At 62.0% G+C, this 55,260-nt stretch carries 56 protein-coding genes and 3 tRNA genes (1 of these 59 only partly in view); 40 read left to right on the top strand and 19 right to left on the bottom strand.

What is annotated here, in order from left to right; translation table 11 throughout:
* Positions 1-78 carry the start of a GTP 3',8-cyclase MoaA gene (gene moaA / locus AB4Y85_RS14885; protein WP_441985688.1) on the bottom strand. 960 nt of this gene lie to the left of the window's left edge, so 78 of the gene's 1,038 nt are visible here — the first part of the coding sequence; the start codon lies at positions 76-78; the stop codon falls past the left edge of the window.
* Between the two features lie 99 nt (positions 79-177).
* On the opposite strand from moaA, the gene AB4Y85_RS14880 reads away from it, so the two are divergent.
* Positions 178-561, top strand: a complete 384-nt coding sequence (locus AB4Y85_RS14880) for a gamma-butyrobetaine hydroxylase-like domain-containing protein (protein ID WP_441985687.1) — start codon at positions 178-180, stop codon at positions 559-561.
* 228 nt (positions 562-789) lie between these two features.
* On the opposite strand, the gene AB4Y85_RS14875 is transcribed toward AB4Y85_RS14880, so the two are convergent.
* Positions 790-1,374 (bottom strand): L,D-transpeptidase, encoded by a 585-nt coding sequence (locus AB4Y85_RS14875; protein ID WP_441985686.1) that lies wholly within the window; start codon positions 1,372-1,374, stop codon positions 790-792.
* A 249-nt stretch (positions 1,375-1,623) separates the two neighbouring features.
* Here AB4Y85_RS14875 and AB4Y85_RS14870 point away from each other — a divergent pair.
* Positions 1,624-1,698, top strand: a tRNA-Val gene (locus AB4Y85_RS14870).
* 71 nt (positions 1,699-1,769) lie between these two features.
* Here AB4Y85_RS14870 and AB4Y85_RS14865 read toward each other — a convergent pair.
* Positions 1,770-2,471 (bottom strand): HAD family hydrolase, encoded by a 702-nt coding sequence (locus tag AB4Y85_RS14865; RefSeq protein WP_441985685.1) that lies wholly within the window; start codon positions 2,469-2,471, stop codon positions 1,770-1,772.
* Between the two features lie 90 nt (positions 2,472-2,561).
* Here AB4Y85_RS14865 and AB4Y85_RS14860 point away from each other — a divergent pair, with 90 nt between their 5' ends.
* The 4 genes from AB4Y85_RS14860 to AB4Y85_RS14845 all read left to right on the top strand — a co-directional run bounded on the left by AB4Y85_RS14860 (position 2,562) and on the right by AB4Y85_RS14845 (position 4,945).
* A complete protein-coding gene (locus AB4Y85_RS14860; RefSeq protein WP_441985684.1) occupies positions 2,562-3,014 on the top strand; it encodes a hypothetical protein in 453 nt (150 codons plus the stop codon).
* A 121-nt stretch (positions 3,015-3,135) separates the two neighbouring features.
* The gene (gene rpiA / locus AB4Y85_RS14855) at positions 3,136-3,831 is read left to right on the top strand and encodes a ribose-5-phosphate isomerase RpiA (protein WP_441985683.1); all 696 of its coding nucleotides are present in this window, start codon (positions 3,136-3,138) and stop codon (positions 3,829-3,831) included.
* Positions 3,832-3,979: 148 nt separating this feature from the next.
* Positions 3,980-4,486 (top strand): DUF2059 domain-containing protein, encoded by a 507-nt coding sequence (locus AB4Y85_RS14850; RefSeq protein WP_441985682.1) that lies wholly within the window; start codon positions 3,980-3,982, stop codon positions 4,484-4,486.
* Positions 4,487-4,624: 138 nt separating this feature from the next.
* A complete protein-coding gene (locus tag AB4Y85_RS14845; protein ID WP_441985681.1) occupies positions 4,625-4,945 on the top strand; it encodes a DUF2853 family protein in 321 nt (106 codons plus the stop codon).
* 232 nt (positions 4,946-5,177) lie between these two features.
* Here the strand turns inward: AB4Y85_RS14845 and AB4Y85_RS14840 are convergent, their stop codons facing one another.
* From AB4Y85_RS14840 to AB4Y85_RS14830, 3 genes are all read right to left on the bottom strand, one after another.
* Positions 5,178-6,677, bottom strand: coding sequence for a tripartite tricarboxylate transporter permease (locus AB4Y85_RS14840; protein ID WP_441985680.1), 1,500 nt, complete (start codon positions 6,675-6,677; stop codon positions 5,178-5,180).
* Between the two features lie 11 nt (positions 6,678-6,688).
* Entirely contained in the window at positions 6,689-7,162 is a 474-nt protein-coding gene (locus tag AB4Y85_RS14835; protein WP_441985679.1) for a tripartite tricarboxylate transporter TctB family protein, read from the bottom strand.
* A gap of 68 nt (positions 7,163-7,230) precedes the next feature.
* Positions 7,231-8,202: a Bug family tripartite tricarboxylate transporter substrate binding protein gene (locus AB4Y85_RS14830; RefSeq protein ID WP_441985678.1), complete on the bottom strand. Its 972-nt coding sequence runs from the start codon at positions 8,200-8,202 to the stop codon at positions 7,231-7,233.
* 225 nt (positions 8,203-8,427) lie between these two features.
* On the opposite strand from AB4Y85_RS14830, the gene AB4Y85_RS14825 reads away from it, so the two are divergent.
* The 7 genes from AB4Y85_RS14825 (at position 8,428) to AB4Y85_RS14795 (ending at position 17,766) form a co-directional block, all read left to right on the top strand.
* Positions 8,428-9,600: an O-antigen ligase family protein gene (locus AB4Y85_RS14825; RefSeq protein ID WP_441985677.1), complete on the top strand. Its 1,173-nt coding sequence runs from the start codon at positions 8,428-8,430 to the stop codon at positions 9,598-9,600.
* Complete coding sequence (gene gor, locus AB4Y85_RS14820; protein ID WP_441985785.1) at positions 9,600-10,985, top strand: glutathione-disulfide reductase; 1,386 nt, start codon at positions 9,600-9,602, stop codon at positions 10,983-10,985. Before AB4Y85_RS14825 ends, gor begins: the two co-directional genes overlap by 1 nt.
* A 141-nt stretch (positions 10,986-11,126) precedes the next feature.
* Complete coding sequence (locus AB4Y85_RS14815; protein ID WP_441985676.1) at positions 11,127-12,176, top strand: GSU2403 family nucleotidyltransferase fold protein; 1,050 nt, start codon at positions 11,127-11,129, stop codon at positions 12,174-12,176.
* 151 nt (positions 12,177-12,327) lie between these two features.
* Positions 12,328-13,713 (top strand): class II 3-deoxy-7-phosphoheptulonate synthase, encoded by a 1,386-nt coding sequence (locus AB4Y85_RS14810; RefSeq protein WP_441985675.1) that lies wholly within the window; start codon positions 12,328-12,330, stop codon positions 13,711-13,713.
* 328 nt (positions 13,714-14,041) lie between these two features.
* Positions 14,042-15,775, top strand: a complete 1,734-nt coding sequence (locus AB4Y85_RS14805; protein ID WP_441985784.1) for an NAD+ synthase — start codon at positions 14,042-14,044, stop codon at positions 15,773-15,775.
* A gap of 56 nt (positions 15,776-15,831) precedes the next feature.
* Complete coding sequence (gltX, locus tag AB4Y85_RS14800) at positions 15,832-17,172, top strand: glutamate--tRNA ligase (RefSeq protein ID WP_441985674.1); 1,341 nt, start codon at positions 15,832-15,834, stop codon at positions 17,170-17,172.
* Positions 17,173-17,298: 126 nt separating this feature from the next.
* Complete coding sequence (locus AB4Y85_RS14795) at positions 17,299-17,766, top strand: GNAT family N-acetyltransferase (protein WP_441985673.1); 468 nt, start codon at positions 17,299-17,301, stop codon at positions 17,764-17,766.
* A gap of 9 nt (positions 17,767-17,775) precedes the next feature.
* On the opposite strand, the gene AB4Y85_RS14790 is transcribed toward AB4Y85_RS14795, so the two are convergent.
* The 3 genes from AB4Y85_RS14790 to AB4Y85_RS14780 all read right to left on the bottom strand — a co-directional run bounded on the left by AB4Y85_RS14790 (position 17,776) and on the right by AB4Y85_RS14780 (position 21,047).
* Positions 17,776-18,537, bottom strand: coding sequence for an ABC transporter permease (locus AB4Y85_RS14790; RefSeq protein ID WP_441985672.1), 762 nt, complete (start codon positions 18,535-18,537; stop codon positions 17,776-17,778).
* Entirely contained in the window at positions 18,534-19,505 is a 972-nt protein-coding gene (locus AB4Y85_RS14785) for an ABC transporter ATP-binding protein (RefSeq protein ID WP_441985671.1), read from the bottom strand. The genes AB4Y85_RS14790 and AB4Y85_RS14785 overlap by 4 nt, the downstream gene beginning before the upstream one ends.
* 417 nt (positions 19,506-19,922) lie before the next feature.
* Positions 19,923-21,047 (bottom strand): DUF2865 domain-containing protein, encoded by a 1,125-nt coding sequence (locus tag AB4Y85_RS14780; RefSeq protein ID WP_441985670.1) that lies wholly within the window; start codon positions 21,045-21,047, stop codon positions 19,923-19,925.
* Between the two features lie 153 nt (positions 21,048-21,200).
* On the opposite strand from AB4Y85_RS14780, the gene AB4Y85_RS14775 reads away from it, so the two are divergent.
* Both AB4Y85_RS14775 and AB4Y85_RS14770 read left to right on the top strand, forming a co-directional pair.
* Positions 21,201-21,584: a VOC family protein gene (locus AB4Y85_RS14775; RefSeq protein WP_441985669.1), complete on the top strand. Its 384-nt coding sequence runs from the start codon at positions 21,201-21,203 to the stop codon at positions 21,582-21,584.
* Between the two features lie 61 nt (positions 21,585-21,645).
* A complete protein-coding gene (locus AB4Y85_RS14770) occupies positions 21,646-22,152 on the top strand; it encodes a CreA family protein (protein WP_441985668.1) in 507 nt (168 codons plus the stop codon).
* A 125-nt stretch (positions 22,153-22,277) separates the two neighbouring features.
* On the opposite strand, the gene AB4Y85_RS14765 is transcribed toward AB4Y85_RS14770, so the two are convergent.
* Positions 22,278-22,604: a hypothetical protein gene (locus tag AB4Y85_RS14765; protein WP_441985667.1), complete on the bottom strand. Its 327-nt coding sequence runs from the start codon at positions 22,602-22,604 to the stop codon at positions 22,278-22,280.
* Positions 22,605-22,897: 293 nt separating this feature from the next.
* On the opposite strand from AB4Y85_RS14765, the gene cysS reads away from it, so the two are divergent.
* The 4 genes from cysS (at position 22,898) to AB4Y85_RS14745 (ending at position 27,171) form a co-directional block, all read left to right on the top strand.
* On the top strand, positions 22,898-24,367 hold the full coding sequence (cysS, locus tag AB4Y85_RS14760) for a cysteine--tRNA ligase (RefSeq protein ID WP_441985666.1): 1,470 nt from the start codon (positions 22,898-22,900) through the stop codon (positions 24,365-24,367).
* On the top strand, positions 24,367-24,876 hold the full coding sequence (locus AB4Y85_RS14755) for a GNAT family N-acetyltransferase (protein ID WP_441985665.1): 510 nt from the start codon (positions 24,367-24,369) through the stop codon (positions 24,874-24,876). Before cysS ends, AB4Y85_RS14755 begins: the two co-directional genes overlap by 1 nt.
* Entirely contained in the window at positions 24,873-26,468 is a 1,596-nt protein-coding gene (cimA, locus tag AB4Y85_RS14750; protein ID WP_441985664.1) for a citramalate synthase, read from the top strand. Before AB4Y85_RS14755 ends, cimA begins: the two co-directional genes overlap by 4 nt.
* Before the next feature lie 253 nt (positions 26,469-26,721).
* Positions 26,722-27,171: a DMT family transporter gene (locus tag AB4Y85_RS14745; RefSeq protein WP_441985663.1), complete on the top strand. Its 450-nt coding sequence runs from the start codon at positions 26,722-26,724 to the stop codon at positions 27,169-27,171.
* Positions 27,172-27,175: 4 nt separating this feature from the next.
* Here AB4Y85_RS14745 and AB4Y85_RS14740 read toward each other — a convergent pair whose 3' ends face one another.
* On the bottom strand, positions 27,176-27,784 hold the full coding sequence (locus tag AB4Y85_RS14740; protein WP_441985662.1) for a TIGR00730 family Rossman fold protein: 609 nt from the start codon (positions 27,782-27,784) through the stop codon (positions 27,176-27,178).
* Between the two features lie 128 nt (positions 27,785-27,912).
* On the opposite strand from AB4Y85_RS14740, the gene AB4Y85_RS14735 reads away from it, so the two are divergent.
* The 9 genes from AB4Y85_RS14735 to AB4Y85_RS14695 all read left to right on the top strand — a co-directional run bounded on the left by AB4Y85_RS14735 (position 27,913) and on the right by AB4Y85_RS14695 (position 35,215).
* On the top strand, positions 27,913-29,187 hold the full coding sequence (locus AB4Y85_RS14735; RefSeq protein WP_441985661.1) for a LysM peptidoglycan-binding domain-containing protein: 1,275 nt from the start codon (positions 27,913-27,915) through the stop codon (positions 29,185-29,187).
* A 77-nt stretch (positions 29,188-29,264) separates the two neighbouring features.
* Positions 29,265-31,178, top strand: coding sequence for an ABCB family ABC transporter ATP-binding protein/permease (locus tag AB4Y85_RS14730; protein ID WP_441985660.1), 1,914 nt, complete (start codon positions 29,265-29,267; stop codon positions 31,176-31,178).
* Positions 31,179-31,235: 57 nt separating this feature from the next.
* Entirely contained in the window at positions 31,236-31,937 is a 702-nt protein-coding gene (locus AB4Y85_RS14725; protein WP_441985659.1) for a phosphatidylserine decarboxylase, read from the top strand.
* Between the two features lie 113 nt (positions 31,938-32,050).
* Positions 32,051-32,902, top strand: a complete 852-nt coding sequence (locus tag AB4Y85_RS14720; protein WP_441985658.1) for a CDP-alcohol phosphatidyltransferase family protein — start codon at positions 32,051-32,053, stop codon at positions 32,900-32,902.
* A gap of 107 nt (positions 32,903-33,009) precedes the next feature.
* Complete coding sequence (locus tag AB4Y85_RS14715) at positions 33,010-33,660, top strand: Maf-like protein (protein WP_441985657.1); 651 nt, start codon at positions 33,010-33,012, stop codon at positions 33,658-33,660.
* Between the two features lie 21 nt (positions 33,661-33,681).
* On the top strand, positions 33,682-33,885 hold the full coding sequence (gene yacG / locus AB4Y85_RS14710) for a DNA gyrase inhibitor YacG (protein ID WP_441985783.1): 204 nt from the start codon (positions 33,682-33,684) through the stop codon (positions 33,883-33,885).
* A 185-nt stretch (positions 33,886-34,070) separates the two neighbouring features.
* Positions 34,071-34,146, top strand: a tRNA-Phe gene (locus tag AB4Y85_RS14705).
* 221 nt (positions 34,147-34,367) lie between these two features.
* Positions 34,368-34,547 carry a hypothetical protein gene (locus tag AB4Y85_RS14700; protein ID WP_441985656.1) on the top strand — a complete coding sequence of 60 codons (180 nt, stop codon included), beginning with the start codon at positions 34,368-34,370 and terminating at the stop codon, positions 34,545-34,547.
* Positions 34,547-35,215 (top strand): Fic family protein, encoded by a 669-nt coding sequence (locus tag AB4Y85_RS14695; RefSeq protein WP_441985655.1) that lies wholly within the window; start codon positions 34,547-34,549, stop codon positions 35,213-35,215. Before AB4Y85_RS14700 ends, AB4Y85_RS14695 begins: the two co-directional genes overlap by 1 nt.
* A gap of 167 nt (positions 35,216-35,382) precedes the next feature.
* Here AB4Y85_RS14695 and AB4Y85_RS14690 read toward each other — a convergent pair whose 3' ends face one another.
* Positions 35,383-35,694 (bottom strand): hypothetical protein, encoded by a 312-nt coding sequence (locus tag AB4Y85_RS14690; protein WP_441985654.1) that lies wholly within the window; start codon positions 35,692-35,694, stop codon positions 35,383-35,385.
* A 174-nt stretch (positions 35,695-35,868) separates the two neighbouring features.
* Between AB4Y85_RS14690 and galE the strand changes: the two genes are divergently transcribed.
* From galE to AB4Y85_RS14670, 4 genes are all read left to right on the top strand, one after another.
* Complete coding sequence (gene galE, locus AB4Y85_RS14685) at positions 35,869-36,861, top strand: UDP-glucose 4-epimerase GalE (protein WP_441985653.1); 993 nt, start codon at positions 35,869-35,871, stop codon at positions 36,859-36,861.
* A gap of 84 nt (positions 36,862-36,945) precedes the next feature.
* Positions 36,946-37,473: a DoxX family protein gene (locus AB4Y85_RS14680; RefSeq protein WP_441985652.1), complete on the top strand. Its 528-nt coding sequence runs from the start codon at positions 36,946-36,948 to the stop codon at positions 37,471-37,473.
* Between the two features lie 169 nt (positions 37,474-37,642).
* The gene (locus AB4Y85_RS14675) at positions 37,643-38,683 is read left to right on the top strand and encodes a LolA family protein (protein WP_441985651.1); all 1,041 of its coding nucleotides are present in this window, start codon (positions 37,643-37,645) and stop codon (positions 38,681-38,683) included.
* A gap of 99 nt (positions 38,684-38,782) precedes the next feature.
* A complete protein-coding gene (locus AB4Y85_RS14670) occupies positions 38,783-39,757 on the top strand; it encodes a phosphoribosylaminoimidazolesuccinocarboxamide synthase (protein ID WP_441985782.1) in 975 nt (324 codons plus the stop codon).
* Here the strand turns inward: AB4Y85_RS14670 and AB4Y85_RS14665 are convergent.
* From AB4Y85_RS14665 to AB4Y85_RS14650, 4 genes are all read right to left on the bottom strand, one after another.
* On the bottom strand, positions 39,754-40,230 hold the full coding sequence (locus tag AB4Y85_RS14665) for an Imm50 family immunity protein (RefSeq protein WP_441985650.1): 477 nt from the start codon (positions 40,228-40,230) through the stop codon (positions 39,754-39,756). The genes AB4Y85_RS14670 and AB4Y85_RS14665 overlap by 4 nt on opposite strands.
* Positions 40,231-40,271: 41 nt before the next feature.
* Positions 40,272-41,078 (bottom strand): alpha/beta fold hydrolase, encoded by an 807-nt coding sequence (locus tag AB4Y85_RS14660; protein WP_441985649.1) that lies wholly within the window; start codon positions 41,076-41,078, stop codon positions 40,272-40,274.
* 243 nt (positions 41,079-41,321) lie between these two features.
* On the bottom strand, positions 41,322-41,714 hold the full coding sequence (locus AB4Y85_RS14655; protein ID WP_441985648.1) for a DUF1622 domain-containing protein: 393 nt from the start codon (positions 41,712-41,714) through the stop codon (positions 41,322-41,324).
* Between the two features lie 196 nt (positions 41,715-41,910).
* The gene (locus tag AB4Y85_RS14650) at positions 41,911-42,642 is read right to left on the bottom strand and encodes a L,D-transpeptidase (RefSeq protein WP_441985647.1); all 732 of its coding nucleotides are present in this window, start codon (positions 42,640-42,642) and stop codon (positions 41,911-41,913) included.
* Between the two features lie 251 nt (positions 42,643-42,893).
* On the opposite strand from AB4Y85_RS14650, the gene AB4Y85_RS14645 reads away from it, so the two are divergent.
* The gene (locus AB4Y85_RS14645; RefSeq protein ID WP_441985646.1) at positions 42,894-43,472 is read left to right on the top strand and encodes a tyrosine phosphatase family protein; all 579 of its coding nucleotides are present in this window, start codon (positions 42,894-42,896) and stop codon (positions 43,470-43,472) included.
* A 181-nt stretch (positions 43,473-43,653) separates the two neighbouring features.
* Complete coding sequence (locus AB4Y85_RS14640) at positions 43,654-44,076, top strand: VOC family protein (protein ID WP_441985645.1); 423 nt, start codon at positions 43,654-43,656, stop codon at positions 44,074-44,076.
* A gap of 48 nt (positions 44,077-44,124) precedes the next feature.
* Here the strand turns inward: AB4Y85_RS14640 and cueR are convergent, their stop codons facing one another.
* Both cueR and AB4Y85_RS14630 read right to left on the bottom strand, forming a co-directional pair.
* A complete protein-coding gene (gene cueR, locus AB4Y85_RS14635; RefSeq protein WP_441985644.1) occupies positions 44,125-44,571 on the bottom strand; it encodes a Cu(I)-responsive transcriptional regulator in 447 nt (148 codons plus the stop codon).
* The gene (locus AB4Y85_RS14630) at positions 44,568-47,099 is read right to left on the bottom strand and encodes a heavy metal translocating P-type ATPase (RefSeq protein ID WP_441985643.1); all 2,532 of its coding nucleotides are present in this window, start codon (positions 47,097-47,099) and stop codon (positions 44,568-44,570) included. Before AB4Y85_RS14630 ends, cueR begins: the two co-directional genes overlap by 4 nt.
* 209 nt (positions 47,100-47,308) lie before the next feature.
* Between AB4Y85_RS14630 and AB4Y85_RS14625 the strand changes: the two genes are divergently transcribed.
* The 3 genes from AB4Y85_RS14625 (at position 47,309) to AB4Y85_RS14615 (ending at position 49,760) form a co-directional block, all read left to right on the top strand.
* Positions 47,309-48,124, top strand: coding sequence for an endonuclease/exonuclease/phosphatase family protein (locus AB4Y85_RS14625; RefSeq protein WP_441985642.1), 816 nt, complete (start codon positions 47,309-47,311; stop codon positions 48,122-48,124).
* A gap of 145 nt (positions 48,125-48,269) precedes the next feature.
* A complete protein-coding gene (gene gstA / locus AB4Y85_RS14620; RefSeq protein WP_441985641.1) occupies positions 48,270-48,884 on the top strand; it encodes a glutathione transferase GstA in 615 nt (204 codons plus the stop codon).
* An 81-nt stretch (positions 48,885-48,965) separates the two neighbouring features.
* Positions 48,966-49,760 (top strand): glycosyltransferase family 2 protein, encoded by a 795-nt coding sequence (locus tag AB4Y85_RS14615; RefSeq protein WP_441985640.1) that lies wholly within the window; start codon positions 48,966-48,968, stop codon positions 49,758-49,760.
* Between the two features lie 15 nt (positions 49,761-49,775).
* On the opposite strand, the gene AB4Y85_RS14610 is transcribed toward AB4Y85_RS14615, so the two are convergent.
* A complete protein-coding gene (locus AB4Y85_RS14610) occupies positions 49,776-50,129 on the bottom strand; it encodes a RidA family protein (protein ID WP_441985639.1) in 354 nt (117 codons plus the stop codon).
* A gap of 179 nt (positions 50,130-50,308) precedes the next feature.
* On the opposite strand from AB4Y85_RS14610, the gene AB4Y85_RS14605 reads away from it, so the two are divergent.
* From AB4Y85_RS14605 to AB4Y85_RS14595, 3 genes are all read left to right on the top strand, one after another.
* Positions 50,309-50,399 (top strand) — tRNA-Ser (locus AB4Y85_RS14605).
* Between the two features lie 226 nt (positions 50,400-50,625).
* Entirely contained in the window at positions 50,626-54,828 is a 4,203-nt protein-coding gene (locus tag AB4Y85_RS14600; protein ID WP_441985638.1) for an FG-GAP-like repeat-containing protein, read from the top strand.
* The coding region (locus AB4Y85_RS14595) for a hypothetical protein (protein WP_441985637.1) at positions 54,710-55,260 on the top strand (551 nt) is incomplete at its 3' end. The genes AB4Y85_RS14600 and AB4Y85_RS14595, both read left to right, overlap by 119 nt.

Raw genomic sequence — 55,260 nt, 5'->3', positions numbered from 1 at the left:
GGTGATCGCGCGGGCGAAAGGGTCCAGAAGAGCCTTGCCGGAAAAGGGCTGGTCGATCTGGGTTGTCGATCCCCGCATGAAATATCTGTCCCCGTGGGTGCTGTGGGCCAAGGTTTGCTTTAACCTAGGAGCCGATGGTTCGAGTTAAACCACAAGCCGTGTGAGATATCCAAATTCATGACCTCCAGTTCCCAGACAGACGAGCGCTGGCCCACCGAAATCCGACTGGCGAAAGACAGGCGCAGCCTGCGGATCGCCTTCGATGATGGGGCCGCTTTCGACTTAGCGGCAGAATATCTGCGCGTGACGAGCCCTTCGGCGGAAGTCCAGGGACACAGTCCGGCTGAGCGCAAGACGATTGCCGGAAAGCGGGATGTCGAGATCGTCGGCGTGGAGCCGGTCGGCAATTATGCCGTGAAGCTCGTCTTCGACGACCTGCACGACACCGGGATCTATGGATGGAAATATCTCTATGAACTCGGAGCCGGATACGAGGAGAAGTGGCAGGCCTATCTCGATGAGCTGGCCGCGAAGGGATTGTCGCGGGAGCGGTTGAGGTAGGGGCGTCCTGTATTCAGACTTAACGATTGCCGGACAAAGCGCTTCCCTTTCCGCCATGGCCGGGCTTGTCCCGGCCATCCCGATGCGAAAAGCGCGGCGCTCAACAATGTCGGGATCACCGGCACAAGGCCGGTGATGACGGCTGTGGTGTGGATGCGTGCATCTCAAACGACAATGGCCGGGACAAGCCCGGCCATGACGTATTGCAGGTATGAATGCGCTTCTGATTCAGCGCTGGACGATCACGCGCGCGCCGACCTTGGCGCGGCTGTAGAGGTCGGTCACGTCCTCGTTGGTCATGCGGATGCAGCCGGATGAGACGGCCTCGCCGATGGTCTCCGGTTCGTTGGAACCGTGGATGCGGTAGATGGTACTGCCGATGTAAAGAGCGCGGGCGCCGAGCGGGTTGTCGGGGCCGCCCTTCATGTAACGCGGCAGGTCGGGGCGGCGCTTGAGCATCTCTGCCGGCGGACGCCAATCCGGCCACTCGCGTTTCATGGTGACGGAGTGCGAACCACCCCACGTAAAGCCGGGACGGCCCACGCCGACGCCGTACTGGACGGCCTGGCCGTTGCCGAGCACGAGCCACAGGCGACGCTCGCTCGTGGACACGACGATGGTGCCGGGAGCATGTCGGCCCGTATAGGTGACGACTTGGCGCTGGACAGGGGAAGCCTGCGCCTTCAACTGCTCTTCAGCGCTGTAAAGGGGCTGGCGGGTGAGGGGATCGATTGCGGTAAATGCCGCAGCCGGAGTCGCAAGAGCGACGAAGGCACAGGCAAGTCCTGTGAGGGTAGCGCGCGTGCGTCCCATAATGGCCTCGAAATGAACACGTTTGATGAGAGGGTGTGCGAGTGCTAAACGCTTATTGCTGCGTTTCGGATCCAGTGCTTATCAGGGTTTTGCACCATTATCCTAGTGCAGACATGCCACGTTTTCGCCGCTTCGTAACTGAGAGGTTAAAGCCAAGGCGCCACATCTCGGTTTTATGAAAATCTTGAGGCCGAACCGGTTTCTTCCGCTTGACGGAGAGGGCGAGAGGCCTTTAGAAGGCCCTTGTCAGGGCGCGTAGCTCAGCGGGAGAGCATTCGCTTCACACGCGAAGGGTCACAGGTTCAATCCCTGTCGCGCCCACCATTCCTTCCTGACAGACAAGCTTCACAATATCGTGTTCGCGATCGGCGAATGCGTGAGCCGTTCTGTGCGGCTTATGCCGCGAGCGGCTTCATGAGCGCTTCGACCGCGCCGAACAGCTTGTCGAAATGGTCGATCACCACATCAGGCCCGAGTTCCTGCACCGGCACGTCCGTGTAGCCGAACGGCACCGCGATGGCCGGAATGCCTGCATTCTGCGCGGTCACGATATCGGTCCGGGAATCGCCCACCATGATGGCCCGGCGCGGATCGCCGCCGGCGCGCTCGATGGTCAGCATCAGATGGCGCGGGTCGGGCTTGAAATAGGGGAAGGTATCGCGTCCGCAATTGGCCGCGAAACGATGGCCGATGCCGAGTTCATCGAGCACCTTGATGGAGTGCTCCTCCATCTTATTTGTGCATACGGCGAGGACGAAGCCCGCGGCCTCCAGGCGGTCGAGGGCCGCCACGACGCCGGGAAACAGAGACGTCTCGACACAGATATTCTCCCCGTAATGCACCATGAATTGCTTGAACAGCTCGTCGAGATGGGCCGGAGTCAGTTCTTTGCCGGCAGCTTCGAAGCCGCGCTGGAGCAGCGCCTTGGCTCCTGCGCCGATCATGTCGCGGGCCTGGGCAAGGGGCAGGGGCGCGAGGCCTTCCTGACGAAGAATGGCGTTCAGGGTCCCCACGAGGTCGCCCGCCGTGTCGGCCAGGGTGCCATCGAGATCGAAGACGGCGATGGGCGAGGCGATTTGCTTTGTGTGAATGGCCATGAAGGTCGGTTACCTGCTGAAGCAAGGGAATCAATCGCGGGGATGATATGGTGCGGTTAGTTGATTCGTTCTTACCGTATGGAGTGATGAATGCGGTTCTTTGGTTCCGCGGCGTTCGTGTCGATGGTCCTGAGTTTGGGCCTGCCGGGGGGCGCCCTGGCGGCTTCCTATGATTTCGTGCCCGCACCCCAGACCGATCTTAATAGGATTTATAGGATCGATCGGATCACAGGCGAGGTCAGTTCCTGTCAGTATGGACTACAGGAAGGCACAATTGGGGTGACGCTCTGCTTCAGCGCCGGCGAAGGCGCAGGCGCGCAAATCCCCGGAGAATATGGCTTGGTGGCCTCCCGGCACGAACGGGAAGGCGGCGTCTTCCGGGTCAATTTCCGCACAGGCGAAATGAGCATCTGCTACGTTTTCGACGAGCGTGTGGTCTGTACCCCTCAGACGAGACCTTCCCCAGCGGCCAACAGCATGGCTCCCTCGGCCTCCACGCCCAGCGTCAGCCCCGGCACGGGTGCCTCGCCGCAGCGTCCCTAAGTCTTATTGCCGTTACGTCATTGCCCTGGCAGTGATGAAATCATCTTTCTTTTCAACAGTCTCGCGTGCTAGAGGCGGGCCGTCTGGTCCCGGCAGCGGGGCGACATTGCAGAGGTCCTCAGTGAGCGACAATCTCAAGCGCGCGGCGGCTGAGCGGGCCGCCGAACTCGTTACCGACGGCATGCGGCTGGGGCTCGGCACTGGCTCGACGGCGGCCCATTTCGTGACCGTCATCGGCGAGCGCGTGCGGAGCGGGCTGAAGGTTGTCGGCGTGCCGACATCGGAGGCGACGCGGGTGCAGGCTCAGCGCGAGGGCATTCCCCTGGCGACCCTGGACGAGATGCCGGAACTCGACCTGACCGTGGACGGCGCCGATGAGCTCGACGACGATCTGCGCCTGATCAAGGGCGGCGGCGGGGCGCTGCTGCGCGAGAAGATCGTCGCGTCTGCCAGCGCCCGCATGGTGGTCATTGTGGATGGGTCCAAGCGGGTCTCGAAGCTCGGCAAATTCCCGCTGCCCATCGAGGTCGTGCCCTTCGGCCTCACCGCTACGGAGCGTGCCATCGTCAAGCTTCTGGACAGCCTCAGCATGACCGGCGAGCTGCGCCTGCGCATGGCTGGGGATGGCGCTCCCTACGTCACCGATGGCGGTCACTTCATCCTCGATGCCCATCTGGACCGCATCGAGAAGCCGAACGTGCTCGCCTCGACGCTCAACAACATCCCCGGTGTCGTTGAGCATGGTCTCTTTATCGGCCTCGCCTCCGGCGCGATCCTCGCGACCGGGGAGGGGCTTGTCGAACTCGGTCATCTTTAAGACCGAAAGCATCAGACCCAAAAGTGGACCTGCACTTTTGGGATAAATCTGCTGCTTCCTTGTAAAAACGGGAGCATCGTATGGCCGGAAAACCGGATTCTACTTTTCTGTACGATGCTCTAAAGCCTTCACGATTGGAGCTACTTCTATGATCCGTTCCGTTTCCCGCATGGCCGTGACCTCCGTTGCGCTGTTCATGCTTGCAAGCCCCGTCTTCGCCCAGCAGCCGGCTCAGCCGAGCGCCAGCCATCTGGCCGTCGCCCGCGAGGTCGCCGTCAGCTCCGGCATGACCGGTGCGTTCGATGCTATGACCGGCCCGCTGCTCAACCGCCTGCAGCAGATGAATGTGACCCGCCCCGAGATCACCTCCGATCTCGCCAAGGTCGCGGACATCATCCGCCCCGAGGTGGAGGCTAAAAAGCAGGAAATGATCGACAGCACGGCGCGCATCTTCGCGACCCGCATGACCGAAGCCGAGCTGAAGGAGGTTGCTGCCTTCTACAAGTCCGCTGTCGGTCAGAAATACGTGCAGATCCAGCCGGGCGTTCTGGACGACGTGGTCCGCGACCTCTCCATCTGGTCGCAGCGCACCTCGGAGTTCATCATGACCCGCGCCCGCGAGGAAATGAGCAAGCTCGGTCATCAGCTTAACTGATCGGCTTCAAGCATCGCCTGAAGGATCAAGCCCGGTTCGCCGGGCTTTTTCTTTGGGAGTATCGCTCTTGTCGCGATAAGGCGCGGCCTTAGCCTTTCCCTTGATACCCTTGCCGAGAGGATCTTCAAGGAGGAGGCTATGAGCGAGGACTGGGCTGTTGACGTCAAGAAATATGCCCCGAATGCCGACGACAAAGCCATCGCGGGCATCGTGCGATATTTAGGGATCGCGCTTCATAACCGGGATTCGGCGCTGGTCTCCTTCTCCGACCGGGGCGAGCTGGTCACGGTGCGCGACAATTTCCTGAAAAAGAAGCTCGGCCTAACGGTCTCCGACGCCGAGTTGGACAAGGCGATCGCCGCCGTCGGAGAGAGGCTGAAGAGCGACCGGACCAAGAACCGGGTCACCGTTTACTACCTGCTCGCCGAGCAGTTCGGGAAACTGTCGGCTTTTGGGTAGTGCGAGCTCGGTTGAGCAAGCACTTACGAACCTCCCACGTCATCACCGGCCTTGCGCCGGTGATCTCGCTTCATTGAGGCGGCGCACACTCCGGATCGGGATGGCCGGGATAAGCCCGGCCATGACGGAGAGGGTGTCACCCCGATCTTCGCCTTTCAGAACTGTGCTGACATATGGAAAAGGGCCGGCTCAAAATGGAGCCGGCCCTTCTCATTCATTACCGTGGAGCGCCTTAATCCTCGGTCGCCTTGAACTTGCCCATCCCCTTCATCACGAAGGGAAGGACGAGGGCGATGAGGGCGATGGTGAGGAGCGTGGCCGAGATCGGGCTCTGCAGCAGCACCATCGGATCGCCGAGGCTGATCGCCAGTGCCCGGCGCAGCTGGCTTTCCGCCACCGGACCCAGGATGAGCCCCACGACCACAGGCGCGATCGGGAAGTCGAAACGCCGCATCAGGAACCCGAGCACGCCGAAGCCGGCGAGCATCATGAGTTCCACCGGCGAGGGGTTCGCCGCGATGGTGCCCATGGTCGCGAAGACCATGATGCCCGCATAGAGCCAGGGCTGCGGAATCGACAGCAGCCGCACCCACAGGCCGACCAGAGGCAGGTTCAGCACCAGCAGCATGGTGTTGGCGATAAACAGGCTGGCGATGAGACCCCACACCAGATCCGGCTTCTCCGCGAAGAGCAGAGGGCCGGGGTTCAGGCCGTATTGCTGGAAACCGGCCAGCATCATCGCCGCTGTGGCTGAAGTCGGAAGCCCCAGCGTCAACAGGGGCACGAGAGTGCCTGCTGCCGATGCATTGTTCGCCGCTTCAGGACCCGCGACTCCTTCGATCGCGCCATGGCCGAACTCTTCCGGATACTTGGTCAGGCGCTTCTCGGTCGAGTAGGACAAGAAGGTCGGGATTTCCGCGCCGCCCGCGGGCAGGGCGCCGATGGGGAAGCCGAAGAGCGTGCCGCGCAGCCATGGCTTCCAGGAGCGCTTCCAGTCTTCCTTGGTCATCCAGAGCGAGCCCCGGACGGCCTCGAGCTTTTCCTCATGTACATGGCGGCGTGAGGCGACATAGAGCGCTTCGCCCACCGCGAAGAGACCGACCGCGAGGGTCGTGACCTCGACGCCGTCGTAGAATTCCGGAACGCCGAAGCTCAGGCGCGACTGTCCGGACAGGATGTCGATGCCCACAAGGCCGAGCAGCAGGCCTATGAGGAGGCTGGTGAGCCCGCGCACGGGCGAGTCGCCGAAGGTGGCCGAGACGGTCACGAAGGCAACGCACATGAGGGCGAAGTAGTCCTCGGGGCCAAAGCTGACGGCGATGTCCACGAGATAGGGCGCGAGGAAAGTCAGGCCCAGGGTCGCGAAGGTGCCCGCCACGAAGGAGCCGATGGCCGATGTGGCCAGCGCCGGGCCGCCGCGTCCGGCCTTGGCCATCTTGTTGCCTTCGAGCGCGGTCGCCATGGAAGCGCTTTCGCCGGGCGTGTTGATGAGGATCGCGGTGGTCGATCCGCCATACATGCCGCCGTAATAGATGCCTGCGAACATGATGATCGATCCGGCGGGATCGAGCTTGAAGGTGATCGGAAGGAGCAGCGCCACGGTCAGCGCGGGGCCGATGCCTGGAAGCACGCCGACGGCTGTGCCGAGAAGAACGCCGATGAGGGCGAAGAGCAGGTTCATCGGCTGGATGGCGACGGTCAAACCGTGGGCCAGCGATACGAAAGCTTCCATGTCAGTCGGCCTCAGAGCAGTTTTTCGAGCGGCCCTGCCGGCAGGGACAGGGTCAGGAGCTTCGCGAAAAGCAGGTAGATCAGGACGGCGAGCACGGCTCCGATGAGGAGGTCCGTCAGGAAGGCCTTGCGGCCGAAGGCGGCCGAGGTCGTGGCGAACAGGATGGCAGTGCCGATCATGAAGCCGCCGCCTAGCACGATGAGGGCGATCAGCGCGGCGAGACCGCCGAGGATCAGGACGATAGGAGCCCAGTCCAGCCGGTCACGAGCCGGCAGATCGCCGCGAAGCGCACCGATGCCGTTGCCGATGGCGAGGAGGCCTAGGCAGATCGAGACGATGATTGGCATGACCTTCGGGCCGAGATCGTAGGGGGAGAGGATCTGAAGTGAGGTCATGTCCCACCAAACCAGACCTGCCAGGACGAGAAGAATAAGGGCGATGACGAGGCCAGCTACGTCGACGCGCCGCTGTTGAGATGTGCTCATGAATGATCCCAAAAAAGAAGCGCCGCGCTCCGAGAACGCGGCGCTTCCGATCGCATTTATCTGGAAAATTAAGACTTCACCAGACCCACGGCGGTGAGAACGTCCTTCGTACGGACCTGCTCGTCGGCGAGAATCTTCGCGAAGGCATCGCCGGAGACGTAAGAATCCTCCCAGCCCTTGGCCTTCAGAATTTCCTGCCATTCCTTCGACTTCGCCATCTTGTCCATGACGTCGGTGAGCGCCTTCTTCTGGTCGGCGGAGATGCCCGGAGGGGCTACGACCGCGCGCCAGTTGGCAATTTCGAGATCGACGCCCTGTGCCTTGATGGAGGGCTGGTCGGCGGTAGCCTTGTCGGCAGGGGTCGTCAGGCCGATGAGGCGAAGCTTGCCGGCCTTGATCTGGCTTTCGAATTCGCCGTAGCCGGAAATGCCGGCCGTCACCTTGCCGCCGAGGATGGCCGCGAGGGCTTCGCCGCCGCCCGAGAACGGGATGTAGTTGATCTTCGTCGGGTCGGCGCCTGCCGCCTTGGCGAAGAGAGCGGCCGCGATGTGGTCCACGCCACCGGCCGAGCCGCCTGCCCAGGTCACCTTGGCCGGGTCGGCCTTGATAGCCGCGGCAAGGTCCTTGGCGGTCTTGATCGGGGAATCGGCAGGCACGACGATGGCCTCATATTCCGCAGTCAGGCGGGCGATGGGGGTCGTCTGGTCCAGGGTGATGGGCGATTTGTTGGTCAGCAGAGCGCCCACCATCACGTAGCCCATGACCATGAGCTGATTGCCGTCGCCCTTGGAATTGTTGACGAGCTGGGTGATGCCGATGGAACCGCCCGCGCCGGGAACGTTGACGACCTGGATGCCTTTCGCGAGGCCGGACTGGGTCAGCGCCTGCTGCATCGAGCGCGCCGTCTGGTCCCAGCCGCCGCCGGGGGCGGCGGGGGCCATGATCTTCAGTTCCATCTGAGCGGCGGCAGACGTCACAAAGCCTGCCACGGCTGCCGCTGCGAGGGCGCCGCGCCAAAGGCTTTTCCGATATTGCCTCATAGTCTATTTCCTCCATGGACACTTCCGTTACGTCGGAGCGTCGGGCGAAAAACCGTAATGGGGGATTTCTCCAGGGGCAAGCATATGGATTGTTTATCCCTGTTCAACCTTCGCGTAAGAGCCAATGTTAGATTCTAACGGCGAGTGTATTCTTACATGTCCTCCTCTGCCTCAATCGTGACCGGCCGGCACGCCCGTTATGCCGAAGGGTTGTGGCATGCATCCATGGTTACGCTGGCTCTGATTCCGGCGGGGATGGTGATCGCTAACCGCTCCAGCGCGACCCTTATCGTGCTGAGCGCGATCTTCGCGTTAGCGGCCACGGGCATCGAGGGGAGAGCGCGTCCCCTCTGGCGGGATATCGTTTCGGCCATGACATCCCCCATCGGGCTCGCCGCGCTCATCTTCTTCCTCTGGTGCGCCGTTTCGATCTCCTGGAGTGAATTCAAGCTCGTCTCACTGCGCTCGTTCGGCGAGTTCTGGGTGCCCATTGGGGCCACTCTTGTCCTGGGCCTCACCCTCGCGCCACGTCTGACGCGGCGCATGTTCCTGGTTCTCACGGCCGTTTACGTGGTGTCCTGCCTCGACATTGCCCTGGAACTCGCGACCCATCGCTCCCTTCGAGCCTGGGCCGGCGCGCGCTCAGATCCCTTCATCTTCAACCGTCCCATCCTGACCTTGCTGATGATGACGCCGCCCCTGGTCGCCTGGCTTCTCGGCTCCAGCCGCCGGGGCTTGCTCTACGCGCTGGGTCTGACAGCGCTCTTGGGTTTCACGGCGATGCGCTCGGAAAGCGATGCGGCGGCGCTGGGGCTTATCATCGTCTGCCTTGCCTTCCCGCTTGCTTGGTTTTTTCCGCGTATGACCTGCATTCTGGCCGCTCTTGCCTTCATGATCGCCATGGCGGTCTCCCCGCTGATCGGGCAGATCTCAAGCCAGGTGATCACGCCCGAAATGCACAAGAAGATCGCGACCGGGCATTCCAAGGAGCGGGTGGCCCTGTGGAGCAGCTTCGGCTCTGCCGTCCGGGAAGACCCGATCCTGGGCGGCGGATTTGGCGTCAGCCCGAAGATGGCGGAAACGACAGTGGCCTCGAAAGTCCCGCGCAAGGAGCGGAAAATGCTCGCCATCGGGCATCCGCATAATGCCGCTTTGCAGATCTGGGTTGAGCTTGGCGCCGTGGGTGCGGTCCTTGCGCTGGCCGTCGTTTTCCTCACATTACGGGCAGTTGCCCGTCATCCTCACCTGGTCCGCAGTGCATCGCTGGGGATCATCGCCGGGGCGGCGCCGGTCGCTCTCGTCGGACACGGGGCCTGGCAGGGATGGTGGGCGGCATCCCTCGGCGCGGCCATGATCTGGACGCTCGCCGCAGCCAGATTCCAAACGGAGAGCCGATGATGTCCCAGTTCGATGTAGACCTTTTCGTCATTGGCGGCGGCTCGGGCGGCGTGCGCGCGGCCCGCATCGCGGCCGGATACGGCGCGAAGGTCATGATCGCTGAGGAATACCGTGTCGGCGGCACCTGCGTCATCCGAGGTTGCGTGCCCAAGAAGCTGATGGTCTATGCCAGCCGCTTCACTGATGATTTCCACGATGCGGCAGGCTTCGGCTGGACCCTGGGTGAGGTCAAGTTCGACTGGGCGACCCTGATCCGCAACAAGGACAAGGAAATCGACCGGCTGGAGGGCATCTACCGGACCAACCTCGAAAAGGCCGGTGTCGAGATCGTCGACAGCCGCGCGGTGATCGAGGATCCGCATACGGTTCATCTGCTGAAGACCGGCGCCCGCATCCGGGCGCGCACCATCCTCGTGGCCGTGGGTGCTCACCCCACCATGGACCCGCCGATTTCCGGCGGCGAACTCGGCATCACCTCGAACGAGGTGTTCCATCTGGAGAAACTGCCCGAGCGCATCATGGTGGTCGGCGGCGGCTACATCGCAGTGGAATTCGCAGGTGTCTTCGCAGGCCTCGGCAGCAAGGTCACCCTGGTCCACAGGGGCGACAAGCTCCTGCGCGGTTTCGACGACGACATCCGCGTGGCGCTCGGCGAAGCCTATGCTCAGCGCGGCATCGATCTCGCCCTGTCGCGGACCCTGACCCGCCTCGACAAAACGGCTGACGGCATCGCGGCCACCCTGTCGGACGGCTCCGTGGTGCATGTGGATCAGGTGCTTGTCGCGACCGGACGGCGGCCGAATACGAAAGGCCTTGGGCTCGATAAGGCCGGCATTGCCGTGGACGAGGTAGGCGCCATTCCCGTGGATGCCTATTCCCAAACCCTCACGCCCTCGATCTATGCCGTCGGCGATGTGACGAACCGGGCGAACCTCACCCCCATCGCCATCCGCGAAGGCCATGCCTTCGCCGACACGGTCTTCGGGGGCAAGCCCACTATCGTTGATCACGAGCTGATCCCGACGGCGGTATTCTCGACCCCTGAGATCGGCGTCATCGGCTACGGTGAGGATGCGGCTCGGACGATCTATGGCGAGATCGACGTCTATCGCACCGCCTTCCGTCCCATGAAGGCCACGATCTCCGGCGGGTCCGAGCGGGTTCTCATGAAGCTCATCGTGGAAAAGGCCACCGACAAGGTCCGCGGCGTCCACATCATGGGCCATGACGCGGGCGAGATGATCCAGCTCGCCGGCATCGCCGTCACCATGGGCGCCACCAAGGCCGATTTCGACCGAACCGTGGCCGTCCATCCGACGGCGGCGGAGGAGCTGGTGACCATGCGCTCGCCGGTCGTGGTCAAGAAGCCGGTGGCGGTGGGATAGCGGTACACTCGCCTAAGTAGAGAATCTAGATTGTTTCAACACTTTGACGGCAATTGACTTTGAAGTGTTGAAATAGTCTCGTTTAATGCCTATGGTTTGTTTCAACAGTTTCTATTAGCTAAGAACGAAAGTGTTGAAACGATGCTGTTTCAGGAGTTTAACGGCGATCAGCGGCGCGAAAAGGTTAATTCCATTCAGCGCTACTTGTCCTGGTGCGATGCTAAAGAGCGGACCGAGAGTTACCGCGGTTCACTCGTCTGGCAGGAAGTCAAGGGCGAACGATACTTGGTTCGAAGCTATTATGACGCTTCCGGAAATCGCCGCCAAAGGTCCGAAGGTCGGCGCAATACTGAGACGGAAAAGCTGAAGGCCTCTTGGGATAAAGCACGCCAGGAAGCGACGGAGCGCTTCAAGTCCCTGCGGGAGGTTATGGCGCGGCAGGCCGCCATCAATCGCGCGGTTAAGCTTGGGCGTGTCCCGATGACCGGGGCGCGGATCATTCGGGCTATCGATGACGCCGGTCTTCTGGGAAACGGCATCCGCATCGTCGGCACAAATGCCATCTATGCCTATGAGGCTGCGGCAGGGGTGATGGTGAACCCAGATATTACGGCCACCCTCGACATCGACTTGCTGCTCGATGCCAGGATGTCGCTGCGCATGGTGTTGAGGGATGAGGCCTCTGAGCCCACTTTGATCAACCTGCTCCGCAAGGTTGACAAATCCTTCGCAAGGACAAGTCAGACTTTTCGTGCGGTCAATGACGAGGGCTATCTCGTGGACCTGATCAGGCCACAGCGCGATCCCCCCTGGCTCAATGAACGGGAGCAGATCGGCGAGGCTGAGGATGAGCTTTCTGCCGTGCCGATCCATGGATTGTCATGGCATGAAAGCGCCCCGCCGTTTGAGACTGTCGCGATTGATGAGAAAGGCGGGCCATTACGGATTGTCGCGAGCGATCCACGGGTCTTTGCCGCTCACAAGCTGTGGCTGTCGCGAAACCCTGACCGGGAGCCTACGAAACGGTGTCGCGATGCCGCGCAGGCGGAGGTCGTTGCTCAGATGGTTGCGCGGTATCTGATCCATCTGCCGTACGACAGCGCTGAACTGCGGATGCTGCCGAAGGAGCTGTTCGAGCAGGCTGCAGGATTATTTGATGTCGGTGAAACCGAGGACACGTATACCTTTTAAGGTATATCTATGAGTGCCCGACGAGAAGGCTGCCTATGAGTCGCGGCCTCTCCGCACTCGCCTTTTTGATTATGTCGTGTATAGGTGCCCGTTCGTGCCGCTTATTGCGGGGATCGACGAAGATTCAAGGAAGGACACGGGGGTAAGTGTCATGAGTGAGCGGTGGACGCCCAATAGCTGGAGAGATAAGCCGATCCAGCAGGTTCCAGCCTATCCGGACGTTGAGGCACTTGAAGGCGTGGAGCAGCAGCTCGCAGGCTTTCCTCCGCTCGTTTTTGCAGGCGAGGCGAGGAAGCTTAAGCGCGATCTGGCGAAAGTGGCCAAGGGCGAGGCTTTCCTGCTCCAGGGCGGCGATTGCGCCGAGAGCTTCGCCGAGCATTCCGCCGACAACATCCGCGATTTTTTCCGCCTGTTCCTGCAGATGGCCGTGGTCCTCACCTATGCGGGCGGCTCGCCCGTGGTGAAAATCGGCCGCGTGGCCGGCCAATTCGCCAAGCCGCGCTCGTCGAGCACCGAGATTATCGACGGCGTGGAGCTTCCGAGCTACCGCGGCGACATCATCAGCGACATCGCCTTCACGCCTGAAGCACGCATGCCGGATCCGCGCCGTCAGCTCATGGCCTATCGCCAGTCTGCCGCGACGCTCAACCTGATCCGCGCCTTCGCCACCGGCGGCTACGCGAACCTTGAGAACGCGCATCGCTGGATGCTGGGCTTCGTGAAGGATTCGCCGCAATCCTCGCGCTACACCGAGCTTGCCGAGCGCATCACCGAGAGCCTGAACTTCATGCGGGCTATCGGCATCGATCCCGAGACGCATCCCGAGATGCGCTCGACGGATTTCTACACGAGCCACGAGGCCCTGCTGCTTGGCTACGAAGAGGCCCTGACCCGCGTCGATTCCACGACCGGCGACTGGTACGCCACTTCCGGACACATGGTCTGGATCGGCGACCGTACCCGCCAGACGGACCATGCCCATGTGGAATACATGCGCGGCATCAAGAACCCGATCGGCCTCAAATGCGGCCCGTCGCTCTCGGCCGGTGGGCTCCTGAAGCTCATCGACACCCTCAACCCCGAGGACGAGGCCGGCCGCCTCACCCTGATCTGCCGCTTCGGCGCGGACAAGGTGGCCGATCACCTGCCGGGCCTGATCCGCGCGGTGCAGAAGGAAGGCCGCACTGTGGTGTGGTCCTGCGATCCCATGCACGGCAACACGATCAAGGCGGCATCGGGCTACAAGACCCGTCCGTTCGAGCGCGTGATGGGTGAGGTGCGGGACTTCTTCGCGATCCATCAGGCGGAAGGCACGCATGCGGGCGGCATCCACCTGGAGATGACCGGCAAGAACGTGACGGAATGCACCGGCGGTGCCCGCGCGCTCACCGATGCCGACCTCTCGGACCGCTACCACACCTATTGCGACCCGCGCCTCAACGCGGAGCAGGCGCTGGAAATCGCCTTCCTGACCTCGGAGCTGATCAAGCGCGAGCGCCAGTCAAGGGAACGTCCCGCTGCACTCGCCGCTGAATAAAAAATAGCAAATTAAAGAAAAGGGGCGCCCCCAGGCGCCCCTTTTCTTTACGCATACGCAACTCTACTCGTGTTCGGGCTTAGCTCAGCCAGCCCATGAAGAAGAGAATGAGAATGATCGGCAGCGGAATGCCGATAAGCCAAAGCAGGCCACCTTTAAACATGTCAGTCTCCCGTATATTTCGTGTTCTGATAACGAACTGAACTATTGCGGGTTCCAACAAAGCTTGAGCTTGTAAAAATCGGTGATTCTCTGCGCCGAAGGGATAGGGGAAAGCGTGCCGGACTCATTGCTGCGCAACGCGTGGCGCGCTAAATCCGCAGGTGTCATGGTTCAGAACACGCTCAAGATCGCTCTCGCGCAGCTCAACCCCATCGTCGGCGACGTGGCCGGCAACGAGCAGAAGGCTCGCGACGCCCGCGCGGAGGCTGCCCGCCTCGGTGCCGATATCATTATGTTTCCGGAGCAGTTCCTCGCGGCTTATCCCGCCGAGGACCTTGTGCTCAAGCCCGCCTTCCAGGATGTCTGCCGCGCCGCTCTCGAACGCCTGGCGCGCGAGACGGCGGATGGCGGCCCCGGCATGCTGATCGGCCTGCCATGGCGCGACGGCGACGAACTCTACAACGCCTATGCACTGCTCGATCAGGGCACGATCACCGTGCGCTACAAGGTCGATCTGCCGAATTACGACGTGTTCGATGAGAAGCGTAATTTCGATGCCGGTCCTTTGCCTGGCCCCGTGAACTTCCGCGGCATCCGCATCGGCGTGCCGATCTGCGAGGATATCTGGGGCGGGGATGTGGTGGAGTGCTTGGCCGAGACCGGCGCGGAAATCCTCCTCGTCCCCAACGGCTCGCCCTATCATCGCGGCAAGACCGATGAGCGCTTCAACATCGCCACCGCCCGCGTGACCGAGAGCGGCCTGCCGCTGGTTTATCTCAACCAGGTCGGCGGCCAGGACGAGCTGGTCTTCGACGGCGCGTCCTTCATCCTCAATGCCGATTGCTCGCTGGCCGGCCAGCTCCCGGCCTTCGAGGAGGCCATCGTCCTCACCGTCTGGGAAAAAGACGAGAACGGTTGGGCCTGTCGCGAAGCTCCGCTCGTGGAAGTCGAGGAGGGCAGGGAGGCCGATTACGCGGCCTGTGTGCTCGGCCTTCGCGACTACGTGGAGAAGAACCGTTTCCCCGGTGTGGTGCTCGGCCTCTCCGGCGGCATCGATTCCGCAATCTGCGCCGCCATGGCGGTGGATGCGCTGGGCGCCGGTCGGGTCCATTGCGTGATGCTGCCTTACCGTTACACCTCGGGCGAGTCCCTGAAGGATGCGGAGGATTGCGCCAAGGCGCTCGGCGTGCGCTACGACATCCTGCCTATTGCCGAGCCCGTGGAGGGCTTCGAGGCGGCGCTCCAGCCCATCTTCCAGGGGAGAGAGCGCGACATCACGGAGGAGAACCTCCAGAGCCGAGCGCGCGGCACCATCCTCATGGCGATCTCGAACAAGTTCGGCGCCATGGTTCTGACCACCGGCAACAAGTCCGAAATGTCGGTGGGCTATGCCACGATCTACGGCGATATGAACGGCGGCTTCAATCCGATCAAGGACCTCTACAAGATGGAGGTCTTTTCCCTGTCCGCGCTCCGCAATCGCTGGAAGCCCAACGGTGCTAAGGGGCCGGACGGCATCGTGATCCCCGAGAACATCCTCACCAAGGCGCCCACCGCCGAGCTGCGCGAGAACCAGAAAGACCAGGATTCCCTACCGCCTTACGAGGATCTCGACGAGATCCTGCGCGGCCTCGTGGAGCAGGAACTGCGCGTATCGGAGATCGTGGCTAAGGGCTACGACCTGGAGGTGGTGAAGAAAGTCGAGCGGCTGCTCTACATCGCCGAATACAAGCGCCGCCAATCGGCGCCCGGCGTGAAGGTCACCCGCAAGAATTTCGGCCGCGACCGTCGTTACCCCATTGTCAACCGCTTCCGCGACCAGGGGCTGGTGGCTCACAAAAAGGACGAAGCCCTGGAGCGCGCCATCGGCAAGCCGCGTGTCGGCTCGCTGGATGTTTGACCTTTCCCTGCGGGCGGCCCCTTGCGCCGCCGCGCTCCCTTCGCCATAGCATTCACATGTCCAAGCCAATCGTACGCTTCGCCCCGTCTCCGACCGGGAACATCCATATCGGCAATACCCGCGTGGCCCTGCTCAACGCGCTCTTCGCACGTCGGGAAGGGGGCACCTTCATCCTGCGCTTCGACGATACCGATCTCGCGCGCTCGAAGCAGGAATATGCGGATTCCATCGAGACCGATCTCCAATGGCTCGGCATCGCGCCGGATGTGATCGTCAGGCAGTCGGAGCGGTTCGCGCTCTACGATGCGGCGGCCGAGCGTCTGAAAACCCTTGGGCGGCTTTATGCCTGCTACGAGACGTCGGAGGAGCTGGAATTCCGCCGCAAGCGCCAGCTCGCGCGCGGCATGCCGCCGATCTACGACCGCGCGGCCTTGAAACTCACCGACGAGGACAAGGCAAAGCTCGAAGCCGAGGGGCGCAAGCCCCATTGGCGCTTCCGTCTCAACCCGGTGAACGTGGCGTGGAAGGACCTCGTACGCGGCGATTGCCACGTGGATTGCAGCTCGCTCTCCGATCCGGTGCTGGTGCGCGAGGACGGAACGTACCTCTACACGCTGCCCTCCGTGGTGGACGATATCGAGCTCAAGATTACCCATGTGATCCGCGGCGAGGACCACGTCACCAACACGGCGGTGCAGATCCAGATTTTCGAGGCGCTCGGCGCGGCTATCCCGACCTTTGCGCACCATAGCCTGCTGATCACCGCGAGCGGCGAGGGGCTGTCGAAGCGTCTTGGCCATCTCTCGGTGAAGGGCCTGCGCGATGCGGGGTTGGAACCTCAGGCGGTGGCATCGCTGGCGGTGCTCGTCGGTTCGGCGGAATCGGTTCGGCCGATTGCGGATCTGAACGAACTCGCGGGGCTTATCGACTTCTCCCACATCTCCCGCGCGCCCGCGAAATTCGACGAGAGCGAGCTGGAGCACCTGAACGCGCGCCTCATCCATGAGATGCCCTATGCGGTCGCTCGCGAGCGGCTGGGCGCCCTCGATGCGGATGCGGGCGAGGCTTTCTGGAACGCCGTGCGCGGGAACCTCACCAAGGTTCAGGATGCGGTGGAATGGGCAAAGGTCGTGCGCGGTCCGGTGACGCCCGTCATCGAGGATCGCGCCTTCATCGACGCTGCGACCGAAGTGTTGCCTGCAGCGCCCTGGGATACGGCCACCTGGAAAGCCTGGACGGAAGCGGTGAAGACAAAAACCGGTGTGAAGGGCAAGGCTTTGTTCATGCCGCTGCGCCTCGCGCTTACCGGCCTCGACCATGGTCCTGAACTCGGCGCGCTTCTGCCGCTGATCGGGCCGGATCGTGCGAAGATGCGGCTCGCGGGGCAGGCGGGTTAAGCTTCAGGCTCTTCCGTCATGGCCGGGCTTGTCCCGGCCATCCCGATTGGAAAAGTGCGCCGTTTAAATCAAACGGGATCACCGGCACAAGGCCGGTGATGACGGTCGGAGGGATGGAAATCGCATATGTCCGACCCAAATCTGCGAGCCGCTCTCCACGAGGACGTTCCGGCAATCGAGACATTGGTCCGAAACGCCTACAGCAAATACATCGAGCGGATCGGCAAGCCGCCTGCTCCGATGAATGCGGATTACAGGCAGCTTGTCGATGAGGGCGATGTCTGGGTTCTCGAACTCGATGGCGATGTAGTCGGTCTGATGATCCTCAAATTAGAGGCTGATCATCTGCTTGTCAGCAACGTTGCCGTCTCGCCAGCCCATCAGGGCCGCGGCTTAGGAACGAAGCTTCTCGCCCATGCCGAGACGCAGGCCCGGCAGCGCGGGTTTGGGGAAATGCGGCTCTATACGAACGAGCTGATGCACGAAAACCTAGCGGTCTACGCCAAGCTCGGCTGGTCAGAATACGACCGTTCCGAGCAGGACGGGTTTCGCCGAGTCTTCCTGAAGAAGGAACTCGGCGGCATCCCGTCCTAAGTGGTTTCGCTACGCCTTGATCTTGTAGCCCGTCCTGAAGATCCACCAGACGGCGGTGAGGCAGATCAGCATGAACAGGAACGTCATGCCGAGGCTCAGGCCCACATCCACGTCCGCGACGCCGTAGAAGCTCCAGCGGAAGCCGCTGACGAGATAAACCACCGGATTGAACAGGGCGATTTTCTGCCAGAAGGGCGGAAGCATGTTGATGGAGTAGAAGCTGCCGCCGAGAAAGGCGAGCGGCGTCACGATCATCAGCGGGATGACCTGAAGCTTCTGGAAGCTGTCGGCCCAGATGCCGATGATGAAGCCGAAGAGGCTGAAGGTGACGGAGGTCAGCACCAGGAAGGCTATCATCCACACGGGATGCTGGATGGAGAAATCCACGAACAGGCGCGCGGTGACGAGAATGATCGCGCCGATGATCACCGACTTCGTGGCGGCCGCGCCCACATAGCCGATCACCGTCTCCATGGCCGAAATCGGCGCGGAGAGGATTTCATAGATCGTGCCTGAGAATTTCGGCATGTAGATGCCGAAGGACGCATTGGAAATGCTCTCCGTGAGGAGCGAGAGCATGATGAGGCCCGGCACGATGAAGGCGCCGTAGCTCACGCCGTCGATGCTGGCCATGCGTGAGCCGATGGCCGAGCCGAAGACGATGAAATACAGCGATGTTGAGATGACCGGCGAAGCGATGCTCTGCATCAGCGTGCGCCAGGTGCGCGCCATCTCGAAGAGGTAGATGGCCTTGATGCCGTAGATATTCACGCGCGTTCCCTCACCAGGCTGACGAAGATGTCCTCCAGCGAGGACTCGGAGGTGTGCAGATCCTTGAAATCGATGCCGTGCTCGTTGAGCCTACGCAGGAGCGTGGCGATGCCGGTCTCTTCGGTCTGCGTATCGAAAGTGAAAGTGAGGTCCTGCCCATCCTCGGAAAGCTGCAGATGTTCCGATTGCAGAGCGGCGGGCAGGGCGGCGAGCGGGCTTTGCAGATGCAGGGTCAGCTGCTTCTTGCCGAGCTTCTGCATCAGCACGTCCTTGTCCTCGACCAGGATGATTTCACCCTTGCGGATCACGCCGATGCGGTCCGCCATCTCCTCGGCTTCCTCGATGTAATGCGTGGTGAGGATGATGGTGACGCCGTTCTCGCGAAGTTGGCGCACCATGTTCCACATGTCACGGCGCAGCTCCACGTCGACGCCGGCGGTGGGCTCGTCGAGGAAGAGAATGTTCGGCTCGTGCGAGAGGGCTTTGGCGATCATCACGCGGCGCTTCATGCCGCCGGAAAGCGCCATGATCTTCGAGTCCCTCTTCTCCCAGAGAGAAAGGTCCTTCAGGATCTTCTCGATATAGGCCGGGTTCGCGGGCTTGCCGAACAGGCCCCGACTGAAGCTCACCGTCGCCCATACGCTCTCGAAGGCATCCGTGGTGAGTTCCTGCGGAACGAGGCCGATCTTGGTGCGGGCAGGGTGGTAGTCGCGCACGATGTCGTGCCCGTCCGCGATCACCGTTCCGGTGCTCGGATTGACGATGCCGCAGATGATGCTGATCAGCGTCGTCTTGCCGGCGCCGTTGGGGCCGAGCAGCGCGAAGATCTCGCCGCGCCGGATGTCCAGATCGACTTGCCGAAGAGCCTGGAAGCCCGTCGCATAGGTCTTGCTCACGCCAGACACTTTGATGATCGGGTCGGACATGGCGGGAGACAGGGGAAGTCTCTGAGAATCGAGAGGTTTCATGCGCGCCTGATAGCACAAAACGTGACTGAGTACCTCCGGGTTATAGGCATCTCCTTCTCGCGGCTTCCTAACTCGTCATACTAATACAGCGCTGCGCGACCTCTTCAGTGTCTAGCCTGAAAAGGCTATGCGCGAGTTTCCCTCCCCCTTGTGGGGAGGGCCAGGGTGGGGGTGGCGGCGCCGGACCTTCAGAGGTTTCGCCGCCACCCCCACCTCCAACTCCTCCCCACCGCAAGTCGGGTGTTCCCGACTTGCGGCAAGCAAAGACAAGTCTCGGGCAAGCCCGAGGCTTGTGGGGGAGGAGAGTTGGTCGGTGCTTTACGAGGAAGGCACTCAGCTTGAAGGTGGATTGCCGGCGAAAAAGAAATGGCCGGGACGAGCCCGGCCATATTGCGATTACAGCGAGAACTGCGTGCTTCAATTCTGCGTCGTCGGCACCGGGATCACGTCGGGTGCGATCACGCGCACCGTCTTCTTGCCGGTCGTGGATTCCATCTCGCGCTGTGCGCCCTCGTTCTGGCCCACGACGGTGGTGTTCTCGATGGATTGCGGGCCGATGCCGGCGGATTCCTTGCTCGCGGTCGGGGCGGCGGCGGCGATCTCGGCGGCGGCCTTCTCTTCCTCGTCCGCCTTCTTCTCGGCGGCCTTGCGGGCCTGGACGGCCTTCGGACGGGACAGCTCCTCCGCCTTCTCGGCACTTACGATCACGTCGCCCTTGCGCTGATCGAGCATGCTTTCCGCCTTCCGCAGAACCACGGCCCAGCTCTCGTCCTGCTTCTTGCAGGCGCAGCTCTCGTCGAAGTTCTTGCGGAATTTGAAGGCGTTGGCGAGCGAGGTGTAGGGCTTATCGGTTGCCAGCGATGCTGCGCGGGAAAGGCCGTCGTCGCCGCCGGGATAGGCGAAGGCGGTAGTTTCCGTGCCGGGGCAGAGGGCCTGGCACATCTCGTCCGCGCTCTGCCCGCCGCCCGGAGGTGTGGTGAGCGGGAAGAACGAGCCGTCGCAGGATTTCACGCAGATCAGGCGGCCGCCGCCCATGGAACGGTGGCCCTCATCGGCAATGATGGGCTGGCCTTCCGGCATGATCTGCTGCTGGGGCTGCTGATTGCGCGGCGGTCCGAAAAGCGACTCGAAGAAGCCGCGCGGCTGGTCGGTGGAGCAGGTCTGCTGGACGGCGGCCTGAAGCTGGCGGCGGCGGAGCTCGACATCCCCTTGGTCGACAGATTGGGCGGCGAGGCGGGCATAGCCGGCTTCCAGCTGGCGGATCTGCTGCGCGATGGCGGGGCACTCGGCCGGAGCCGGGCCCGAGAAGAAGCCCAAGGGGCCACGCTCGCAGCCGATGGAGGAATAATACCGGGCAAGGCGGGAAATCTCAGCCCGCTGGGCCTGCATCTGGCCGGTCGGCGCTCCACCCCGGCTGCGGTCGAGGCTCGCCAGCTCCGCGCGGAAGCGCTGGCATTCCGGCGACTGGGCCAAGGCGGCTTCGCCGGCGACCATAAAGGCCATCACGGCGACGAGGGAGCGGAGGAGAGATGTCTTTGTCATCAAGCGTATCGCAGAACCGGATCGTCAGAAGGCGTCATTGCCAGGTTGGTCATGTGCCGTCGGAATTTGACCCTATTGTGATTAATGCCTTGCCCGCCCTTAAGGAAGCCCAATAGCTTTCCCGTTAGAAGCGATTCCGGATCGAGATTCTGCATGTACTCCCATACGACCATCGGGGCAAATGACCTCGCCAGGGCCAAGGCCTTCTACGACGTGGTGCTTTCGCCCCTTGGCCTCGAAGTCCGTTTCGAGGGCGACGGGATGGTCGGGTATGGCCTGCCTGGAGGGCGGCCGCAATTCCTCGTGGTGCAGCCCTTCGACGGAGGCGAGCCTTCCGTTGGCAACGGATCGATGGTTGCCCTCCTGGCCTCGCGCCGCGCGCTTGTGGATGCCTGCCATGCGGCGGCTCTGGAGCAGGGCGGGGCGGATGAGGGCGGGCCGGGCCTAAGGCCCTATTACCACCGGAATTATTACGGAGCCTATTTTCGCGATCTCGACGGCAATAAGATCTGCATCTGCAGCCACCATGCGGAATAGATCTCGCCAAAACGGCTGAGCGTCCCCACATGACAGCGTAACAGTGGGAGATTTAAACGACATGCTTGCTCGTATCGCTCTGGCTCTGGCCCTCGTGCTGGGCGCGGCCTCCGGCGCCGCTGCGCAGGAGCCGGATCTGATCTTCAAGAAATCCACCGTCTGGCGCGCCCTGACACCGGACGACAAGCTCGCGGTCTACGGCATCGACGACCCGCTCGTCGAGGGCGTGGCCTGCCATTACACTACCCCTGAGCGCGGCGGCATTTCGGGTACCTTCGGCGTGGCCGAGGAGGTCTCGGACATCTCGCTATCCTGCCGCCAGGTGGGGCCGGTAAAGATCAAGCAGCGGTTCGGGCAGGGAGACGTGGTGTTCAGCGAGCGCCGGTCGCTCATCTTCAAGAAGATGCAGATCGTCCGAGGCTGCGACGCAAAGCGCAACACCCTGGTCTACATGGTCTATTCCGACCGGCCCATCGAAGGCTCGCCCAAGAACTCGACGTCGACCGTGCCGCTGATGCCCTGGGGTACCGAGGTTCCGCCGAAATGTGGGGAATGGCTGAACAAGTGAGGGGTGCAGATAGTCTGCACGTCATCACCGGCCTTGTGCCGGTGATCCCGATGGGTTGAAGCACAGCGCTTTTCGGATCGGGATGGCCGGGACAAGCCCGGCCATGACGGAAGAGGGATAAATGCTCAGTTCGAGCAGGTGATCGAAACCGGGCGATGCTCGCCGGTCGTCATCGAAGCTTTCTGGATGGAGCCTGTCACCTCGTCGGCCTCGATCTGGCGGAACGAGACGGCCTTCACGTAGCCCTGCGCTTCACACCAGGTATTTGCCACAACTTGGCCACAGGCGTGGCTTGAAATCAGGCATTCCGCGACGCCGTAGCCGTCGGCGGCGGGGACCATGAAGGTGGCCTGGGACGACGAGGCCTGGGTGCCGTTGGGAAGGAGCGTCAGGGAAGCGGCAGTGAAGAACACGGCTGTACCCAACCCGAGCATGGTATATGCGCGGCGCATGGAAGACCTCATCGATTGAACTCGTGATGTATTGTCACGATTGCCTGTGAATAAAGCTCTAACGAGTATGCTTAAATCCCGTTGCTTGCGTTCGTGCAAAGAAACTATGCTCTCCAGCATGGGAACCTTGACGTCCTTTGGCTGACAGGGCATTGATGCTTTCATGAACACGGCAACGATCCTCATTTCCGGGATTATTTGCGGCTAGCGCACACGCTGGCTGGAGCCGTCTCGTTCTCATTTCAGGAATGAAACCAACCTCCGGCCTCGTGGCCAGACAAGGACTTGGTTTCATGGCGCCTCAGTTGAAACTCTACAACACGTTGACCCGGTCGAAGGACGTCTTCGTCCCGATCGATTCTGCAAACGTGCGCCTCTACGTCTGCGGACCCACGGTTTACGACTACGCCCATATCGGCAACGCCCGCCCCATCATCGTCTTCGATCTTCTTTTCCGTCTGTTGAGAGCAATCTACGGCGAAGCTGCCGTTACGTATGTGCGCAATATTACGGATGTCGACGACAAGATTAACGCCCGCGCCGCAAGGGATTATCCGGGCCTGCCGCATAACGAGGCGATCCGCGAGGTGACCCGCAAGACCGAGGACCAGTTCCACGCGGATATCCGCGCACTCGGCGTGCTGATGCCCGAGGACGTGAACCGGCCCGGAATGCCTCCGAGCTTCGTCGAGCCGAGAGCCACCGAGCATATCGCCGAGATGCGGATGATCATCGAGCGGCTGATCGCGCGCGGCATCGCCTATGTGGCCGAGGAGCATGTGCTCTTCAGCGTCTCCGAGATGCAGAAGCTGTCCGGCGTGCCGAAATACGGCGCCTTTTCCAAGCGGTCGCTCGACGAGTTGTTGTCAGGCGCACGGGTGGACGTGGCGCCCTACAAGCGCGATGCGATGGATTTCGTGCTCTGGAAACCGTCCGGGCCAAAGGACCCTTCCTGGGAATCGCCTGCGGGCATCAAGACACCGGGCCGTCCCGGCTGGCATATCGAGTGCTCGGCCATGTCGTGGAAGCACCTGATCCAGGCATTCGAAACGCGGCTCAGCTGCGACAATCCGAAAGAACGCGAGATTTTCGACATTCATGGCGGCGGCATCGACCTCGTGTTCCCGCACCATGAAAACGAGATTGCGCAGAGCTGCTGCGCGTTCAATGCGCCGCGCATGGCCAATGTCTGGATGCATAACGGCTTCCTGCAGGTGGAAAGCGAGAAGATGTCGAAGTCCCTCGGCAACTTCTTCACCATCCATGACCTGCTCAAGGATTGGCCGGGCGAGGTGCTGCGCTTCAACATGCTGCGCACGCATTATCGCCAGCCCATCGACTGGACGGCGGCTGGCCTGGAGGAAAGCACGAGGATACTCGACCGCTGGTACGATTATGCCGGACACGGTACGCACGCGGCTTTCTCCGCTCAGGTCGTCGAGGCGCTCGCAGACGATCTCAACACGCCGAAGATGCTAGCGGAGCTTCATGCCCTGGACAGTCACGGCGCTCACGATGAGCTCGGCGCGAACCTGCGCGCGCTCGGCTTTCTGCTTGAGGGCGTCGATGCATGGAAGGCGCGCAAGCGAGCCTCGCTCTGCGTCGATCCCGCACATGTCGAGGCCCTGATCGCCGCCCGCAAGGAGGCGCGAGCCGCCAAGAACTGGTCCGAATCCGACCGCATCCGTGATGAGCTTGCGGCGCTGAAAGTCGTCGTGAAGGACAACAAGGACGGCACGACCACATGGGAAGTTGCACGCTGATGGGACAGTCATTGCCGAAACCGGGGCTGCGTCCCTTCCTTCCCGATGATCTCCAAACGCTCGTCGAGATCTATCAGGCCAGCGTCATGGAGCTGGCGGAGGACGATTACAGCGGGGCGCAACGGGAAGCCTGGGCCGCAAAGGCCGATGACGAGAGCTTCGCAAAGCGTGTCGCCGAGGGCCTGACCCTGCTCGCGACGATGGAGGGCGTGCCGATTGGCTTCATCACGCTTAAAGACAACGAGCACGTGGACTTTCTGTATGTCCATCCCGGCGTGGCAGGACAGGGGATCGGCGCAATGCTCTATGACGCCGTCGAGAAGCTGGCTGCTGCACGCGGCGCCACGCGCCTGACCACCGATGCGAGCGACACCGCGCGGCCATTCTTCGAGCAGCGCGGCTTCCAGGCTCAGCGCAGGAACACGATTTCCCTTGGCGACGAATGGCTTGCCAACACCACGATGGAAAAGCGCCTCACGGCAGAGGAAGATAGGAAGTTCTCATCATGAGCCGCGAGCGCGTCTATCTGTTCGACACGACCCTGCGCGACGGCGCGCAGACCACGGGCGTGGACTTTTCGCTTGAGGACAAGCGGGCCATTGCCGTGCTGCTCGACCGGCTCGGTATCGATTATGTGGAAGGTGGCTATCCCGGCGCCAACCCGCTCGACACCACCTTCTTCTCCGAAAAGCGCACGAAGAACGCCAAGTTCACCGCTTTCGGCATGACGAAGCGGGCAGGGCGCTCCGTGTCGAACGATCCCGGCGTCTCCGCGCTTCTCGAGGCTGAGGCCGATGCCATCTGCTTCGTCGCGAAGGCCTGGGACTACCATGTCCATGTGGCCCTTGAGACGACGCTGGAGCAAAACCTCGTCGGCATCCGCGACAGCGTGGAGGCCGCCCGCGCCAAGGGGCGTGAGGTGATCGTCGATTGCGAGCATTTCTTCGACGGCTACAAGGCCAATCCCGATTTCGCGCTCGCTTGTACCCGCACCGCCTATGAGGCCGGCGCGCGCTGGGTGGTGATGTGCGACACCAATGGCGGCACTCTGCCTCACGAGGTCGCCGAGATTGTCAGGATCGTCACGAAGGTGGTGCCAGGCGATCATCTGGGCGTTCATACCCATGACGATTGCGGTTGCGCGGTCGCGAATTCGCTCGCTGCTGTCGAGGCAGGTGCCCGCCATATCCAGGGCACGCTCAACGGCCTCGGCGAGCGCTGCGGCAATGCCAATCTCGTCACGATCATCGGCGCGCTGAAGCTGAAGGATACGTTTGCCTCACGCTTCGAGGTCGGTGTTTCCGATGAAGCGTTGGGCGATCTCACGCATGTGTCGCGCCAGGTCGATGAAATCCTCAACCGTCAGCCGAACCGCCATGCGCCGTTCGTCGGCGCGAGCGCGTTTGCGACGAAAGCGGGCATTCATGCCTCCGCCGTTCTGAAAGACCCGCGTACCTACGAGCATGTGGAGCCGGAAATCGTCGGCAATGCGCGCAAGGTTCTGGTCTCCGACCAGGGCGGTCAGTCGAACATCCTCGCGGAACTGAAGCGCTGCGGACTCGCACTCGAAAAGGGCGACCCGCGCATCGCGCGCGTGCTCGACGAAGTGAAGCGCAAGGAATCGGAAGGCTTCGCTTTCGAGGGCGCGGACGCTTCGTTCTACGTGCTCGTCAAGCGCATGCTCGGCGAGGTGCCGGCCTTCTTCGACGTGGAGCGTTTCTCGGTCAATGTGGAGCGCCGCTTCAACGCGGTGGGTGAACTCGTCACCGCATCGGAAGCCATCGTGAAGGTGCGCGTCGGCGACGAGATCCTCATCTCCGCCGCCGAAGGCAACGGCCCGGTGAACGCGCTCGACGTGGCCCTTCGCAAGGATCTCGGCAAGTACCAGAACCTGATCCAGGACCTGGAGCTGGTGGATTATAAGGTGCGCATCTACCAGGGCGGTTCGGACGCCGTGACGCGCGTTCTGATAGAGTTCACCGACGGATCGGGAGAGCGCTGGACCACCATCGGCGTCTCGCCCAATATCATCGATGCTTCCTTCCAGGCGCTGACGGATTCGATGCTCTACAAGTTGTTGAAGGGTGGGGCGACACTGTAGATTCCGAGCCAAAGTACTCTGATCTCATCCTGAGAGTCTGAGATATCAAAGTGTAGCGCGAGTTTCCCTCCCCCCTTGTGGGGAGGGCCAGGGTGGGGGTGTTAGCGCAAACTTTGATAAACTATCGCCGCCACCCCCACCTCCAACTCCTCCCACAAGGGGGAGGAGGGCTGCCGGCGCTTCATCGGCTAGACGCTCAGGATGAGGGCTATGATTGGCGCCGGCCCAAGATCATTCGCTTACTGGACAACCCATGAACCCCTCGCTCCTCCTGCCCCTCGCCGGAATTTTTCTAGGCGGCGTTTTCCTCGCCTCTCAAGCGCCCATCAACGCTGCGCTCGCGCGCTCCCTCGGCGATCCCACCCTCGCTGCCTGCATCTCGTTCGGCATCGGCTTTCTGGTGCTCGCCGTGGTCAGCGTTTATCGCGGAGGATGGCCGTCGGGCGGCGCGGTTGCCGCGGCGCCCTGGTGGTCCTGGCTCGGTGGATTGCTGGGTGCGTTTTACGTGGCGGTGGTGATCTGGGGCGTGCCGCAGCTCGGTGTGGTGAGCACGGTCGCGGCGCTGATCTTCGGCCAGGTCGCCGCAGCGCTCATCCTCGATGCCATCGGTGCTTTCGGTCTGCCGGTGCAGCCAATCACATGGCAACGGCTCGTGGCGGCGGGCATGATCCTGGGCGGGTTGGTTCTCTCCCGCGCAGGATAAGTCCTCAGAACTTCGTCTCGATCAGGTCTGCGTTCTCGACGATGCCGACCCGCCGCGCGGCGGCTTCGACCATCGGAATAACGTCCTCGACCCGCTCGGCTACGAGATAGTTCAGCTCGAGCCCCGGGCGGATGAACCCCTGGTCCCGCATATGGGCGATCAGCGTCAGAAGCGGCTTCCAGAAACCTTTGGTGCTCAGCATCAGGATCGGCTTGGTGTGGCGGCCAAGCTGCGACCAGGTCATCTGCTCCACGAGCTCTTCCAGTGTGCCGATGCCGCCTGGCATGGCCACGAAGGCGTCGGCCTTCTCGAACATCAGGCGTTTGCGGGTGTGCATGTCTGGCACGACGATGGTTTCCTGCACCTCGTCGAGCAGGCGCTCGCGGGATTTCAGAAAGTCCGGGATAATGCCTGTGACATAACCGCCATGGTCGAGAACGGACTGGGCAACGGTGCCCATGAGGCCCACATTGCCGCCACCATAGACGAGGTTGATTCCCTGTTCCGCCATGGACCGGCCCAATGACGCCGCATTTTCAGCGAAAACGGGATCGTCTCCGAAGCCGGAGCCGCAATAGACGCAAATGGATTTGATAGGCTTGGTCGCTGACATTTTCATTTCGGGGAGGCGGGGTGCCTCCCGCGCTGAATCATACAACATTTATTCTTCCTTTATGGCCGTAGCCATTTGAAAGATAAACGGCTTAAATGGACGAAAGTGCCCGGTTGAGAAAAAGCATTATGGCGCAGCCGATTGAAAACAGGGGAACCATTGCCATCATCGGCGCCGTCGCGGCCGGTGTCGTGGCCGTGCTTGTCGGGACCCTGTATTGGGCTTGGCCCAGCCCTTCCGAGCCCACGAAAGCAAGCAATTCTCCCCCCTTGGCGGTGCAGCAGCCCGCGCAGGCCGAACAGAAATCCACTGCTGCGGAGAAGCCGCTCGCGCCGAAGGCCGAGGCGAAGCCCAAGGATGGGCCCATCGCGCCGTCCTTCGATCTGGTCCGCGTGGAGCCCAACGGCGAGAGCGTCATCGCCGGGCGCGCAGCTCCGGGTGCGACGATCGAGCTTCTGCGGGGCGATCAGGTCCATGCGCGCGCCGTGGCCGATGCTTCGGGCCTGTTCGCCATCGTCCCGCCGGCCCTGCCGCCGGGCTCGCATCAAGTGATGCTGCAATCCATCGCACCCGATGGCGTCCGCCAGCGCTCGCCCCAGACCGTGACGGTGGTGATCGACACGGGCGGAACGCGCCCCCTCGTGACCCTGGCCTCGCCGGACCAGCCCACCGTGCTCCTCTCCAACCCGGAGCCTCCCGAGCCCAAGGTCGCGGAGCAGCCCAAGGCGCCAGAGCCCCAAGGGGCTGATAAGGTGGCCGAACCGAAGCCGAGCGAGCCCGCGGCCCAGCCCGCACCGCAGCAACAGGCAGGTGCAACGCCTCCCGCGCCCGCACCTGCGCAGCCCGCCCCCCGGGCCGAAATCAAGATCGTGACCGTCGAATCGGAAGACGGGAAACTCTTCGTCTCCGGCCAGGCGGCTCCGGGCGCGACGGTTCGCCTGTACCTCAACGAGAGCATGATCGCCCCCGGCAGCGCGGGCGGGGACGGCAAACTGTCCTTCTCCATCGGCAGCGGCGTGCGACCGGGCGACTACCGTATTCGCCTCGACGATGTGGACCCGGTTTCCGGCCAGGTGAAATCCCGCGCCGAGGTCGGCTTTAACGTGCCGGCGCAGGTGGCCTCCGCCGAGCCCGAGGCCCCTGCATCTGCGCCTCAGGATGCAGCCAAGCCGGTGCCCGAGGCCCAAGTCGCGGCAGCCGGCACAGTCGTGATCCCGAATATCAACACGGCCATCGTGTCCCGCGGCGACAACCTCTGGCGCATCAGCCAGCGCATCTACGGCCAGGGCCTGCGCTACACGGTGATCTATGGCGCCAACCAGGACCAGATTCGCAATCCTAACCTGATTTATCCGGGTCAGGTGTTCGTTCTGCCCGCGAATCAGGACCAAAAGACGAACTGATCCGTCTCTTGGCAGGGTGAATTCGGCGCCGGCATCGCTTATATCGAGGTCCGACGCTACATTCGGATTCTGTGACGATGCCCCCCAAAACTGCCGTTCCCGCAAAGAGCGCAGCCCCGCGCAAGCCGGGCGGCTTGGCCGATACCTGGTCGAAGCTCTGGCCCTATCTGTGGCCCCATGGCCGGAAGGACCTGCAACGACGGGTCTTCCTGGCGTTCGGCCTACTGCTCGTGGCCAAGGGCGTGACCATGGTGACGCCGTTCGCCTTCAAATGGGCGACGGACGCGCTGGTGGCCGCGACGGGCGGAGCAAGCCAGGCCACCGAGGCCGCGGCCACAGACGGCTCATGGATCTGGCGCGCGCCGATCCTGCTGACGATCATCTATGGCATCACGCGCATTCTCATGGCGGTGCTCACCCAGGTGCGCGACGGCCTTTTCGCCAAGGTCGCCATGCACGCGGTGCGCAACCTCGCGCTCCAGACCTTCGAGCACATGCACCGCCTTTCCCTGCGCTTCCATCTCGAGCGCAAGACCGGCGGCCTCACCCGCGTGCTCGAGCGTGGGCGTGAAGGCATCGAGGAATTGTCGCGCCTCGTGGTGCTGACGCTCCTCCCCACCATTTTCGAATTCGTGCTGGTGCTCGGGCTTCTCGCCTGGGAGTTCAACTGGCTCTATTCCGCCGTCGTCTTCGCGATGGTGGTCGTCTACCTCACCTATACCTACAAGGCGACGCAGTGGCGGATCTCGATCCGCAAGCAGATGAACGATTCCGACACGGAGGCCAACACCAAGGCTGTCGACTCGCTGCTGAACTACGAGACCGTGAAGTATTTCGGCGCCGAGCGCCGCGAGACATCGCGCTACGACCGCTCCATGGAGCGCTACGAAAAAGCATCCACCCAGACCTATACGTCGCTCGCCGTGCTCAATGCCGGTCAGGCGGTCATCTTCTCCATTGGCATGGCCGTGGTGATGGTGCTCGCCGCAACGGACATCATGGCCGGGCGCGCCTCCATCGGCAGCTTCGTGCTGGTAAACGCGATGCTGGTGCAGCTCTACATTCCGCTGAACTTCATGGGCATGCTCTATCGCGAGATCAAACAGGCGCTCATCGACATCGACGACATGTTCGAGATCATCGAGCGCAATCCGGAGATCGAGGACAAGCCGGGGGCGCAGCCTCTCGACGTCAGCCAAGCGGTCGTGCGCTTCGAGAATGTGCATTTCTCCTACGTCCCCGAGCGCCCGATTCTGAAAGGCGTGACCTTTGAGGTGCCGGCAGGCCACACGGTCGCGATCGTCGGGCCGTCGGGTGCGGGCAAGTCCACCATCTCGCGCCTGCTGTTCCGGTTCTACGAGCCCACCAGCGGCCGCATCCTCATCGACGGGCAGAACATCTCAGATGTGCAGCAGGCATCCTTGCGCAAGGTCATCGGCATGGTCCCGCAGGATACGGTGCTGTTCAACGATACCATTGGCTACAACGTCCAGTACGGCCGCTGGGATGCGACGCCCGAAGAGGTGCGGGAGGCGGCAACCCTCGCGCAGATCGACCGCTTCATCGCCCTCCTGCCGGAAGGCTACGACACGCCCGTGGGCGAGCGTGGTTTGAAGCTCTCTGGCGGCGAGAAGCAGCGGGTGGCGATTGCCCGCACGATCCTGAAAGCGCCGCCGATCCTGGTGCTCGACGAGGCGACCTCGGCGCTGGACACCTTCACGGAAAAGGAGATCCAGGACGCCCTCGACCGGGTCAGCCGTGGCCGCACCACGCTCGTGATTGCTCACAGGCTCTCCACCGTGATCGGAGCCGACGAGATCATCGTGCTCGATCAGGGCAGGGTGGTCGAGCGGGGCAACCACAACTCGCTTCTGGACCAGAACGGGGTCTATGCCGCCATGTGGAACCGCCAGCGCGAGGCCGATGAGGCGCGAGAGACCCTCAAGCGGACCGAGGAGGCAGAACGGACCAAGGAAGGCGTGGCAGGTTGACGCGAGCGCTCTCTCCTGCCATCCGGTTGCCTAACATTCGTTAAGGTTTCAAAAAGCATGAACGACATCCTGGCATCGATGCGCCGCATCCTCGTCCCGATCCACAAGGAGGGGTATCCCTTCATCCTGATCGCGCTGTTTGCGACCGTCGTCCTGGCGTGGCTGTGGTCCCCGCTGGGCTGGATCGGCGCCATCCTGACCGTCTGGGTCTGCTACTTCTTCCGCGATCCGCCGCGCGTGACCCCGGTCCGCGAGGGCCTCGTGATTTCGCCTGCCGACGGACGCGTGAACCTCATCACCACCGCCGTGCCCCCGGCGGAGCTCGACCTGCCGCCAGAGCCGATGACCCGCATCTCGGTGTTCATGAACGTGTTCGACTGCCACGTGAACCGCTCGCCGGTCGCCGGCCGCATTCTCCAGATCCTCTATACGCCGGGCCTGTTCCTCAATGCTGAGCTGGACAAGGCGAGCGAGGACAACGAGCGCAATGCCCTCGTCATCGAGACGGCAGGCACCAAGATCGGTGTCGTGCAGATCGCGGGACTCGTGGCGCGCCGTATCGTGTCCTTCGTGAAGGTGGGCGAGCAGCTGAGCACCGGCGAGCGCTTCGGCCTCATCCGCTTCGGCTCCCGCCTCGACATCTATGTGCCCATGAACGCTCAGCTCCTCGTGGGCCTCGGCCAGACGGCGGTAGCAGGCGAGACGGTGCTGGCTGACCTGACCGCCAACGAGCCGGCCCGGCAGTATCGGGTAGGCTAGGGGTTCTTTTCCGGCCATTCGTGGAACTGTCCACAGCGGTTTGCTCTTCTCATCAGTGGGCAAACCGCCCAGCTCTGCTTGCCCGCCAAGAAGGCTCCCCCTAGATTTGCGCCATGAGTGATCTTTTCCCACCCTTCGCCCCGGACCCGGACGAGTCGCGCAAGCGGATCTTCAAGCCGGTTCCGTTCCGCATGATCGCCCCCAATATCATCACCCTGATCGCCCTGTGCCTGGGGCTCTGGGCGATCCGTCTCGCCTTCGAAGGCCGCTACGAGCATGCAGTGCTGGCGGTGATCGTGGCGGCGATGCTCGACGGGGTGGACGGGCGCATCGCGCGGCTCCTGAAGGGAACCTCGCGCTTCGGCGCGGAGCTCGATTCCCTGGCCGACTTCCTGAATTTCGGCGTGACGCCAGCCCTCATCCTTTACAGCTTCGTCCTGCACGAGCTGCGTTCTGTCGGCTGGATCGGCGCCCTTGTGCTCGCCATCGCGGCGGCGCTGAGGCTCGCCCGCTTCAACGTGATGATCGACGATCCGAACCGCGCGGAGTGGAAGAAGAACTACTTCGTGGGCATGGCGGCCCCCATGGGCGCCATGTGTGCCCTGCTGCCGCTCTACCTGTCCTTCCTGGGCGTCTCGATCCAGGATTCCTCGGTGGCTCCGGTCATCCTGATCTACGTGGTCGGCATCGCGCTCCTGATGGTTTCCACCGTCCCGACCTATTCGGGCAAGACTATGGGCAAATATGTACCGCGCCACTGGGTGCTGCCGATCTTCGTGATCTCGGTGGCGGCGTTCGGCCTGCTGCTCAGCTTCCCCTTCGAGATGCTGGCGCTGGGCACCGTGATCTTCCTGGCGACAATCCCTGTCGGCGTGATGCGCTATCGCAAGCTCGAACGGGCGGATCAGGCGATAGCAGGCGTCCAGCCTCAGCCGCCTTTGGGTGACGAGCCGCCGACCGCTTGATTCACGCAGCCTCCGTGCCATGTTGTGACCGGGCTTAAGCGGCCCAAGAATAAAACCAAGAATAAAATTCGTGCAGGGCCTCAAGGCCCTTGAGCGTGGAGAACAAAGTGGCGTCGTCTTCCGAGGTGTCGAATTCCAGCCCGCGTCCGAAGCTCATTCTGGCTTCCGCATCGCCCCGCAGGCTGGCGCTGCTGCAACAGGCTGGGATCGAGCCCGATGCCCTGCTGCCGGCCGATATGGACGAGACGCCTCTGAAGAACGAGAGTCCGAAGGATCTGGCCAAGCGCCTCTCCCGCGCCAAGGCCGAGGTGGCCCGCAAGACCGCTCGCAACCGGGACGATTTGAAGGATTCCTATATCCTCTCCGCCGACACCGTGGTGGTGGCGGGCGGGCGCATCCTGCCCAAGGCCGAAGTAGTGGACGAGGCTGCCGGCTGCCTGCGGCTCCTTTCCGGGCGCGCTCACCGGGTCTACACCTCGATCTGCCTGGTCACCCCCAAGGATGCGTTCCGCGAGAAGTTCGTGGAAACCCGGGTGCGCTTCAAGCGTCTCTCCCGCGATGAATTCGAGCGCTATCTTGCCTCCGGCGAATGGCGCGGCAAGGCGGGCGGCTACGCAATCCAAGGCCTCGCCGGCACCTTCGTGGTCAAGCTCGTGGGTTCCTACACCAACGTGGTCGGTCTGCCGCTTTACGAGAGTGTGGCCCTGCTCGACGGGGAAGGCTTCCCCGTGCGCTCCAGCTGGCTCGATGCTGCCTGATTCCAGAGAGAAGAGGGCATGATGGATCCCGCCAACGAGAACAATCCCCTGGCATCCTTGGGCAAATGCCCGATCTGCGGCAAGCCGGTGAAGGAGGAGTTCAAGCCCTTCTGCTCCAAGCGCTGCGCCGACGTGGACCTGAATCGCTGGCTTTCCGGCAACTACGCCATCCCGGCCGTCGAGGGCGCCGAGGACAGGGACGAGGGCGATCAGGAAGATCGTTAGCTCATCCGTGGCATATACCACGGCCATCGAAGGGCGGCGTGCTAACAGCCTGAGCCGCTTCCAGGGGACATAAAAGCAAACCCGGAAACTTTCCTCAAATTTTTGTCCCCCAAACCGCTAGACAGGCGGCTCAGGTCTGACTATACACCCCTCCACGACGCGCAAGGCTTCGCCGCGCGTCGGATGCCCAGGTAGCTCAGTTGGTAGAGCATGCGACTGAAAATCGCAGTGTCGGCGGTTCGATTCCGTCCCTGGGCACCATTTTTTCTCCTCACATGTGAAGAATTTGAAGCTTGATGGCTTATCAGTGCCGCTTCGGATTTTGCCAGACGTTTTACCACGCCGGTCAATAGCCGTTCTCCGATTAGGCAGAGGAAAAATTCGTCATATAAGGCCAAGCTTAGTGACGAGTCATTTAGGAACAGCTAGCTAGCTTGTCCGTTGTCCGATACCGTATTGAAAATGAGTCTTGGGAGAGGCAGATGAGTGAAGAACTCCAAATGTTGATTGAAAAGGCCCGCAAGGTTGAGATGAGCCCGAGTGAGGTTCGTGAGCAGCGCCGCAGCTTCGTCTATGGTAATACCCATATTGAGAACGAGCGTATCACCCGCGAGATGGTTGCCGAGATTGATCAGAAGCTGGAAGCTGAGCAGAAGAACTGATGACTGATCGGCATAGCCACGCGCAGATCCCTGAACTCATCACAGATGAAGAAGAGAGAGCTCGTAGAGAGGCAGAGAACGGAATTAGGCAATTCAACATGGCCTTGGAAATCATCCGAGTCCATGTGAAGGATCCTGAGCGCCCGTTCCGTCTCCGTAGTGGCGTTATACTTCAGCTTAATGAAGCGGCTCTTAAAGGAATTCACAGCTTCGCTGGTACATTCCGAAACACACCGGTGGCGATTGGTGGTAGCCGACACAATCCGCCCGAAGCCTTCATGGTTTCAGATGAGGTTCAAGACCTCTGCAGCTATGTGAATGAAAATTGGAATTCTAGAAGCGCAACCCATCTGGGAGCGTATGTGCTTTGGAAGCTGAATTGGATCCATCCCTTTGCAGACGGGAATGGTCGCACCTCTCGGGCTATCTCCTACGTCGTCACCAGCATCAAACTAGATAGCATTCTCCCAGGAACTCCAACTATTCCAGACCAGATCGCAGGCGATAAAGATCCATACTACAACGCTTTGGAGAAGGCGGATGACGCATGGTTGGATGCACGAAAGGTGGATGTGTCTGCTCTTGAGGAGATGCTTGAGCAAATGCTTGCGCGGCAACTGCTCAATGCAACGAGGGAGGCAGCAGGAGAGAGCTGCACAAACAATTAAAATTTTCGGAGCGCTTTCGATCCATTCGTGCTTCGATCTAGGTTTACCTAATTCTCACCTTTTTCATTCTTTCCTGCTATCCTGATCTTTGCCACCTGGCACGCTTGAACGATCTTTCCGCAGCTTTAGCGCATCGTCGTGCTGAGCCAAGTAAGCAAAAAAGTCGGTCACTTGATCATGTCGAAGATCTGGCCTGAGCATTGGGCCACGAGGATCAGCAGCAGGATGCCGATCAGCCAGAGCCAGGAGCCCTTTTTCTTGTCAGTTTGCGGTGCCGCCGCGGTCGGTACCGGACGGGCTTGGAAGAGGGAGGCTGGGGGTATGGGCAGGCGCTCGATCAGCTCCGCCGATTCCGCCGGAATGCTTCCTGCCATCCCGATGAATTTAAAGCGCACGGGAATGCCGCCGACGAAACCGACCTCGGCCGGCTGAATTTCGGATTCATGGCGGACCCACCAATATTCCGTGCGTTCGCTCATCGGGCATCCTCTCATTCTTGACCGGGTACTCTAACGGTATTGGCAGCAGGTTGGACTGGAAATCCAGAGCTGATCCCGTATGCATGGATAAATAAGAATGGCCCCAGCGTATCGTGCGAAAAAGTGGCCACCGGTTTTTCGGCGCAACGATGCGCCAACTTATTGAGGGATGCCATGAATGTGCTCGTAACGGGTGGGGCTGGTTATATCGGCGGCCACATGGTGCTGGCGCTGCTCGATGCGGGGGACAAGCCCGTGGTCTTCGACAATCTCTCTACGGGATTCCGCTGGTCCGTGCCGGATGGCGTGCCGCTCGTGGTGGGCGATGTGGGCGATTACGAACTCGTCCTCCAGACGCTTCAAGCCCACAGGATCGACGCCATCGTGCATTTCGCGGCCAAACTCGTGGTGCCGGAATCGATGCGCGATCCGCTGGGCTATTACCTCAACAATACGGTGAAGAGCCGTTCGCTCCTGGCCGCTGCCGTAGCTGCGGGCATCAAGACCTTCGTCTTTTCCTCGACAGCAGCCGTTTATGGCGATGCATCCGACAAGCCGCTCGCGGAGGATGCACCCCTTGCGCCTCTCTCGCCATATGGCAGCTCGAAGCAGCTCACCGAAGTCATGCTGCGCGACGTGGCGAAGGCCCATGGCATGCGCTTCGTGACATTGCGCTACTTCAACGTGGCCGGTGCCGATCCCGCCATGCGCCATGGGCAGTCCACAGCGAATGCGACCCATCTCATCAAGGTCGCCGTGCAGACGGCGCTCGGCATGCGCCCTCACATGGAGGTCTACGGCGCGGATTACCCCACGCCCGACGGCACCTGTATCCGGGACTACATCCATGTCACCGACCTGATCGCCGCGCATATGCAGGCCCTCGAACATCTTCAAAGCGGCGGCGAGAGCCTGGTGGTGAATTGCGGCTATGGCCACGGCTATTCCGTGTCGGAGGTCATCGATACGGTGCGCAAGGTGTCGGGCCGTCCTCTCCAAGCCCGCCATGCCTCCCGTCGCGAAGGTGATCCCTCGACCATCGTGGCGGATTCGACGCGGATCCGCTCAAAGCTCCAATGGGAGCCCCGATACGACGATCTCGCCACCATCGTCGAGCATACGCTGCGCTGGGAGAGCATGCTGCGGGAGAGAAATCTGAAGCTTTGAGGGATGATTAAGAACCTCTCCGTCAAATACGCGAGGGGCAGGGGTGATTCCCTGCAAGTGCTGACAAGAAAGAGGGGCTGACGCATGGGCATGGGGGCAACCAATGGAATTCTGCTGCTGAACCGGCTTCTGCTGGCGGCCTGCTTCCTGCCTGCCGCGATCATGCGGCTTTCCAACATCTCGGGCTTTGCGGCGGCGTTGACCATGAAGGGCATTCCTTACGGGGATGTTGTGGCAACAATCATCGTGCTCGCCGAGATCTTCGGCCCCCTCGCGCTGATCCTCGGCCTCGCGCCGCGCCTGAGCGCTGTCGCCCTCATCGCCTCGCTGACGATCACCACCGGCGCCCTGCATCGGTTCTGGGATTACGGCGGGCTTACCAGGGCCACCGAGCAGGCCCTGTTCCTCGCCAATCTCGGTGTTCTCGCCGGGCTCTTGTTCTATGCGCTTACCGGTCCCGGCGCCTGGAGCTGGCAGGCCTGGTGGCGCGGCATGGCGGCGCCCGCGAAGCCCGCCAAGAAGAAGCGCCAGTCGAAGCCGCGTGCTCCGAAGCCCAAGCCTGCTCCGGTGCGCGACATGGATGACGAGGACGAATTCAGGGATGCCGCCTGAACGGGTTAGCTCGCTAAACCCGTGAAAGGCTTCGGCTAAGTGCCTGGACACGACTCGCTTTCGCCTGCAAGGTCCTGCCTTCATTAAGCCTCTTATCGAAGCCATAAGGCGCACCGGCCATGCTCTGCCCGGGGCAGGCCCGTGTGTTTCTCAGGTTTGCAGTCGAGCCATGCTCAAATTGTCATTGCGTTGCATCCTCGGTCTTTCCGTCGCTCTTGCCTGCGCCGCTCCCGCCGCAGCTCAGCAGCGGAACACTGACCCCGTGACGCGCTTTCTGGACGGCATCTTCAAGTCCAACCAGGCCCAGCCGACGTCGGAGCCGGCCCCGCAGGCCGCGCCCGAGCCGCAGCCTGCACCGGCAGCGCCGCAGCCACGTACGACAGCCCAGCCGACGCCCAAGCCTGCCGCTGCTCCGAAGCCCCAGACAGTTCAGCAGCCCGCGCCGAAGCCTGTGGCCGCTCCCAAACCGGCAGCTCCGGCAACCCAACAGGCCAAGCCCGCCGCTCCTGCTCCCACTGCTCCCACTCCCGCACGTGCCGTGAGCGAGCCCGCAGCCGCTCCGGCAATCGAGAAGTCCAAGGCTGTCGAGGCGCCGAAGCCCGCTCGCGCAACTCCCGCTCAGGCCGCTCCCGCCGTGACCTCGGTCGCAGCACCCTCCGCCCCGCCGACGCCGACTTCTCCGCCCAACCCGACTTCGCCCGCGGCAGCGCTCGACCGGGTGAACTCCTATTTCAACGCCATCGATCAGCTGTCGGCCTATTTCGTGCAGAAGAACCCCAACGGCCAGCAGGTGGAGGGCACGCTCTCCGTGCGCCGTCCGGGACAGCTACATTTCGCCTATGCGCCGCCGAGCACGCTCGAGATCGTGTCCGACGGCCGCAACGTGGCGATCCGCGACAAGAAGCTCGGCACGAATGACGTCTATCCCGTCGGTCAGACGCCCCTGAAGTTCCTGCTTCAGGAGAATGTGGACCTTGCCCGCGATACCAAGGTGCAGGATGTTCAGGTCGGTCGCGATGGCATGGTGACCGTGCGTTTCGACGATAGCGCGACCTTGGGCGGCACCTCGAAGATAACCTTGCGCTTCGACAGCCGGGCGAATGCCCTGCGCCAATGGATCATCGTGGACAGCCAGGGCTACGAGACCTCAGTCACCCTGTCCGGCCTCAATGTGGTGCAGAAGCGGAACGCCAGCGCCGCCTCCAACTGAGGACTGCGCGAAAAAACCTCTGGCCTGCCTCTGAATTCCGTCTAGAAGTCCGGCATGCCTCCCTGGAGAGGCGGCAACGAACATCCGTGGCAGGTGAGCATGGTGGATCAGGCAGCCCTAAACCGTTACGCCGGTTACGTGCTCGAGGACGCGACGATCCCCGAGCTGCCCAACCATTACCGGGGCAAGGTGCGCGACAATTACGATCTGCCGGATGGACGGCGGATCATCATCGCCTCCGACCGCATCAGCGCCTTCGACCGCAACCTCGCGGCCATTCCGCTTAAAGGTCAGGTGCTGACCCAGACGGCGCGTTTCTGGTTCGAGGCGACCGCCGATATCTGCCCCAACCACATCGTCGAATATCCCGACCCTAATGTGGCTGTGTGCAAGAAGCTGACGATCCTGCCGGTCGAGGTGGTGGTGCGCGACTATCTTGCCGGCACGACCAGCACCTCGATCCTGTCGCTCTACAAGGCAGGGCAACGCGAAATGTACGGCATTACGCTGCCGGACGGCCTGCGCGACAACCAGAAGCTTCCGCACACCATCATCACGCCGACCTCGAAAGCCTTCGACGGCGGCCATGACGAGCCGCTGACATCCGCCGAGATCGTCTCGCAGGGCCTGCTCAGCGCAGAGCAGTGGAAGATTGTCACGGATTATGCGCTCGCGCTCTTCGCCAAGGGCCGCGAGATGGCAGCGGCGAGGGGACTCATTCTCGTCGATACGAAATACGAGTTCGGTATCGATGAGAGCGGCCGCATCATGATCGCCGACGAGATACACACGCCGGACAGCAGCCGCTACTGGTTTGCCGAGAGCTACGGAAAACGCTTCGAGGCGGGCGAGAGGCCCGACAGCTTCGACAAGGATTTCGTGCGCAGCTGGGTCATCGCCCGCTGCGATCCCTACAATGACGATATCCCGCCGATCCCGGCCGATGTGATCCTGGAGACCTCGAAGGTCTATATCGACGCCTATGAGCGCATTACCGGGCAGCCCTTCGCGCTGCCGGATGCGAACGTGCCGGTGCTGGACCGCATTCGCGGAAATCTGGCTCGGTATTTCTAGGCGTTGTGGATCGTGTCCTCAGGCTTGCCGGGTGTCAGCGTAATGCTGACTCGGCGCGCTTGAATCATGCCGGACATCCCAAAGCAGGGCTCAAGAGTGATCTCGAAAATATCGGGCTGCGGCTGGAGTGGCCGAAGCCATCGCATGTTGAATGAGGCGACTTCGGGCGTAATCTTCCTGAAACCCAGCCCGGAGATGACATTCTGATGGCTGAAACCTTCTAGGTCTAACGCGAGTATTTCTTCGATCGTGAAAGTGACAATGACGTCCTTGTCATGGATGAATTGTCCCGGATCGTGAATGTCCCTCGTAACATCCCAAATGTGAACTTTAAGCGTGCTGGCTCCGCTGCGATTGAGATGCAGTGAAATGACCTCGGCATCATGGAAGTTCGGGACATAGCCAAACCATGCCAGCAGCTCGCCGCCGCCCGGCACGGAGGAAAAGCTATCTGGCAATTCCACTTTTGGCATCTGCGTCTCCCTTTGCAAACAATGTAACAGAGGGTCGCCGATTAAAGAAACGCCTTCACCACCTTCGCCACGCCCCTAGCTCGCTCGACAGGCAGCATGTGGGTCTCGCCGTCGAACAGTTTGAGCTGCGTCTGTGGGATCAGGCGGGCGGTTTCTTCCATTGCCTCTACGTCGAAGAACGGATCGCGTGTTCCGCCGATGATCAGCGTGCGGGCCTGGATGCGGCGCAGCCAGCTGGGATCATGCCCGAAATCCTCGCCCGCGACGGCGTGAAGGCCGCGCACGATGATGGCGGGATCGTTCATCGTTTCGTGAAGCTTCATCCGCTCCTGCCGGAGGCGCAGGCGCAGCAGCCAGTTGAGCCAGGGGCGGCGGAAGACTAGGCCGAACTCATCCAGAAAGCCCTCGAAATCGCCACGCCATGCGCAATCGATCTGCCGGTCGATGCTGCGGCGGCCATTGGGCGAGAAACGATGAGCACCTACCAGCACGATCAGGTCCTTCACGAGATCGGGATGATCCGCCGCGAGGCGTGTTGCGACGAACCCGCCGAAGGAAATACCCGTGACGCTGGCAGCGCCGATCTCGTCGCGCAGGATCGTCGCCATGTCGCTTACGATCATGTCGATGCTGTAGCCCGGAGGCGGTGCTGAATCGTAGCCCATGATGTAGATCGGGCGGCCCTTCGGCAGAAGGCGCGCGATGCGTTTCGCGTCCCGCTCCATACGCGCCGGACTGGGCCGCCGCACGAAGGCCTGACCTCCGTTGAGGACGACGATGGGATTGGGGCCTGAGCCGATCTTCGCGAAGGGAAGCCTGCTCAGGAATAGACCTGTCTGGTACGTCATGACGATTGCCGGTCGCTGATGCAGCGGGCCCATGGCGCATGCACATTTCGGGCCTGATTGATGCTGCGTCGGTTTTTGGAAAAGTAACCTGCCGGACAGGATCGCTGCCTGATGTGCGCGATCACACGTCATCCACCGGGATGACATGCAGATACAAGGCAGATTGTGGAGCCGGCGGACGCTGGAAGAGCGGCGGCGGCTGGCGGGCCGTGATTAATGTCCTAGAAGATGAGTGCCGCTTCGTCAATCGGCTCGCGTCGGAAAGGAGGGTGAACCCGTCTCCTGCGCCTTGTACCTTTTCCAAGGCCACCGGCCCTCGATTTCCACTTCGAGCGAGAAGCTCAGGAAAGTCCGGATGATCACGATGCCGCCGAGAATCATCAGGCTTTCAAGGGTAGGCTCGATGGCGACCGTGTTGATGATGTCGGCGGCCACGAGGAATTCCAGCCCTAGCAGGATCGCCCGTCCGATATTGGACCGGTAGAGATTGAACGCGCCCGCGGGAGGTCCGCCTTGCAGCAATTGCCGGACGATGACGACCGATGCTCCAAGAATTCCGAGGACGATGACGGCGATGCCGCCCACCTCGATCATGCGCGTTATCAGCCTCAGCGCCTGCGGAAACCACTCGTCCATGAAACGTCCTTCGCAAAAGCCTTGGACATTGATTCATAGGACTGCGTGGTGAGGGGGCCAGTGGCTCCATGAGGAGAAGGTGGAGACTTTGAGGCTATTTGGTCCGGTGCGGGTTCAAACTCTTCCGCACAGGAAGGAAAGAGCGCATCGCGGCGTCCAAAAGAAAAGGGCCGGCCAAACGGCCAGCCCTTTTGCATTACCTGAGGACGGAAACCCGCATCTCGTCGTCTTCCACATCCCAGAAGGGGCTGCTTCCATTCAGCACCACCACCGGGGAGCCGACGGGCACGCGGCTGTGGAGATCGATGATGTCCTGGTTGAATAGGCGAATGCAGCCGCTCGACACCGATTGGCCGATGGACCACGGCTCAGTGGTGCCGTGGATGCGGTACATGGTGTCCACGCCATTGTCGTAGAGATAGAGGGCGCGGGCGCCCAGCGGGTTCGATAGACCGCCCGGCATGCCGCTGGCCCATTTCGCATTACGCTCCGGCTCGCGGCGGATCATGTTGGCGGTGGGCGTCCAACCGGGCCAGCTCGCCTTACGGCCGATACGGGCGCGGCCGGACCAGGCAAGGCCTTCCTTGCCGACGCCGATGCCGTAGCGCATCGCCCGACCGCCTTCGCGTACGAGGTAGAGGTAGCGGGCGGTGGTATCGACGACGATGGTACCCGGCTCCTCGCGGCCGTAATAGGCCACTTCGCGGCGCAGGAAGCGCGGATCGACCTCGGAGATGTCCGTTGCCGGCAGGGGGTGAGTCTCGTCCGGGCGCGCACCGTACATCGCCATATAGGTCGGATCGATGTAGCGCGTGGCCTGCTGCGGCGCGGTCGACACGCAAGCGGCAAGCGCCACGGGAACAAGCAGGATGGTAAGGCGCAAAACCTTCTGCATCAGGGACAGGCAAGGGACCGAGATCGCGGACATCAGTGGGGAGGCTCACAGTTATTGATTTTTACTTCATCCACCGACACTTGGGCGCCGACGGTACTCTGAAGGAGAGTTGATAAACTCAGCCGTGACGACAAGGTGGATGTCTCGTGTCAAAAATGTGGCAGAGAACGGCTGTGGTTTCGAGGCCACAATCACTTGTTTGTGTTGAACCTATCCGCTCATGCCGAGTAGAACCTTCACACGCGAGTCCAGGGCAAGCGCCCTAAGTCCAGCCGAGGTTTCCGATGCAATCCAGTTCCATTTCCCTGCTGACCATTTGCGGCATTTCCGAGCTGCCGGATCAGCGCGAGCGCGCGGTGACCCACGTTCTCTCCATCCTCGACCCGGATCATCCGGACCCTGAGGCTTTCGGGGTCTATGAGCGCCACCACCGGACGATCCTGCGCTTTCACGACATCATCAACCCGAGGGAGGGCATGCTCCTTCCCCAGCCCGAGCACGTGGAAGCGGTTCTGCGCTTCGGCGACGATGTGAATGAGGAGCGTGACGGGCGAACGGAGGGCCATCTCCTCGTCCATTGCCATATGGGCGTCTCGCGATCGACGGCGGCCATGCTGACCCTGATGGCGCAGGAAAACCCGAATGAGGATGAGGAAAGCCTGTTCGTGCGCCTTGCCGAGATCCGCAATCAGGCTTGGCCCAATTCCCGCATGATCGCTTTCGCAGACGACATGCTGTCGCGCAACGGACGCCTCGTGGATGCGCTGCGGCGGCACTACGGACGCCAGCTTCAGCGCCTGCCGCATTACGGTCAGCTGATGCGCGATCTCGACCGCGCCCGTGAAGTGGAGATGGCTGTCTGAAAATGAGGGCTGTCTTGAAGGAAGCGGGGCGGGCGGCTATCCTTCCACTGTCTAAAAATGCGGACCGGTTTGGTTAGCCCGGTCGTTTCCTGCGGGAAGCTCTGGCTGGCGCTCATGCGCTGAGTCCCGTGACGTTAAGCCCTGGAGCATGGTGCCCCAGGACAGCGTAGGGACTTGCCTGATGAAACATCAAATTTCCGTCGTCACACTGGGCGTGCGCGATCTGGCGCGCTCGCGGCGCTTCTATATCGAAGGCTTCGGCTGGAAGCCTGTCTTCGAGAATGAAGAGATCGTCTTCTACCAGATGAACGGCCTCATGCTCGGCACGTGGCTGCGGCAGGAATTGGAGAAGGACATGCAGCGGGACGATCTTGTCACGCCGGGTGCATTCTCGCTCGCTCATAATGTCGCCTCGCGTGATGACGTGCAGCCGATCATCGAGCAGCTTGCCCGCTTCGGCGGCAGGATCCTGCGATCTGCCGATGCGCCGGTTCATGGCGGATTCCGCGGCTATGTGGCCGATCCCGACGATCATGCGTGGGAGATCGCCTGGAACCCCGCCTGGTCCATCGACGAGCAGGGTCACGTGACCTTCGGACTTTAAGTGCCGTCGCGCCCGCTGCTCTTCGTCGGCGGGCGCTATCATTCTTTGTCAGGTCTTGCCAAGTGTGCCGAACTTCGCATCGGCCTTCGCATGAACGGGCAGGGGATCGTCGCTCGCAAGCTCTTCGATAATGGGGCATTGCGGACGCGCATCGCCATGGCAATTCCTGGCGAGATGCTTGAGCGTCGACGCCATTTCCTGAAGCTCGCGGATCTTGCGCTCCAGCGTGGTCACATGTTCGAGCGCGATGGCCTTCACGTCCTTGCTGGCACGCTCGCGGTCGTGCCACAGCGAAACCAGATCCGCGATCTGCTCGACCGAGAAGCCGAGATCGCGCGCGCGGCGGATGAAGCGTAGGGTATGCACCTCGTGGTCCGAATAGACCCGATAGCCAGCTTCAGTGCGAACGGTCTTCGGGATCAGGCCCGTGGACTCGTAATAGCGGATCATCTTGGCCGAGACGCCCGAGGCTGTCGCTGCTTGTCCGATATTCATGCCACACCTTCAATTGTCTTCAGGTCCGATGCTTTGTCATGTCTGCCCGCGATGGGCGCCTTGAAGCGGCGAAGCCGCAAGGCATTGCCGACGACGAACACACTGGAGAGCGCCATGGCTGCAGCCGCTGCGACGGGCGATAGCAGAGTGCCGTCGAAGGGATAGAGAACGCCCGCAGCAACCGGGATCAGCACCACGTTATAGGCGAAAGCCCAGAACAGGTTCTGTCCGATATTGCGAATGGTCGCCTTCGACAGAGCGATGGCATTCACCACGCCGCGCACATCGCCGGACATGAGCACCACATCCGCGCTCTCGATGGCGATATCCGTGCCCGTGCCGATGGCGATGCCGATATCAGCTTCCGCCAAAGCCGGCGCGTCGTTGATGCCGTCGCCGACGAAGGCGATGGGGCCGTGCGCTTGGCGAAGATTCTTCACCACATCGACCTTGCCCTCGGGCAGAACTTCGGCCACCACCTCGTCGATGCCGATGCGGCGCGCGATGGCCTCCGCAGTCCGGCGATTGTCGCCGGTGATCATGGCGACCTTCAAGCCGAGTGCATGCAGCGCCGCAATGGCTTCCGGCGTCGAGGGCTTGATCGGATCGGCGACCGCGATGATCGCCGCGAGCTGTCCATCGACAGCTGCATAGAGCGGGCTTTTGCCTTCCATGCCGAGGCGTGCTGCGACATCCTGGAAATGCGCCGGCTCAAGACCGAGCTTCTGCATGAAGCGATCTGCGCCCACTTCCACTTTGCGCCCTTCGACCATGGCCGACACGCCGAAGCCGGGCATGGCCTCGAAGCTGTCCGTCGGAGCAAGCGAAAGGCCCTGGCGTTCGGACGCAACAACAATGGCTTGTGCGATGGGGTGTTCCGAGCGAGCCTCGACGGAGGCCACGAGGCGAAGAACCTCGGTATCGGAATTTCCGGACGCAGTGACGAAATCGGTCAGCTCCGGTCGGCCTTGCGTGAGTGTGCCGGTCTTGTCGAGCGCGACGACGCCGACTTCCTTCAGGCTCTGCAAGGCCTCGCCCTGGCGGAAGAGAACGCCGAGTTCAGCGGCGCGGCCCGTGCCGACCATGATCGATGTCGGCGTGGCGAGACCCATGGCGCAGGGGCAGGCGATGATGAGCACCGCGACCGCATTGACGAGGGCGAAGGTCAGCGCAGGCTCAGGGCCGAGGATCAGCCAGATGATGAAGGTAAGGGCGGCGGCCGCCATGACGGCGGGGACGAACCATGCGGTCACCTTGTCCACGAGCGCCTGGATCGGCAGCTTCGAGCCTTGCGCCTGCTCGACCATGCGGACGATCTGCGCGAGCACCGTGTCGGCGCCGATGCGCGTGGCGCGGAAGGTGAAGCCGCCGGTCTTGTTGATCGTGCCGCCGACAACCTCGGAACCTGCCTCTTTCTGTACGGGCACAGGCTCGCCGGTGATCATGGATTCATCGACATATGACGAGCCCTCGATTACCTCGCCATCGACGGGAATTTTCTCGCCGGGGCGCACTTGCACCGCATCGCCGATCAGCACCTGATCGAGGACGATTTCCATGGCCTTACCATCGCGGATCACGCGGGCGGTCTTCGGGCTCAATCCCACGAGACGCTTGATCGCATCCGATGTGCGGCCCTTGGCCTTGGCTTCCAGATAACGCCCGAGCAGGATCAGCGTCACGATCACGGCGGCCGCTTCGTAATAGACATTGTCCATGCCCGCCGGCATGAGGCCGGGCAGGAAAGTCGCGACGAGAGAATAGGCATAGGCTGCGCTGGTGCCGAGCACGACCAGCGAGTTCATGTCGGGCGAAAAGCGCAAGAGGGCAGGCACGCCCTTCGTGAAGAAGCGCAGGCCGGGGCCGAAGAGAACGAGCGTGGTCAGCGCGAATTGCAGATACCAGCTCGTGCTGTGTCCAAGCGAATTCATCACCCAATCATGAATCGCGTCGATGGTGTGCGATCCCATTTCCAGCAAGAAAACCGGCAGGGTCAGAATGGCGGCGATGAGGAACGAGCGCCACAGGCTCAAGGCTTCCGCTTCTCGGGCATCGCGCTCACGATCCGTCTGCTCGGCATCCTGCCTGATCTCGCGGGCCGCATAGCCGGTCGCAGCGACCGCCTCGCGCATCAGCTCCACCATGTCGTGGCCGCCGAGATAACGAACCGATGCACGCTCAGTCGCGAGATTGACATTCGCATCGAGCACGCCGGGCACGCGCTCAAGTGCCTTTTCCACACGCGCCACGCAGGAGGCGCAGGTCATGCCTTCGATCTTCAGGTCGATCCGGCTTTCAGTGGGCTCGTAACCCGCCGCCTTGATTGCCTCCGACACAGCCTTGGGATCCGCCGCACCGGGGGCGAACGACACATGCGCCCGCTCGGTGGCGAGGTTCACATTGGCGGCGGCGACGCCGTTCACGGATCGGATCGCCTTCTCGACCCGCCCCACGCAGGATGCACAGCTCATGCCCTCGATGGGAATGTCCAGGGTTTGCAGGTCGGGTGAAAGCTTGGGCGCTGCCATCGTGAATCTCCTGATTCATCATATGGTGTCCACATGTAATCCTTCCAATGATGGGAAGGTCAAGTGCCTTAAACCAATTGCTCAGAAGGGGAACCGGGGCGATGATGAGCCATTGATCCGACATGTTTGCGCCATAGGTCGCGAATCCAGACTTCACCGATCAGGCTGACGCCTGTCTCATCTCATGTTTGTTCGACCCGGTACCGACCTTGACGCAAAGCGATAAATCAGGACGCACCTTTCGGATCCTCACCTATAACGTCCACCGGTGGCTCGGCACCGACAGGAAAATATCGCCGACCCGGATTGCCGAGGTAATCGCCTCCTGCGAGCCCGATATCGTGGCCTTGCAGGAGGTGCGCGTCGGGCGCTCCCGCCAGGGGGAGAAGGATCAGGCGGCAAGCCTCGCCTACGCCCTGGGCATGGACCTGCATTTCCAGCCCACCATCAAGATCCTGGGCGAGCAATACGGTATCGCCATCCTGAGCCGTCACAGCTCCGGTGTCGTAAAGTCGGGCCGGCTCCCTACCCAATCCACGCGGCCATCCTTCGAAAAGCGCAGCGCGCTCTGGGTCGCCACCGAGATCGACGGCCATAGGATCAATGTGATCAATGCCCACCTGTCTCTCCGATCGGGAGAGCGCCGGGCTCAGGCCTCGGCACTGGTCGGGCCTGACTGGATCGGCCATCCCGATTGCGCGGACCCTGCAATCCTGCTCGGCGATTTCAACGCGCCGCCTTATTCGCGCTCATACCGCATGATCGCCAACCGCATGGTCGATGCGCAGCTTTCGAATTCGCACGGCCAGCCGCAGCCGACCTTCCATACGAGGGCTCCCATCCTTCGCCTGGACCACGTCTTCGTTACCAAGTCGGTGGAGGTGGTCAACGCGGCGCCGGTTCGGAACATGCTCACGCGTATAGCGTCCGACCATTTCCCCCTTCTGGCAGAGCTGCGCGTCCGCAGCCTGTCGCCGGCCTCTGACGCCGGTGAGGCGAGAAGTCCGTTAAGCGTAACGCTTTGAACGGCCGCGACGTCCTGAATTAGACATAATGCTGTAACATAATAATAGCCCTGGCCTTGAAATTATGCAGGGCTTCTGCATTATAACGAGATTACGTTGCGTTACTCTTCGATTCCCGCGGGGGCAGGGAAAAGGGATTTTTGAAATGAAGCTGTATTACAGCCCCGGTGCGAGCTCCCTTGCGCCGCACATCATCGCCTACGAGGCGGGCCTGGAGATTGAGTTCGACCGTGTTGACCTGAACACGCGCACCACTGCGTCCGGGCGGAATTTCAGCAAGATCAACCCGAGGGGCTATGTGCCGGCGCTAGCGCTTCAATGCGGCGAGGTGCTGACCGAGGTCACCGTCGTTCTCGAATATCTCGCCGATCGGGTGCCGGACCAGCGCCTGCTGCCGGAATTGGGCTCCTTGGAGCGCTACCGGGTGCGGGAATGGCTTGGCTTCATCAGTACCGAACTGCATAAAGGCTTCGACCCGCTATGGGACGGCCCGATGCCGGATGCCGCCCGTCAGCTCGCCGTCCAGCACCTTCAACGGCACCTGTCCTATCTCGACACCTGCCTGTCGGGGCGCTCATACCTCATGGGTAAGGATTTCACGGTCGCGGACGCTTACGGCTTCACGGTCCTGAACTGGGCGCGGTTCCACCGGATCGACCTGTCGGAATATGCCGCTATCGAGACATTCATGCGTGCGGTTGCGGAGAGGCCCATGGTTCAAAGGGCCATGCAGGCGGAGGGGCTTGTCAGGCCTTCTTGAGGAGCGACATGACGGCTTCGGCCACGCTTCCGGCGGGAGGCACTTGCCTAACGCCCTTCGGGCAGCTAGGCACCCGTTGCCATGCTCCCGATATCCGTCTTCATCATTGCCAAAAACGAGGCCGACAGGATCGGCGCGACGATCCGCGCCGTTCGCGATCTGACGGACGACGTGATCGTGATCGATTCCGGCTCGACGGACGGCACGCAGGCGGTGGCCGAGGAACTCGGCGCCCGAGTGATCTTCAATGCTTGGCCCGGCTATGGCCTGCAGAAGCGTTTCGGCGAGGAACAGTGCCGCCACGAGTGGCTTCTCAACATCGATGCCGACGAGGAATTGTCGCCGACGCTCCGGGAGGAGATCAAAACCCTCTTCGCCCACGGAGAGCCCTCGTGCCAAGCCTACGGCATCCGCATCGCGGAAACCTATCCAGGGGAGGTCTCACCGCATCCCCTCGCTTATCGGATCGCTCCGGTTCGGCTCTACCGGAAGGATGCGGGCCGCTATTCGACATCCCTGGTCCATGATCGGGTGGAATTGAAGCAGGGCACGAAGGTCCGGAAGCTCAGGGGGCTCGTTCACCACCGGTCGATCCGCTCCCTGGGGGATCAGATCGCGAAGCTCAATTTCTACACGGACCAGCTCGCCCTAGATCTCGAGGTGAGGAGAGTCTCGATCCCCACATGGCGGGTTTATTTCGAGTTTCCGGCAGCCTTCATCAAAGCCTATTTCGGCCGCCTGCACTTTTTGCGTGGCACTTACGGTTTCCTGATCGCCATGAATTACGCCACCTGGCGCCACCTGCGCCTGGCGAAGCACTACGAGAAGAAGCGCCTGAACGCTTTGGCAAAAGAAGCCAGGGGCGAAAGGGCCTGATTGCCCCGAGCCACCTTAAAGAGCGGCGATCACCTGGATTTCGAGCGCGTAATCCGGGTTGGCCAGCTTCGATTCTACGCAGGCGCGTGCCGGGGTTTCACCTTTGACGACCCAGGCATCCCAGACCGCGTTCATCTCGTCATAGAAGTTCATATCCCTCAGCCAGATCGTGGCCTGGAGAAGCCGGGACTTGTCGCTGCCGATCTCGGTCAGCGACTGCTCGATCTGGCCGAGGATGTCGCGGGTCTGCTCCGTGACGGATTGCCCGATGCTGGTCTCGGGTACATAGCCGGAGAAATAGGCCGTGTTCCCATGAATCACGAGATCGCTATAGCGGGCGGCCACGCCGACCCGGTTGATGTTCGTCACTGACAATCTCCTCGATTCCCTCGATCCGCCGGTCCGTTACCACGGGGCAGGGGCCGTCGCGAAGCCACATGTTCGTTCCTGCCGAGAAGCCCGATTTTGACCTTGACGAACAGCACCCATTCGCGTCTATTGCGCCACCTGCGCGAAGCGGTGGCTACCAGCCATTATCTTCGCGTTGCGGAGACGTGGCCGAGAGGCTGAAGGCACTCGTTTGCTAAATGAGCATACCCCAAAAGGGTATCGAGGGTTCGAATCCCTCCGTCTCCGCCATTTTACCTTCCTCGGCCCCCACCTCGCTTATCCGACCTGTCGTTGTCCCTGCTTGCCGGGGCGCGGTTTCTTGGTCTGATCGCCATGTCCTGTTGAGAAATCCGGCTCGACTTCGAGCCAGGACCATTGTCACTTGACTCCGCAACCTAAGGCTACGTTATAGCGATATTACAACTATAATTTGCGCGATGGTTCGGTCCGTCGCCACGTGCCGACGGGAAAGACAATGACGGGCAAGGGTTTTAAGGCCAAGGGTCTCAACGCCAAGAGTCTTGAGACTGGACGAGGCTCCCTGCTCATTGTGCTGGCGGCATCCGTCATGGCGAGCGTACTCCTTCTACCCACGAGCCTCCCGGCCCAGGAAGCTCCTGACAGTCTCGAAGCCTTGCTCGCCGCCCCCCAGCTCTCCGCCGACAGCCCCGAATCGGCAGCTGAGGGCGGCGTTTCGCAAGCCGACTGGGACAAGGCGCAAGGCCCCGATCCGGCCAGCGAAGCCGGCGCCGAGCCCAAACCCGGCTCAGCAGTCAAGCCGTTCCTCACCGATCCGACCGATCCCAAGGCCGCTGCCCTCGACACCCTGGCTGACGGCGATGCCGGATCGACCGATGCCAAGGGCGAGGTCGATCCGCGCGCCTCCGCCACTCCGGATGCGCCGTTCAACGGCAGCTACACTTACTCCGTGCCGATTGCGGTGCCGGGTTATCGCGGTCTCGAGCCCAAGCTGCGGCTGGTCTATGATTCCAACCGCGGTTTGAGTGCAGGCCGGGCGCTCGCAGGCTGGGTCGGCACAGGCTGGTCTCTGGAAGGCTTTTCCAGTCTCGTGCGCGTCTCGGCGCGGCGCGGGGCGCCTCTGTATCAGGACACCGACCGCTGGCTGCTCGACGGTGAGGAGCTGGAGCCGTGCAAGAGCGGCATGGGCGGCGCGAGCTGCAAGACCGGCGGCACGCACACGACGCGCGTCGAGAGCTACCGCAAGATCATATATACGAAGAACACCTGGACGGTGACGGCGCGCGACGGCACGGTCTACACCTACAAGTCCTCCGGTTCGCAAGGTGTCGACACCAAGCCCTCGCCGACGAACGACCTGCTGCTCAACCACTATCATTATGTGCTCACCTCGGCCAAGGACACGCACGGCAACGAGGTGAAGTACGAGTACGACTGCAAGACCGCGGCGGTCTGTTACCCGAGCAAGATCAGCTACAACCAGACCACGATTATCCTCTACCGCGAAGACAAGAAGAATGTGAGCGTGATGACGGTGGCGACGGGGGCGTCGCTGGAGAAGGTCGGTCAGCGGCTCGACCGCATCCGAGTGAAGACGGGATCGGGCGAGGTGCGGGCGTACGAGCTGTCGTACGACAACGGCCCTACTACCGCTTCCTCGCGTCTCACGTCGGTAAAGGGATACGGCAGTGACGTGAAGTACGATGCGTCGAATAAGATCAAGGGCGGCAGCGCGTTGCCGGCGATCAAGTTCACCTATTCCAGCTATGCCCCGCGCTTCGACAAGAAGGACGTCACTAACAAGGTCATCAGCTTCCTGCGAAGCACCACGCGGGTGATCGACATTGATGGCGATTCACGCGCGGACGTGGTGACTTTGGCGCCGTGCATCCCGGAGAGCAAATGCCCGATCGAGGTGTCTCTTGGGTCCAATAACGGCCTGACTGCTGGTGTCAACTACGAAGGTTCGCGGGGCGAGGTGCCCGAGGGGACTGTGGAGCAATATTGGCTCTCCGGCGACTTCGACGGCTCCGGGTTGCAGCAACTGCTTCATCTTCGGATCAAGCGAGAGGTCATCCCCCTCGGCGACGATAAGGAGGAGGAGAAGTTCTATTGGAACGCCGATATCCTCCGGTTCAACAGCGGTACCAAGAAGTACTCGAAGGAGGGATGGGGGCCGGTATCATCCGGGCCTTTTATCCCACTTCTAACAAAGGAGGAGGTCGATCAGGGGAGCGTTCCCATCGTGGCCGACTTCAACGGCGACGGTAAGACCGATCTGCTCATCAGCGGCAAGTTCTATCTCTCCAAGGACAAGAACAAACCTGTCCGTGAAGTGGTGACATTGCCTTCCTGCGGCTCCATCACCACCAAATTGGTGGCGGCCAAGGCAGGCGACTACAACGGCGACGGACGGGCGGACCTCGCCTGCGACCATCTCGTCGGCGTCGGGGGGAGAGGCATCGGCGTTCTGCTGTCGAGTCCTACCAGCGACGGCAAGATCGCGTTCACGGCGGGCGAGTTCACGGCGCTGCCTCAGGAGGCCGAAGGATACGACAACGAAGGGCGCACCCGGCGCGAGCTGCTGGCCGGCGACATCAACGGCGATGGGCGCACCGATCTGGTGCTGCTTGCAAGAACTTCTGGCGGCGGCGCCCTTGTCTATGCCCTGCGCTCCACCGGCAAAGGGTTTGTTCCCGATGCCTCGGGCGAAATGCCCTATAGCTGGGACGATGCCGCCATCGGCGACTTCGACGGCGACGGGCGTTCGGATGTCTATCTTCCTTTGAACAGTGGCGGCACGTTGCTCCTGTCCCAGTCCTCGGACTTCAAGAAGGTGACGGTCGGCATCCCCGGCGGAGCGCAGTACTCAGCCGATCTCAATGGCGATGGCCGTGCCGACCTCTTCTTTGTCGGCAAGAGCACCACGACGACCTGGCTGTCGCTGGACGGCACGCAGGACCTGATGAATTCGGTCCAGAACGTGTGGGGCGGCACGACGAAGATTGAATACAAACCGTCCTCACGCTACACGCTCGCCGCCAGCGCGTCCGACCGTCTGCCCTTCATCATGCAGACGGTGAGCAAGGTGACGCAGAACGACGGCCGCGGCACCGCCAGCGCCACCGAGTTCAGCTATTCGAATGGCAAGTGGCATCCCGGCGAGCGGCGCTTCCTGGGCTTTGCATCCGTGATCATGAGCTTGCCGTGCACGCCCGGAGAGACGACCTGCCCGAAGGTGGCATACACCTTCCGTCAGGATCTCGCCTCGGCCGGCAAGGTCGTGAAGAAGGAAGTCAAGGTCGGCACCAAAGTGCTGCGCACCGTCGAGGAGACATGGGACGTCGAGATCAAGAAGGTTCCCTACACGGCCGAGAACATCAAGACGACCACGACCGACCATCTCAGTGGCGGCAATCGCCGCCGCTCGGTCTCGCGAGCCTTCGACCGCTACGGCAACGTGACAGGGCTGACCGACAACGGCCGCGATGATTTAGGCGGCGACGAACGCACCGTGAAGCGCACGTTCGATATCGATGCCGGCAAGTTCATGGTCAACAATCCCGCATCGGAGAAGGTCTACGGCCCCGGCTCTGTTCTGCTCGCCAGCAGCCTGTTCGACTATGACGACGTGGGCAATCTCACGCGCCTGCGCCGCTGGCTCGACAAGGACGACTCCCATGTCAGCCGCAAGTTCGAGTACGACGGCAAGGGCAACCGCACCAAGGTCACGGACGAACTCAACCGTTCGACACTGACCGAATACGAGGAAACATTCAATCTCTTCCCGGTGAAGGTGACGAACCCGAAGGGCCAGGTCACCACCGCCACCTATGACAGGACGTGCGGCAAGCCGCTGAGCACGGTCAACCTCAACGGGCTCACCACCACATACGACTACGACGATTTCTGCCGTCCGTTGAACACCACGTCGCCAATGGGCGCCTACACGCGCTATGAATATCACTCTCTCGGGCGCATCGGCACACAGGGCGTGACCGTCTTCACCCCCGGTCCCGCGGACGGCGCCGCGAAGCCCCCCGAACTCGAATCCCGCCAGTATTGGGACGGCCTCGGGCGCACCTATCAAACGCGCACGAAGGACGTGAGCAGGGACGTTCTGACCCTGACCGCGTACAACAAGCGCGGTCTGGTAGAGCGGGCTTCGCGCCCCTTCTTCGAGGGCGATCCGGTCTATTGGACCACGAACACCTATGACGGCCTTGACCGGCGCATCAAGCAGGTGCTGCCGGACGGCAGGGCCATCGTCACCGCTTATACGGCAAGTGGAGATTACGGTGGCTTCGATGCGGTGAAGACCACCGATCCGCTCTTACGCACCAGCACCTTGCATCGCGATGCGCAAGGGCGGACGATCCGCCAGGAGCGCCTGTCCGACACGGCGCAGGCGGTCAGCTCCACGATGACCTGGGACACGTTGGGCCGCCTCACGCAGCTCAAGGACGGCGGCGGCCACGCAGCGCTTCAACTTCGACAGGGACGGCCGCAAGGTCCAGGACATCTGGGTCGTCGATGGCCCGAGCTATACGGTCGAGACCTTCTACGACCTCGGCGGGCGCGTGCTGAGACGCCTCTATCCCGGCAAGGACGAGGTCGGCACGTCCGACAAGCCCTGGGGCTACGACCGCGCGGGGCGCCTGACCTTCATCAACGAGATGATCAAGTCGATCACCTATGACGCCGCCGGCCAACCGCTGGTGACGGAATATGCCTCGGGGGTGAAGACCACGCGCGGCTACGATCCGGCGCGCGGCTGGCTCACCGGCATCCAGACGGTGGTGAATGGCGAGGCGAAGCTGTCGCTGGCCTATACCCGCGATGCGGCGGGCCGCATCACGCAGGTGACCGACACGCCGAGCCTGCTGCTGGCGCGTCTGTCGGGCCCGTATGCCAACCTCGCGGCGCTCACGCCCGGCTGGCAGCGCCGTCTGGCGCGAAACCCTGAGGCCACGAGCGTCACCGGCGGGGAAGGGTGGAGCTACACCTATACCGGCCTCGACGAGCTCGCCACCGCGACACCGCTCGGCACGACGGGCAAGGCGCAGAGCTTCGCTTACGACAAAGCGGGCAACATGACCGCCAACACCGGCATGGTTTATGCCTATCCCGG

The sequence above is a fragment of the Microvirga sp. 2YAF29 genome, assembly GCF_052114605.1.
Taxonomy (GTDB): domain Bacteria; phylum Pseudomonadota; class Alphaproteobacteria; order Rhizobiales; family Beijerinckiaceae; genus Microvirga.
The sequence above is the reverse complement of the archived record's forward strand: the minus strand, read 5'-3'. Positions and strand labels throughout refer to the sequence as shown.

Bases quoted from the DNA above. Each gene is read 5' to 3' on its own strand.
- AB4Y85_RS14845 (WP_441985681.1), top strand. From the start codon at position 4,625: ATGAGCGAGGACTGGGCTGTTGACGTCAAGAAATATGCCCCGAATGCC.
- AB4Y85_RS14785 (WP_441985671.1), bottom strand. From the start codon at position 19,505: ATGAAACCTCTCGATTCTCAGAGACTTCCCCTGTCTCCCGCCATGTCC.
- AB4Y85_RS14830 (WP_441985678.1), bottom strand. From the start codon at position 8,202: ATGAGGCAATATCGGAAAAGCCTTTGGCGCGGCGCCCTCGCAGCGGCA.
- AB4Y85_RS14775 (WP_441985669.1), top strand. From the start codon at position 21,201: ATGTACTCCCATACGACCATCGGGGCAAATGACCTCGCCAGGGCCAAG.
- AB4Y85_RS14645 (WP_441985646.1), top strand. From the start codon at position 42,894: ATGCAATCCAGTTCCATTTCCCTGCTGACCATTTGCGGCATTTCCGAG.
- AB4Y85_RS14825 (WP_441985677.1), top strand. From the start codon at position 8,428: ATGGTTACGCTGGCTCTGATTCCGGCGGGGATGGTGATCGCTAACCGC.
- AB4Y85_RS14815 (WP_441985676.1), top strand. From the start codon at position 11,127: ATGCTGTTTCAGGAGTTTAACGGCGATCAGCGGCGCGAAAAGGTTAAT.
- AB4Y85_RS14695 (WP_441985655.1), top strand. From the start codon at position 34,547: ATGACTGATCGGCATAGCCACGCGCAGATCCCTGAACTCATCACAGAT.
- AB4Y85_RS14655 (WP_441985648.1), bottom strand. From the start codon at position 41,714: ATGGACGAGTGGTTTCCGCAGGCGCTGAGGCTGATAACGCGCATGATC.
- gltX (WP_441985674.1), top strand. From the start codon at position 15,832: ATGTCCAAGCCAATCGTACGCTTCGCCCCGTCTCCGACCGGGAACATC.
- AB4Y85_RS14730 (WP_441985660.1), top strand. From the start codon at position 29,265: ATGCCCCCCAAAACTGCCGTTCCCGCAAAGAGCGCAGCCCCGCGCAAG.
- AB4Y85_RS14840 (WP_441985680.1), bottom strand. From the start codon at position 6,677: ATGGAAGCTTTCGTATCGCTGGCCCACGGTTTGACCGTCGCCATCCAG.
- gstA (WP_441985641.1), top strand. From the start codon at position 48,270: ATGAAGCTGTATTACAGCCCCGGTGCGAGCTCCCTTGCGCCGCACATC.
- galE (WP_441985653.1), top strand. From the start codon at position 35,869: ATGAATGTGCTCGTAACGGGTGGGGCTGGTTATATCGGCGGCCACATG.
- AB4Y85_RS14875 (WP_441985686.1), bottom strand. From the start codon at position 1,374: ATGGGACGCACGCGCGCTACCCTCACAGGACTTGCCTGTGCCTTCGTC.
- AB4Y85_RS14680 (WP_441985652.1), top strand. From the start codon at position 36,946: ATGGGCATGGGGGCAACCAATGGAATTCTGCTGCTGAACCGGCTTCTG.
- AB4Y85_RS14810 (WP_441985675.1), top strand. From the start codon at position 12,328: ATGAGTGAGCGGTGGACGCCCAATAGCTGGAGAGATAAGCCGATCCAG.
- AB4Y85_RS14670 (WP_441985782.1), top strand. From the start codon at position 38,783: ATGGTGGATCAGGCAGCCCTAAACCGTTACGCCGGTTACGTGCTCGAG.
- yacG (WP_441985783.1), top strand. From the start codon at position 33,682: ATGGATCCCGCCAACGAGAACAATCCCCTGGCATCCTTGGGCAAATGC.
- AB4Y85_RS14650 (WP_441985647.1), bottom strand. From the start codon at position 42,642: ATGTCCGCGATCTCGGTCCCTTGCCTGTCCCTGATGCAGAAGGTTTTG.
- AB4Y85_RS14740 (WP_441985662.1), bottom strand. From the start codon at position 27,784: ATGTCAGCGACCAAGCCTATCAAATCCATTTGCGTCTATTGCGGCTCC.
- AB4Y85_RS14805 (WP_441985784.1), top strand. From the start codon at position 14,042: ATGGTTCAGAACACGCTCAAGATCGCTCTCGCGCAGCTCAACCCCATC.
- cimA (WP_441985664.1), top strand. From the start codon at position 24,873: ATGAGCCGCGAGCGCGTCTATCTGTTCGACACGACCCTGCGCGACGGC.
- AB4Y85_RS14720 (WP_441985658.1), top strand. From the start codon at position 32,051: ATGAGTGATCTTTTCCCACCCTTCGCCCCGGACCCGGACGAGTCGCGC.
- AB4Y85_RS14725 (WP_441985659.1), top strand. From the start codon at position 31,236: ATGAACGACATCCTGGCATCGATGCGCCGCATCCTCGTCCCGATCCAC.
- AB4Y85_RS14795 (WP_441985673.1), top strand. From the start codon at position 17,299: ATGTCCGACCCAAATCTGCGAGCCGCTCTCCACGAGGACGTTCCGGCA.
- AB4Y85_RS14755 (WP_441985665.1), top strand. From the start codon at position 24,367: ATGGGACAGTCATTGCCGAAACCGGGGCTGCGTCCCTTCCTTCCCGAT.
- AB4Y85_RS14865 (WP_441985685.1), bottom strand. From the start codon at position 2,471: ATGGCCATTCACACAAAGCAAATCGCCTCGCCCATCGCCGTCTTCGAT.
- AB4Y85_RS14600 (WP_441985638.1), top strand. From the start codon at position 50,626: ATGACGGGCAAGGGTTTTAAGGCCAAGGGTCTCAACGCCAAGAGTCTT.
- AB4Y85_RS14745 (WP_441985663.1), top strand. From the start codon at position 26,722: ATGAACCCCTCGCTCCTCCTGCCCCTCGCCGGAATTTTTCTAGGCGGC.
- AB4Y85_RS14660 (WP_441985649.1), bottom strand. From the start codon at position 41,078: ATGACGTACCAGACAGGTCTATTCCTGAGCAGGCTTCCCTTCGCGAAG.
- AB4Y85_RS14700 (WP_441985656.1), top strand. From the start codon at position 34,368: ATGAGTGAAGAACTCCAAATGTTGATTGAAAAGGCCCGCAAGGTTGAG.
- AB4Y85_RS14665 (WP_441985650.1), bottom strand. From the start codon at position 40,230: ATGCCAAAAGTGGAATTGCCAGATAGCTTTTCCTCCGTGCCGGGCGGC.
- AB4Y85_RS14640 (WP_441985645.1), top strand. From the start codon at position 43,654: ATGAAACATCAAATTTCCGTCGTCACACTGGGCGTGCGCGATCTGGCG.
- cueR (WP_441985644.1), bottom strand. From the start codon at position 44,571: ATGAATATCGGACAAGCAGCGACAGCCTCGGGCGTCTCGGCCAAGATG.
- AB4Y85_RS14850 (WP_441985682.1), top strand. From the start codon at position 3,980: ATGATCCGTTCCGTTTCCCGCATGGCCGTGACCTCCGTTGCGCTGTTC.
- cysS (WP_441985666.1), top strand. From the start codon at position 22,898: ATGGCGCCTCAGTTGAAACTCTACAACACGTTGACCCGGTCGAAGGAC.
- AB4Y85_RS14780 (WP_441985670.1), bottom strand. From the start codon at position 21,047: ATGACAAAGACATCTCTCCTCCGCTCCCTCGTCGCCGTGATGGCCTTT.
- AB4Y85_RS14860 (WP_441985684.1), top strand. From the start codon at position 2,562: ATGCGGTTCTTTGGTTCCGCGGCGTTCGTGTCGATGGTCCTGAGTTTG.
- gor (WP_441985785.1), top strand. From the start codon at position 9,600: ATGTCCCAGTTCGATGTAGACCTTTTCGTCATTGGCGGCGGCTCGGGC.
- AB4Y85_RS14765 (WP_441985667.1), bottom strand. From the start codon at position 22,604: ATGCGCCGCGCATATACCATGCTCGGGTTGGGTACAGCCGTGTTCTTC.
- AB4Y85_RS14770 (WP_441985668.1), top strand. From the start codon at position 21,646: ATGCTTGCTCGTATCGCTCTGGCTCTGGCCCTCGTGCTGGGCGCGGCC.
- AB4Y85_RS14735 (WP_441985661.1), top strand. From the start codon at position 27,913: ATGGCGCAGCCGATTGAAAACAGGGGAACCATTGCCATCATCGGCGCC.
- AB4Y85_RS14835 (WP_441985679.1), bottom strand. From the start codon at position 7,162: ATGAGCACATCTCAACAGCGGCGCGTCGACGTAGCTGGCCTCGTCATC.
- AB4Y85_RS14690 (WP_441985654.1), bottom strand. From the start codon at position 35,694: ATGAGCGAACGCACGGAATATTGGTGGGTCCGCCATGAATCCGAAATT.
- AB4Y85_RS14880 (WP_441985687.1), top strand. From the start codon at position 178: ATGACCTCCAGTTCCCAGACAGACGAGCGCTGGCCCACCGAAATCCGA.
- AB4Y85_RS14615 (WP_441985640.1), top strand. From the start codon at position 48,966: ATGCTCCCGATATCCGTCTTCATCATTGCCAAAAACGAGGCCGACAGG.
- AB4Y85_RS14630 (WP_441985643.1), bottom strand. From the start codon at position 47,099: ATGGCAGCGCCCAAGCTTTCACCCGACCTGCAAACCCTGGACATTCCC.
- AB4Y85_RS14675 (WP_441985651.1), top strand. From the start codon at position 37,643: ATGCTCAAATTGTCATTGCGTTGCATCCTCGGTCTTTCCGTCGCTCTT.